Source organism: Prevotella sp. LCP21S3_D2 (genome assembly GCF_052118345.1).
In the GTDB taxonomy this organism is placed as follows: Bacteria; Bacteroidota; Bacteroidia; order Bacteroidales; family Bacteroidaceae; genus Prevotella.
Genome location: NZ_JBQKHJ010000018.1, coordinates 1 through 57671 on the forward strand (window position 1 = coordinate 1; position 57671 = coordinate 57671).

At 46.8% G+C, this 57671-nt stretch carries 39 protein-coding genes and 1 tRNA gene (1 of these 40 running past the window's edge); 10 read left to right on the forward strand and 30 right to left on the reverse strand.

Annotated features, from left to right (window positions below; translation table 11 throughout):
* Nucleotides 1-115: 115 nt before the first annotated feature.
* From ACTQ16_RS11355 to ACTQ16_RS11365, 3 genes are read right to left on the reverse strand one after another with little or no spacing between them, the layout of a single operon-like run.
* Entirely contained in the window at nt 116-556 is a 441-nt protein-coding gene (locus ACTQ16_RS11355; protein ID WP_441937474.1) for a DUF5056 domain-containing protein, read from the reverse strand.
* The gene (locus ACTQ16_RS11360; protein WP_294972380.1) at nt 546-1085 is read right to left on the reverse strand and encodes an RNA polymerase sigma factor; all 540 of its coding nucleotides are present in this window, start codon (nt 1083-1085) and stop codon (nt 546-548) included. Before ACTQ16_RS11360 ends, ACTQ16_RS11355 begins: the two co-directional genes overlap by 11 nt.
* A gap of 33 nt (nt 1086-1118) precedes the next feature.
* Complete coding sequence (locus ACTQ16_RS11365) at nt 1119-1835, reverse strand: DUF6249 domain-containing protein (protein ID WP_441937476.1); 717 nt, start codon at nt 1833-1835, stop codon at nt 1119-1121.
* A gap of 137 nt (nt 1836-1972) precedes the next feature.
* On the opposite strand from ACTQ16_RS11365, the gene ACTQ16_RS11370 reads away from it, so the two are divergent.
* Both ACTQ16_RS11370 and ACTQ16_RS11375 read left to right on the forward strand, forming a co-directional pair.
* A complete protein-coding gene (locus ACTQ16_RS11370) occupies nt 1973-3400 on the forward strand; it encodes a methyltransferase RsmF C-terminal domain-like protein (protein WP_441937478.1) in 1428 nt (475 codons plus the stop codon).
* A 29-nt stretch (nt 3401-3429) separates the two neighbouring features.
* Nucleotides 3430-3954: a dihydrofolate reductase gene (locus tag ACTQ16_RS11375; RefSeq protein WP_295347117.1), complete on the forward strand. Its 525-nt coding sequence runs from the start codon at nt 3430-3432 to the stop codon at nt 3952-3954.
* A 3-nt stretch (nt 3955-3957) separates the two neighbouring features.
* Here ACTQ16_RS11375 and ACTQ16_RS11380 read toward each other — a convergent pair whose 3' ends face one another.
* The 10 genes from ACTQ16_RS11380 to ACTQ16_RS11425 all read right to left on the reverse strand — a co-directional run bounded on the left by ACTQ16_RS11380 (nt 3958) and on the right by ACTQ16_RS11425 (nt 12723).
* Nucleotides 3958-4467 carry an Lrp/AsnC family transcriptional regulator gene (locus ACTQ16_RS11380; protein WP_441937479.1) on the reverse strand — a complete coding sequence of 170 codons (510 nt, stop codon included), beginning with the start codon at nt 4465-4467 and terminating at the stop codon, nt 3958-3960.
* Between the two features lie 104 nt (nt 4468-4571).
* Nucleotides 4572-5036, reverse strand: a complete 465-nt coding sequence (locus ACTQ16_RS11385; protein ID WP_153124286.1) for an ExbD/TolR family protein — start codon at nt 5034-5036, stop codon at nt 4572-4574.
* Entirely contained in the window at nt 5033-5614 is a 582-nt protein-coding gene (locus tag ACTQ16_RS11390; RefSeq protein WP_441931705.1) for an ExbD/TolR family protein, read from the reverse strand. Before ACTQ16_RS11390 ends, ACTQ16_RS11385 begins: the two co-directional genes overlap by 4 nt.
* Before the next feature lie 48 nt (nt 5615-5662).
* Nucleotides 5663-6163: a hypothetical protein gene (locus ACTQ16_RS11395; protein ID WP_294971124.1), complete on the reverse strand. Its 501-nt coding sequence runs from the start codon at nt 6161-6163 to the stop codon at nt 5663-5665.
* Between the two features lie 12 nt (nt 6164-6175).
* Nucleotides 6176-6838: a MotA/TolQ/ExbB proton channel family protein gene (locus ACTQ16_RS11400; RefSeq protein WP_294971149.1), complete on the reverse strand. Its 663-nt coding sequence runs from the start codon at nt 6836-6838 to the stop codon at nt 6176-6178.
* A gap of 80 nt (nt 6839-6918) precedes the next feature.
* A tRNA-Ser gene (locus ACTQ16_RS11405) sits at nt 6919-7006 on the reverse strand.
* 387 nt (nt 7007-7393) lie between these two features.
* On the reverse strand, nt 7394-9931 hold the full coding sequence (locus tag ACTQ16_RS11410; protein WP_441937481.1) for a beta-N-acetylglucosaminidase domain-containing protein: 2538 nt from the start codon (nt 9929-9931) through the stop codon (nt 7394-7396).
* Nucleotides 9932-10149: 218 nt separating this feature from the next.
* Entirely contained in the window at nt 10150-10923 is a 774-nt protein-coding gene (locus ACTQ16_RS11415; protein ID WP_441937483.1) for a TatD family hydrolase, read from the reverse strand.
* Between the two features lie 19 nt (nt 10924-10942).
* Nucleotides 10943-11917 (reverse strand): polyprenyl synthetase family protein, encoded by a 975-nt coding sequence (locus tag ACTQ16_RS11420; protein ID WP_294971132.1) that lies wholly within the window; start codon nt 11915-11917, stop codon nt 10943-10945.
* A gap of 68 nt (nt 11918-11985) precedes the next feature.
* Nucleotides 11986-12723, reverse strand: coding sequence for an energy transducer TonB (locus ACTQ16_RS11425; RefSeq protein WP_294971134.1), 738 nt, complete (start codon nt 12721-12723; stop codon nt 11986-11988).
* 160 nt (nt 12724-12883) lie between these two features.
* Between ACTQ16_RS11425 and porQ the strand changes: the two genes are divergently transcribed.
* On the forward strand, nt 12884-13834 hold the full coding sequence (gene porQ, locus ACTQ16_RS11430) for a type IX secretion system protein PorQ (RefSeq protein WP_441937485.1): 951 nt from the start codon (nt 12884-12886) through the stop codon (nt 13832-13834).
* Between the two features lie 27 nt (nt 13835-13861).
* Nucleotides 13862-14554, forward strand: coding sequence for a (d)CMP kinase (gene cmk / locus ACTQ16_RS11435; RefSeq protein WP_217761610.1), 693 nt, complete (start codon nt 13862-13864; stop codon nt 14552-14554).
* A 250-nt stretch (nt 14555-14804) separates the two neighbouring features.
* Here cmk and ACTQ16_RS11440 read toward each other — a convergent pair whose 3' ends face one another.
* The 3 genes from ACTQ16_RS11440 to ACTQ16_RS11450 form a co-directional block, all read right to left on the reverse strand.
* Nucleotides 14805-15683, reverse strand: coding sequence for a 4-hydroxy-3-methylbut-2-enyl diphosphate reductase (locus ACTQ16_RS11440; RefSeq protein WP_294971139.1), 879 nt, complete (start codon nt 15681-15683; stop codon nt 14805-14807).
* Nucleotides 15684-15745: 62 nt separating this feature from the next.
* Nucleotides 15746-16810 carry a DUF1573 domain-containing protein gene (locus ACTQ16_RS11445; protein WP_295347132.1) on the reverse strand — a complete coding sequence of 355 codons (1065 nt, stop codon included), beginning with the start codon at nt 16808-16810 and terminating at the stop codon, nt 15746-15748.
* A gap of 41 nt (nt 16811-16851) precedes the next feature.
* Nucleotides 16852-22314, reverse strand: coding sequence for an alpha-2-macroglobulin family protein (locus ACTQ16_RS11450; RefSeq protein ID WP_441937486.1), 5463 nt, complete (start codon nt 22312-22314; stop codon nt 16852-16854).
* A gap of 158 nt (nt 22315-22472) precedes the next feature.
* On the opposite strand from ACTQ16_RS11450, the gene ACTQ16_RS11455 reads away from it, so the two are divergent.
* From ACTQ16_RS11455 to ACTQ16_RS11465, 3 genes are all read left to right on the forward strand, one after another.
* A complete protein-coding gene (locus ACTQ16_RS11455) occupies nt 22473-24968 on the forward strand; it encodes a GH36-type glycosyl hydrolase domain-containing protein (RefSeq protein WP_441937488.1) in 2496 nt (831 codons plus the stop codon).
* A 657-nt stretch (nt 24969-25625) separates the two neighbouring features.
* The gene (locus tag ACTQ16_RS11460; protein WP_441937490.1) at nt 25626-26057 is read left to right on the forward strand and encodes a hypothetical protein; all 432 of its coding nucleotides are present in this window, start codon (nt 25626-25628) and stop codon (nt 26055-26057) included.
* Nucleotides 26058-26757: 700 nt separating this feature from the next.
* Entirely contained in the window at nt 26758-27180 is a 423-nt protein-coding gene (locus tag ACTQ16_RS11465; RefSeq protein WP_153124402.1) for a hypothetical protein, read from the forward strand.
* A gap of 20 nt (nt 27181-27200) precedes the next feature.
* Here the strand turns inward: ACTQ16_RS11465 and ACTQ16_RS11470 are convergent, their stop codons facing one another.
* The 10 genes from ACTQ16_RS11470 to ACTQ16_RS11515 all read right to left on the reverse strand — a co-directional run bounded on the left by ACTQ16_RS11470 (nt 27201) and on the right by ACTQ16_RS11515 (nt 48723).
* Nucleotides 27201-29609 carry a glycosyl hydrolase 115 family protein gene (locus tag ACTQ16_RS11470; RefSeq protein WP_441937492.1) on the reverse strand — a complete coding sequence of 803 codons (2409 nt, stop codon included), beginning with the start codon at nt 29607-29609 and terminating at the stop codon, nt 27201-27203.
* 385 nt (nt 29610-29994) lie between these two features.
* The gene (gene uxuA, locus ACTQ16_RS11475) at nt 29995-31266 is read right to left on the reverse strand and encodes a mannonate dehydratase (protein ID WP_006847799.1); all 1272 of its coding nucleotides are present in this window, start codon (nt 31264-31266) and stop codon (nt 29995-29997) included.
* 42 nt (nt 31267-31308) lie between these two features.
* Nucleotides 31309-32898 (reverse strand): mannitol dehydrogenase family protein, encoded by a 1590-nt coding sequence (locus ACTQ16_RS11480; protein ID WP_295347140.1) that lies wholly within the window; start codon nt 32896-32898, stop codon nt 31309-31311.
* A 245-nt stretch (nt 32899-33143) separates the two neighbouring features.
* Nucleotides 33144-34526: a DNA recombination protein RmuC gene (gene rmuC / locus ACTQ16_RS11485; protein WP_294970529.1), complete on the reverse strand. Its 1383-nt coding sequence runs from the start codon at nt 34524-34526 to the stop codon at nt 33144-33146.
* A gap of 191 nt (nt 34527-34717) precedes the next feature.
* On the reverse strand, nt 34718-37036 hold the full coding sequence (locus ACTQ16_RS11490; protein ID WP_294970531.1) for a glycoside hydrolase family 3 N-terminal domain-containing protein: 2319 nt from the start codon (nt 37034-37036) through the stop codon (nt 34718-34720).
* 52 nt (nt 37037-37088) lie between these two features.
* Complete coding sequence (locus ACTQ16_RS11495; RefSeq protein WP_441937493.1) at nt 37089-38075, reverse strand: hypothetical protein; 987 nt, start codon at nt 38073-38075, stop codon at nt 37089-37091.
* Nucleotides 38076-38147: 72 nt separating this feature from the next.
* Nucleotides 38148-39923: a SusD/RagB family nutrient-binding outer membrane lipoprotein gene (locus ACTQ16_RS11500; RefSeq protein ID WP_441937495.1), complete on the reverse strand. Its 1776-nt coding sequence runs from the start codon at nt 39921-39923 to the stop codon at nt 38148-38150.
* Between the two features lie 59 nt (nt 39924-39982).
* Complete coding sequence (locus tag ACTQ16_RS11505) at nt 39983-43159, reverse strand: SusC/RagA family TonB-linked outer membrane protein (protein ID WP_441937496.1); 3177 nt, start codon at nt 43157-43159, stop codon at nt 39983-39985.
* Between the two features lie 27 nt (nt 43160-43186).
* Entirely contained in the window at nt 43187-44410 is a 1224-nt protein-coding gene (locus ACTQ16_RS11510) for a glycoside hydrolase family 5 protein (RefSeq protein ID WP_294970538.1), read from the reverse strand.
* A gap of 179 nt (nt 44411-44589) precedes the next feature.
* Entirely contained in the window at nt 44590-48723 is a 4134-nt protein-coding gene (locus tag ACTQ16_RS11515) for an ATP-binding protein (RefSeq protein ID WP_441937497.1), read from the reverse strand.
* A 124-nt stretch (nt 48724-48847) separates the two neighbouring features.
* Between ACTQ16_RS11515 and ACTQ16_RS11520 the strand changes: the two genes are divergently transcribed.
* Complete coding sequence (locus ACTQ16_RS11520) at nt 48848-50134, forward strand: M18 family aminopeptidase (protein WP_441937498.1); 1287 nt, start codon at nt 48848-48850, stop codon at nt 50132-50134.
* 136 nt (nt 50135-50270) lie between these two features.
* Here ACTQ16_RS11520 and ACTQ16_RS11525 read toward each other — a convergent pair whose 3' ends face one another.
* The gene (locus ACTQ16_RS11525) at nt 50271-51503 is read right to left on the reverse strand and encodes a RagB/SusD family nutrient uptake outer membrane protein (protein WP_441937500.1); all 1233 of its coding nucleotides are present in this window, start codon (nt 51501-51503) and stop codon (nt 50271-50273) included.
* 253 nt (nt 51504-51756) lie between these two features.
* On the opposite strand from ACTQ16_RS11525, the gene ACTQ16_RS11530 reads away from it, so the two are divergent.
* Complete coding sequence (locus ACTQ16_RS11530; protein WP_441937502.1) at nt 51757-54117, forward strand: TonB-dependent receptor; 2361 nt, start codon at nt 51757-51759, stop codon at nt 54115-54117.
* A 42-nt stretch (nt 54118-54159) separates the two neighbouring features.
* Nucleotides 54160-54762, forward strand: coding sequence for a nicotinamide riboside transporter PnuC (pnuC, locus tag ACTQ16_RS11535; RefSeq protein WP_441937504.1), 603 nt, complete (start codon nt 54160-54162; stop codon nt 54760-54762).
* A 130-nt stretch (nt 54763-54892) separates the two neighbouring features.
* On the opposite strand, the gene dnaA is transcribed toward pnuC, so the two are convergent.
* The 3 genes from dnaA to ACTQ16_RS11550 all read right to left on the reverse strand — a co-directional run.
* The gene (gene dnaA, locus ACTQ16_RS11540; protein ID WP_294970547.1) at nt 54893-56311 is read right to left on the reverse strand and encodes a chromosomal replication initiator protein DnaA; all 1419 of its coding nucleotides are present in this window, start codon (nt 56309-56311) and stop codon (nt 54893-54895) included.
* 311 nt (nt 56312-56622) lie between these two features.
* Complete coding sequence (locus ACTQ16_RS11545; RefSeq protein WP_294970549.1) at nt 56623-57522, reverse strand: MlaD family protein; 900 nt, start codon at nt 57520-57522, stop codon at nt 56623-56625.
* A gap of 2 nt (nt 57523-57524) precedes the next feature.
* Nucleotides 57525-57671: the final stretch of an N-acetylmuramoyl-L-alanine amidase gene (locus tag ACTQ16_RS11550; protein ID WP_441937505.1), read on the reverse strand. The gene runs 1107 nt beyond the window's last position; 147 of the gene's 1254 nt are visible here — the last part of the coding sequence; its start codon lies beyond the right edge, outside the window — the gene reads right to left on this strand; the stop codon is at nt 57525-57527.

Below are 57671 nucleotides of genomic sequence, written 5' to 3' on the forward strand. Positions count from 1 at the left end.
GATGGTGTGCACAAATCGGACAAAATTCACGCTCATACTATCATGATGCATAGTGTTCAAGCTCTTTACTGCAATTGAGATTGTCATTGAGATTGCTTGCGGATTTTAGGTATTCCTATTCCCTGGCATCCGCCAGCTCGTTATATCCCCAAACGATGATGAGGACAACGAAGCCTGCCAGCAGAGTCAAGAGATTCTGCGAATGACCAATGGACTCAGCCACATGCGTAAGAGCACGGGAGCCGGACAGCAGGAAATCTATCTTCATAGAGAAGAGCCAGCCCTGAATCTGTTCCCAGCCCTGACAAAGCACAGCAGCAATCACGCCGACAGCCACACAGGCGGCCGTCCACAAATGCTCCAGTCTACGACGCTTAGCCAAAGCCTTCTCCTGCTCAAGATCCAGCAAAGCCTGCATCACCCTGTCAGAGAATCCGTCATCAGGAATCCCTGCCATCATATTTTCAGCAAAGAAAGCCTGCAAGAACTGCTCGTCTGAGGCGTTCAGCGGCTCGATATCCTGGCTTTTTATCTTATCATTTATCTTATCGGTCATAACCATTATGCTTTAAGTAACTTGCAAGTTTCTGTTTTCCACGAGAGAGATGCGACTTGATGGTACCTTGTGCCATTCCCGTCACGTCTGCAATCTTATCTATAGAGAGTCCATCCATCAGCTGCAGCGTGATGCATGTCCGTTCGTTATCGCTCAATATCTGTAAGGCTTTCATCAAATCCATCTTCAATCCGCTGTTTCCTCCCGGCGCATTCTGTCGGGAAACTGCCGGCGTATCGATGTCTTGCGTCTCCTTATGACTGCGGGTATAATCATACCATACATTATAGGCGATGCGATAAAGCCAAGTGGGGAAGTTGGCTGTACCCTTGAAGCTTGCCAGATGGGTATAAGCCTTCACAAAGGTATCCTGCGCCAAGTCGTCACTCAGCTGCGCATCCCCCAGCGTCTGCCGTAGGAAGAACCCACGAATGGGTGATTGATACTTCTTGACCAGCAGGTCGAACGACTTGCGGTCGTGAAGCATCACCACCTTCGTGACGAGAGAAATATCGGATAACTTTTCCACTATATATATTAACTAATAATTGTTGTTTGATTCTTACACCGGAGTACCATTATATCCTGTGCCCTGATTGCCATGACGGTTTTTCCACCAGTCCTTGATGGCTGGAAGCGAGCCTATCAGGGTCTGTCCCAATCCATAGAAGAAGACCAGGGCTCCGATACCTGCCAGGAAATCAGCTCCCCACCAAGCGAACATGGCGCACAAGCCTGCTCCGAGGAAGGCATTTCTCAATCCCCGCTTCACGAGATACTCATCGCTCTGCTTGTCTATCGGCCGGTCGCTTTCCGGAACATTGATGCCCTTCTCCATTGCCATCTCCGCCAGCTTCATCCGGTCGTTGTGTCTGCGCATCAGATAACGGACGATGAGAAATATGATAATCAACGGAGCGAAGACGAACAACAAGCCGAAGATTACACAAAAGATGATGATGACAGACAGCGCACCGCCACCAAACACCGAACCGATGAAATCGAACGGGTCATCATAGTTGCCCAGACTGTATTTGGAATGATAATCACGGGCATTATCATTGCTTTCATCGTAAACATTATAATCAGCCGTATCCGTACTGGCCGTATCAGAATACGCCTCCAATCCTTCATCCGTTTTATCAACCGATGCAGCAGTCTTCCTGTCTACCTGCTGTGTGGAAGGTTGATAACGGTGTTTGGGAGCTGAAGATGCCAAAGATAGCTGTGTAGCTCCGATGCTCATGATGAGCGCCAATGTCAATAACGCTTTCTTCATATCTATCAATATTTTTATTGTTTTATCTTGTTATTTATTAAATTTTCTGTCTCTTAGACGCATCCGTTGCCAATTTAGTTGCAAAGGAACGAAAAATTTCTTATTTTTGCAAACAAATTAAAGTATATACGCATAAAATGAAGACATTACCAGAAGATTTCATCAAATATACACAAGAGTTGATGGGCGAAGAATTGTTCCTGCAGCTGAAGCAGGGCATCACCGAGGGAGAAGCTCCTACCAGCATCCGTCTCAATCCTTTCAAGTGCAAGGAGGGAGAAGATGCGCCGGGCGAACCGATTCCATGGTGTCCTTCTACCGGACGGTATTTATCCTCGCGTCCCAACTTCACCTTTGACCCTTGGCTCCATGCCGGAAAGTATTATGTGCAGGAAGCTTCATCCATGTTTGTGGACCTGGTGATCCGCCAGCTCGTTCACGAACCCGTGATGATGCTCGATCTCTGTGCTGCTCCAGGCGGAAAGTCAACTGCTCTCCGGGCTGCGTTGCCTGAAGGAAGTCTGCTCTTCAGCAACGAACCGATGCGCACCCGCTCGCAGATTCTTGCCGAGAACATCCAGAAGTTCGGTCATCCCGACATGATTGTCACCAACAATTATCCACGTGATTACAAGAAGTCGAAGCTTCAGTTTGACGTCATCCTCACTGATGTGCCGTGTTCGGGCGAAGGTATGTTCCGCAAGGACGATGGTGCCATCGAAGAATGGAGTCTGCAGAATGTGGACAACTGCTGGCATCTGCAACGTGAAATCGTGAGCGATATCTGGAACTGTCTGAAACCGGGCGGTATCCTCATCTACTCCACCTGTACCTTCAATGCCCACGAAGACGAGGAGAACATCGCCTGGATTTGTGAGGAACTGGGTGCAGAACCAATTGCCTTAACCGGCATTGATGAGAGCTGGAACATCACCGGCAATCTCATCGGTACAGAAATCCCAGTCTATCGTTTCCTCCCTGGCAAGACCCGTGGAGAAGGCATCTTCCTCGCAGCACTCAGAAAAGAGGGTGAAGCGGAAATGGAGAAAGAAGACAAAAAGAAGAAGAAAGACAAGAACAAGGAGAAAGGAAAAAACAGAGGAAACAAGGGAAAGAGTCAGCTGGTTCCTACAGACTGGCTGAAGTCATCCGACTATGAAACGATAGCCGAAGAGGACAACTTCTATGCCATCCCAAGCCGATGGAAAGCCATCTATGAGGAGGCAGCCAGGAATCTGAAGGTAATACATGCCGGCATCAAACTGGGAACGAGCAAGGGGAAAGACATCATTCCCGACCAGAGTCTCGCCCTCTCCGTGATGCTCAACAAAGAGGTTTTTCCGCAAGTAGAACTGTCGTACGAAGATGCCATCCGCTACCTGCGCAAAGAGGCAGTCAATCTCCCTGCAGAAACCCCTAAGGGCTATGTGCTGGTTACGTACCGCCAAATGCCTCTGGGATGGGAAAAGAACATCGGAAACCGTGCCAACAACCTCTATCCACAAGAATGGAAGATCAAGAGCAGCCATGTGCCGGAGAAACAATTAATAATTAATAATTTATAATTAACAATTAATAATTATACATTAAAAAAATGCTCAGCATCATCGCCTGCATATCCAAAGCAAATAGAGCAATCGGCTATCAGAACCGGTTGCTCTATCATATTCAATCCGATATGACCCGCTTTCGCGAGTTAACTACCGGACATGTCATCATCATGGGCAGAAAGACCTATGAATCACTTCCTAACGGTGCACTCCCCCACCGCCGTAACATCGTAGTTTCCAGGAGCAGGAAAGAACTGCCGAACTGCGAGGTTTACGCATCTTTGGAGGAAGCGCTGGCTGCTGTCACAAATGAAACAGGAAAAGAGAAAGCAGAAAGAAATAATACCGTCATAGATAAAGAATGCTTTATCATTGGCGGTGAGAGCATTTATTCCCAAGCCCTTCCGTTTGCCGACAGACTCTATCTCACGATAGTGGATGATGAACCGGAAGCTGCCGACACCTTTTTTCCGGAAATCAACCCGGATGAATGGGAAGTAGCAGAAAAGGAAATGAGGAATGAAAACGACTTATCGTTCACATTCCTCACACTCTATAGAAAGCAATAAAAATTATTCTTCTTCTGTTGCCTCTTCCTCCACAACATCATCAAATCTCTGGATATCTGCCATAGAAAGCTGACGGTTGATAGCCGCATTGAATGAGATGATAGTCTCACTGCGAGACAAGCCCAGAGGCTGCAACTTATCATGAATGATTTCCAGGAGATGGTGGTTGTTGATGGCATAAATCTTGATAAACATATCAAAGCCACCTGTCGTATAATGACATTCTACCACCTCAGGAATCTTCTTGAGTTCTTCTACCACTTGGTCGAACTTTTCAGGTTCTTTCAGGTACAATCCCATGTAAGCACAGGTTTCATAACCAATCTTTTCCGGATCTATAATAAACTGCGAACCCTTGATAATGCCTAGGTTTGATAGTTTAGCTACACGCTGATGAATAGCTGCACCGCTCACATTGCAAGCGCGTGCTACTTCCAAAAATGGAATACGGGCATCTTTAGAAATCAACTTCAAAATCTGCCTGTCTAATGAATCTAATATTTGTTTTGCCATATCTTCTATTAATTTACTTGCAAAGATAGTACAAAATTTTAATAACAGCAACTTTTCTGAATAAAAAAATAATAAATTAATATTATTTTTCCTTTCAGGCCGCATTATTGACCTTTTTCAACAGCAGAATAGCTGATTTTGATGGCTTTTGCCTGTCTCAAAGCCTGCTTCACATCTGTGATGACTCCCATCTTGGTATCCTTATCTGCCTTGATGGAAACTGTCATCAACCGCTGGTCTTCTGCCGACATGCGCTTCTTCTCTGCTGCCATATAGTCCATTACCTCCGGGGCAGTAGCCAGCTTGTCATTCAGCTGAATCTGCGTTTCCTTGCCATATTTACCCTGCAAATCCTTGGTTGGTTTGCCGATATAGATATGGCTTACTGCCGACTTCTTGGTCAATCGGGTCAGATTCTTGCCCTGTGGCACTCTGCATTCCACCTTCAGGGTCACCTGACGCATGTGGGTAACAATCATGAAGAAGAAGAGTACGGAGAATATCAGGTCTGGCAGAGATGATGTATTCAGTTCAGGCACATCGTGCGATTTCTTGCAGAAACGAATCATGGTTTACCTCCTTTCTCCTCCTGCTCCTCAGCATGGGCGTCGATGCTCTTGTCCTGTTGAGTCATAGCGTTGGCATACGACTCCGTGATACGCTGAGGACTGATTTTACGTATCTCTTCCTTCTGCTCATTGGTCAGCAGAGCATAGTTTCTATGATATTTCTTCTGAGCTGCTTCATTACGCAGCTGGTCATAAGCCTCCATCAGCTGGTTTTGCATCTGAAAATAGAGATTGTAATCTGCATCACGGTCGCTCTCGATAGAGATGAGATGCTTCTTCCCCAGGCGATGCACAAAACGGACGGTTTCTTCCTTGAGCTGAGCAACCTTCATCGGCTTGTCGTTTACCAGCAAGGTATCGCCCGCAGTCAGATGAATGGCCATCAGGTTATTCTTGTCAACCACCGACTCCTGCCGTTCCTTTTTCTGAGGTTCCGGTGAAGGAAGTTGGCGCAATAATCCCTTATCCACATCCATCGATGTGGTGACAAGGAAGAATATCAGCAGCATAAACGAAATGTCGGCTGTGGAAGTGGTATTCAACCCCGGGATTTCATGACTTTTCCTTCTTATCAGCATTTTGCTTTTATCTTATAGAACCTAAAATCTTTATCAATTATCAGTCAATTACTTCTTCTTTCTGATATATCGGGTTCCGCCAAAGCAGACGGCACCGATGCCTGCCATCAGCATCAGAAGCGATGTGACGACAAACATATCAGAGAGTTTGAGCCAAATCCAGTCGGCATAGTTTTCACCATTGATGAGCATCGGGTCGGAACCTCCCAACAGGAAGGTAACAACCAGAATTGCCAGCAGGGAAAGCCATGTGATGCGGAAGATGCGGCGCACGGGCACTCCATTCACCACTGCCTCCGATTTCGTTGTGCGATAACCCTTGATCATCGAATAGACTGCCAAGCCCACTCCTCCAATCAGGAATAGCCACATCAGGACGATGAGCACATCCGTAAACAGAGGCGCATTGAAGTCTGGGTTCTCTACGAAAGGCATATCATAGCCCACCAGGAAGAACAATCCGAATACTAGCACCGCCAAGCCTATCAAGAGATAGAAAATGCGCTGAGAGATATTCTCCGATGACTTGTTACTTTGAACTTTGAACATTTCTCTATTCGTTTATTTATTCCTGGCAATAATATCCATTAAAGTTACAGCCGATTCCTCCATCTGGCTAGTAAGATGCTCCACCTTCGAAAGGATGTAGTTATAGAAGACCATGAGAATCAAGGCTACGATGATGCCGAAGATAGTAGTAATCAGCGCTACCTTCATACCCGATGCCACGATGGTAGGGCTGATGTCTCCCGCCTGCTGAATCTGATCGAACGCCATCACCATACCAATCACCGTTCCCAGGAATCCGAGAGATGGAGCCATGGCAATGAAGAGCTTGATCCAGGAGCATCCCTTCTCGAGATTAGCCGCCTGCACCGTGCCATAACCGTTCACGGAGCGCTCAATATCATCCAGCTTCTCATCAATATGCATCAATCCCTGAAAGCAGATAGAAGCCACAGGTCCACGGGTATTGCGACAGAGGTCCTTAGCCCCTTCCACATCTCCCGCAGTCACCTTCTGGTCAATGTCCTGCATCAGCTTCTTGGCATTGATTTCAGAAAGACTGAGATAGATGATTCGCTCGATACAGAAAGCCAATCCCACGATGAGTGCGATGGCAACGAGCGACATAAAGCCAGCGTTACCCTCAATGAATTTCGTTTTAAGAGCTTGATGAAATCCCATGTTCTCCTCCTGTGCCATCATAGGCAGAGAACACATTGCTGTGAAAACTAATATTGCGAAACGCGCAATAGATGTATTTTTCTTCATAATCATATATACCTTATTATATATATAAGCGGAAAGAGGGGGATTCGAACCCCCGAACCGGTTTTGCCGGTTACACGCTTTCCAGGCGTGCCTCTTCAGCCACTCGAGCACCTTTCCTTTATTTCGGAATGCAAAAGTATCAATTTTTATCCGAAATGCCACATATTCGCTTGCTTTTTATATTTCTTTAACGAAAATATAAGAGCGTAAACCCGCTAGGCGTCCCGGCGGATTTGCAATACGCCGTAAAAAAAGGTTCGACCTATAAAAACCGGGGGATTTGTAATCCCCCAACAAAAGGAAAAGCATACTCCTTTGCTGCGGATTACAAATCCGCAGAGCCTAAATAGGTTAGGACATTTTTCAACGCCGGATTACAAATCCGGCGAGACGCCTAGCGGGAATAAAGAACTTGTTATCCCCTGCCTAGAGTATGGCGTCCCGGCAGATTTGCAATCTGGCGAGACACCTAGCGGACTTCCCCACTTGCGAAAGTTCTGTCCTTTACTTCTCAGGAATAATCTCGAAGATTTCGGCTGAGCCTTCTATCTGAAGCTTGGCTGCCTTCTTCACCAATTCTACCTTGCTGAATGAACTGTCGATGGTGGTAGTGGCAAGAACCTTGCCCTTGGCATTCAACTGACGACAAACCAAAGAACTGCCTGGAGTCAACTTCAGAAGCAGGGTGTAACTCTTTACATCCTTCTCAATACCCATAGTAAGGATGCCCTCGTTGGTGAATGAGGTGCAAGGATTCTCATCGAAACCATACATCGCTGCCTGAAGGTTGGTTGCCTCTACAGGGAAGCTCAAACGCTCTGGAGTGGTTGGATTCACCTCGAAAGTGCGGACAGCGGCCCAGTTGCGCTTGTCTGACTTCAACTTCTTGATACGGATATAACGAGCCTCAACAGGGGTATCGGTCTTCCAGTTGATGATATACTGCTTCTTCAACTCGCCTGTCAGCGCCTTCCATTCCTTTCTGTCTACAGAATACTCCAATACGGTGTTGTCGAAGTAATCCACATCATCCACAGAGTTGCGCCCCTGAAGGATTCTTACCTCTGAAACTGAACGAACGCAGCCCAGGTCAGCACCAATCCAGTCGCCTGTATTCTGGCCGTTACCCGATGTATAATAGGTAGTAGAATCGTTGTCGAACATCGCCTTGCTCTGGGTAGTTCTCAAGGTAGCATAGGTACCGATACCCTTATAGAAGGCAGGCACCTTGCCGGTCAACTTCTTGAAGAAACCAGATGCCATATCGTCCATAGACTGCTCGTAGAATGGCTGCAATACCATGGTTCCTGACTTATGCTTCTCGTAAGCAGCCACATCTTCCTTGCTCATGCGGTTGTTGACATAGCCATCCCAGAACGCCTGGTCGTTGCCAGCCTTGTATTCCTTGATAAGACTCATGGTCTTCAAACCACGGTCGCCCAACTTGCCAAACTCTGTCAACCATGGGCGAAGTTCCTTCATCAGCAGGGCGTTCTTGCAGTTTGCCTCCATCTGGGCAGGAGCATTCTTCACCTTGACAAACTCATTCTGCAAAGCGTTGAACTGTGCATCTGTGAAGTTGTCGATGCGGAAGCTCTTGGTCTCCCATGATTCGATGCGGCGATAACCGGTCTCGGTATCGCAAGAGTGCATGGCGAAGGTGCGATATGCCTCATGTGCCTCAGGAGTGAGATCTACCAGACCACGCTCCCAGTTATCGAGCGGATTATAGTTGGCGATATTCCAGCTATAGTCAGCTACACCATAGAGCGCCAGCTTGGATGCCTCACCATGCTCCATCGGGTTGCTCACGAAACCGCAGAGATCCTTGTTGGTCAGGTCGGTCTGCAATCCGTAGGTAGGACCCTGCATGATGATATGGCGGGCATAATCGGTTACAGGGAAGTTCCACCAGTAGTAAGCTGGGCGCTTGATGCGGGAATTCACCCAGTCGAGCGTCTCGCGGGTCAAGTCGCTACATACCACATCCCCTGTCCAGAATACGTTGATAGAAGGGTCGAGGGTATTCCCGAAGATGGCGAGAGAACCGGTTGGCTTTGGATTCGCCCAGAGACGGGTATAATCGGTAGGACACATCACGAGCGGAGTTACATCGCCCTTAGCCTTCACAAATTCCTTTGCCAGGCGGTTCAGGAGTTCCGACTGCTTTACCGGGTTGGCACCCTCGCCGGAAATATCATCGAAGAAGATAGCGAAAGAACGAACACCAAGGTCGTACATCAGATCGAGCTTGTGAACCAGGTTCTGATAGTCTTCCTCATTCCACTTGATGTCCTGTCCAGGATGGATAGCCCACACGAAGTCTACTCGGTTGCGGCGGCAAGCCTGAACGAGTTCGCTGATGTTCTTAGCCTCTTTCTCAGGATAAGGCAGACGCCAGTTTGGACAACTGTGATATGGGTCATCCTTCGGACCGTAGAGATAGGTGTTCATCTTATTCTTTCCGTAATAGTCGATGAGGGAAAGACGCACCTGATGAGACCAAGGTTCGCCATAGAAGCCTTCTACCACACCACGGTTTGGAAGATCTGGGTAGTCGTTGCAGGTGGTGTAAGGCATCTGTCCCTTTGCCATCTCGCTGTTAACAATCTGGCGCAGAGTCTGCAAACCGTAGAAGGCACCACGCTCGTCGTAGCCCACAATCTGGATACCCTTGGCATCAGCCTTCAGGCTGTAAGCACCCGAAACAGGCTTTACGCCAGCCTTGGCAGCGAGTTTTTCACCGAAATCGATAGTCAGGCGAATGCCCTTGGCGTTGGCGGTAAGAAACTTCACGTCATCGGCAAACTTGCCTTTCTTGTCTATCACCTTGACACCTTTCTGCAGGTCGAGTCGGTTAGCAGCATCCACATTCAGGAGATGTGGTGTAGGGCTCACGATGAGTCCGTGATGATCCAGTTTCTTACCCGGAATCATGTTTACGTCCTGCTTTTCAGAACGCTGGCCGCTCAGGTCTTGTGCCTGAGTGCCCTGTGCAAATGCAGCCATCAGGAGGGCTGCCATCAACATTTTTCTAGTCATAATGAATAGTTGGTTTAGGATTTATATTTATTAAAGTTTATATATTTACGAAAGCTTTTGCCCTTACAGGGCGCCTTGCTGATTACCATTATAACCCAGGGCACTGCCCTGGGCTAGGAGCTTCTGCCCTTTCAGGGCGTGCTGCTTCTAGAGCTTTGAGTCTTCAGGGCGTGCTGCTTCTGTAGCATTTGCCCCCTTCAGGGCGTGTGGAACAATTCTTACAAGTGGAATACTCTTTCCACGGTTTCATTGGTTTGCTTGGCAAACTCTTCTTCGCTCACGTTGTAGGCTTTCGCCAAGGTTTTAAGAACTTCTACTATGAAGGCGCTCTCATTGCGCTTTCCGCGATATGGAACGGGAGCCATGTATGGAGAGTCGGTTTCCAAAACAATGCGGTTCATCGGAACCACGGCTGGAAGGTCTTCACGCAGATGACTGCTCTTGAAGGTAGAGACTCCACCGATGCCCAGCACGAAGTTGTCGAACGAGAGGAGTTCCTCGGCTTCCTTCTGATTGCCGGTAAAGCAATGGAACACGCCGCCCGGCAGGTCTTTCTGATACTGTCTGAGCAGATGTACCATCTCGTTCTGCGCCTTGCGGCAATGAATCATCAATGGCAAGCGGGTATCTACCGACCACTTCACCTGCTCTTCGAAAGCCTCCAGCTGCTCATGTTCGAACTCACGGCTCCAATAGTAATCCAATCCGATTTCGCCAATGGCGATAAAGTCGGAAAATTGCATCTTCCGGAGTTCTGCCAGCTGCTCCTTCCAGTCTTCCTTCACCTCCTCAGGGTGCACGCCAATCATGGGATAGGCGTAGCCCGGATATTCCCGGCTCAAAGCCAGGACTGCGTGCGTGGTCTTCAAGTCGATGGCAGGCAAGAACACCTTGCCTACCCCCGCTTCACTGGCACGAGCGAAAGACTCCGCCCTATCCTCATCAAATTCCTCCGCATCAAAATGCGTATGCGTATCTATTACTTTGAACATTGAATTTTGAACTAAATGATTAGTACTGGCGCTTCATCATTTTCTGAGCATACTTTGCCAACTCCTCCTTGCGCTCAGCAGGCACATTCACTGCATCCAGATACTTCCTGCTCTGCTCGAAGTAATAAGCTATCTTGTCCTGAGCCATCTTGTCAATACCAATCTCGTTGTAAAGACGGGTAACGGCAGCTACCTTTTCCTTGCGGTCGAACTCCTTGGCATCCACCCACTTCTGGAGTTCTGCACGCTGAGCGTCGTTGGCATGGTTGAAGGCATTGATGAGCATGAAGGTCTTCTTGTTGGAAGTGATATCGCCACCAATCTCCTTACCGAACACCTTGGTATCGCCATAGACATCGAGGAAATCATCCTGCAACTGGAAAGCCAGGCCAATCTGCTCACCAAACTTATACAGGTTCTCGGCATCTTCCTCAGAAGCATCAGCCAGAACAGCACCAATCTTCAGAGCACAAGCCAGGAGTACGCTGGTCTTGAGACGGATCATCTCGATATACTCCTCTTCCTTCACATCGTTGCGTGTCTCAAACTCCATATCATACTGCTGTCCCTCTCCTATTTCGAGAGCGGTGGTGGTGAAGAGTTTCAACACCTTGGCAAGATGCTTTTCGTCACACTGTGCCATGCGCTCATAGGCAAGAACCAGCATGCTGTCGCCCGAGAGGATGGCTGTATTGGCATCCCACTTCTTGTGAACGGTCTCGTGACCACGGCGCAGGTCGGCATTGTCCATCAGGTCATCATGGAGCAAGGTATAGTTGTGATAAGTCTCCAGGGCGATGGCATTCATCAGGATTTTCTCCGGGTCGTTCTTGAAGATGTTGTAACCCAGGAGCATCAGGGTTGGACGGATGCGCTTGCCCCCCATAGAGAGCACATACTTTATCGGCTCATATAGCGAATATGGTTTACGGTCGTATGGCAAGTTCTCCAAGAACTCGTTCACCATGTTTAAAATTTCATCAGCTGTCTTCATAATAATGTATAATTTATAATGAACAATTTATAATTTATAATGAATAATTTACAAAATAATTTATAATCCTATAACTGGAATACCACCGGAACGGCAATCATGGTACGGCATACCTTGTTTCTATCCATTCCCGGTTTCCATTTCGGCATCATCTTCATCACCCTGAGAGCCTCAGCATCGAGCACCGGATCTACCGAAGTGCTCACTCTCGTATCTGCTATACTGCCGTCCTTGTTCACGATGAAGGTGATGACAACGGTTCCCTGCACCTTGTTTTTCTGCGCTGCAGAAGGATATTTCAGGTTCTTGGTGAGCCATTGCATGAATGCCGACCATCCGCCCGGAAATTCCGGAATTTTCTGCACCACTGTAAATTTGATGGGTTCTTCTGGCGTATTGTCAGAATTATCAATCGCAGTCTCAGGTGCAGCTTCCTTCACATCGGCACCTTCCACCGCTCCCGAACCGTCACCGATAACCAGTTTGCTGGTAGTGGTACTGAGTTTATCGGGCGATTTCACCATCTGCTGTTCGGTAGGTTTCACCTCCTGCGTGATGGCTTCTGATGCAGGTGCCTTCGACATCGCCTCAGCACTCACCATGTCCTTCTGGTCGGGTGGTGTCTGCATATCCAGGTCTTGTGCCAGATCCTCAAAGTTCTCTGCCCAGTCATCTCCTCCCTGAGGCCCCTTCTGATATTGAAGTGCCACGAAGAGGAAGGTAAAAGCCAGAAGAAGCCCAAGCAGGAAAAAGGTGACCCGCTTGTCGTCCAACTGTACTTTCTTCGATTTTTTAATTTCCAACATTCTTCTATTTTTATCTAGTCTGCAGCCCCACTTCCCCATTTTTAGGAGCAGAAACTGCAATATTTCACTATCAATTCCGTTCTTTTCTACGAAAACAATGCAAATTTACTGTATATTCTTGAAAAAAGCTGTATCTTTGCCAAAGATTTATAGAATTTAAATGAAAAAAATAGTTTTTTCCCTCGTATTGACGCTTTTTGCGGCTTTTATGAACGCTCAGGAGAGCCAAACGAGTTATAACTTTCTGCGCTTACCGGTCAGTGCACATGCCGCAGCCCTCGGAGGCGATAACATCACCTTGATAGAAGATGATGAAGCCCTCGTATTCCATAATCCGGCGCTGCTGTCGTCGGTGAGCGATAAGACCATCAACCTCAACTACATGAATTACATGTCGGGGGTGAACGTGGCATCGGCTTCCTTCAACCGCATCGTGAAGGAAAAGGCATCATGGGCGGTGTCGGCTCAATACATCGACTATGGCAAGATGAAACAGACGGATGAGAACAACATCGAGATGGGCGAATTCTCGGCAAAGGACATTGCGCTTGCGGGCCATTTCTCCTATATGCTTGCCCAGAATCTCGCAGGTGGTATCTCTACCAGATTCATCACCTCCTATATCGGTGATTACAACTCCATCGCCATGGGCGTAGACCTGGGTTTGAACTATTACGACCCAGAGCAGGACCTTTCTATCTCTGCCGTTGCCAAGAACCTGGGTGGACAGCTCAAGGCGTATGATGAGGAATATGAGAAGATGCCGATAGACCTGCAGGTGGGAGCCACCAAACGGTTTGAGAACACCCCGTTCCGCATTTCTGCCACCCTGGTGAATCTGAACCATTGGGACAGCGGACTGAAAAACCATCTTGTGGTAGGAGCAGAACTCCTCCTGGGCGAGAGTCTGTGGCTGGGAGCAGGATATAATGCCCGCCGTGCTGACGAGATGACGATTTCTACAGGCGAGGAGAACGAGGAGAGCAGTCATGGAGCCGGATGGTCATTCGGTGGAGGCATCAACCTGGAGCGCTTCCAGCTGAATGTGGCCTATGGCAAATATCACGTCAGCAGCAACAGTCTGGTGCTGAGTGTGAATTATAAATTGTAAATTATAAATTATAAATCAGTTCGAAATATGAAGAAGATAACAATAGCAATTGATGGTTATTCATCATGTGGCAAGAGTACCATGGCTAAGGACCTTGCCAAGGAGATTGGATATGTGTATGTAGATACAGGCGCCATGTACCGTTCTGTTACGCTCTACGCCTTGAGAAACAAGCTATTTGATGCAGAGGGCAATGTCAAGGTAGATGAGCTGGAGAAGAAGATGCCTGAAATCCACATCTCGTTCAAGTTTAATGAAGCTACCGGTCGCCCGGACTGTTATCTCAATGGCGAACTCGTAGAGAAGGAGATTCGCTCATTGGAGGTTTCCAGCCACGTGAGTCCGATTGCCGCCATCCCATTCGTCAGAGAGGCTTTGGTGGCACAGCAGAAGAAGATGGGTGAAGACAAGGGCATCGTGATGGACGGCCGCGACATCGGCACCACCGTTTTCCCTGATGCAGAACTCAAGATATTCGTCACCGCCAGCTCCCAGGTGAGAGCACAGCGCCGATATGATGAGCTGCAGGAGAAGGGAATGCCAGCTGATTTCGAGGACATCCTGAAGAACGTAGAAGAGCGCGACTACATCGATACCCATCGAGAGACTTCTCCGCTGCGCCAGGCAGAAGATGCCATCGTTCTCGACAACAGCCAGCTGACCATCCCTCAGCAGAAGGCATGGCTCATGGAACAGTATCAGAAAGCCATCAAGGCATAGGTGTTTGCAAAAATTAGTTAAAATAGAATAATTTAACGAGAAAATAGAATTATTCATTGACACTACCTTGCAAAAAAAGCAATGATTTATTATCTTTGCAACACTATTTAAAGGTAGTAATGATATAGATTATAAATTTTGAGTTAATTACTGTTTTTTGAAGGTGGTAAGTCTTCGGGAGAAGATTTACCACTTGTTTTGTTTTTATACATTCCAGAATTCCAAGAGATTACCCCTGAATTCAAAGAGATTACCCCTTGAATTCATTGATAATCTTTTCCTTACATTCTTCCATCAGCCATTTGGGAGTACTTGTGGCACCACAGATGCCCACGGTATTGACGCCCTGGAACCATGCCATGTCTATTTCGTCAGCACTCTCTATCTGATAGCTGTTGTCATTCACGCTCTTGCATTCCTTGAAGAGTACCTTACCGTTGCTACTCTTTCTGCCGCTCACGAAGAGCACCACATCATGCCTGCTGGCAAAGATGGCGATATTCGGCATGCGGTTAGCCACCTGTCGGCAGATGGTGTCAAAGCTCTTGAAGGTAGCACCTTCCACGATATGCGCCTGGCAGTATTCGATGATGCGATGGAACTCTTCCAGGCTCTTGGTGGTCTGAGAATAGAGATAGATGTCCTTGGAGAAATCCAGCCTTCCTATCTCCCTCAGATGTTCCACATCCTCCAGCTTCTCTACCACAAGAGCGTGACTCTCGGTCTGTCCTACCAAACCCAGAACTTCGGCATGTCCCTTCTTTCCGAAGATGACAATCTGCGCCTCCGGATTGTTGACATACTGCTTCTTGATGCGTCGCTGCAACTGCAGTACCACAGGGCAGGTGGCATCAATGATTTCAATGTTGTTGCGCTCGGCAAGGGCATAGGTCTCAGGTGGTTCTCCATGGGCACGAAGCAATACCTTCACGCCATGCAGCTCCTCCATCTGCTCGTGGTCGATGGTGATGAGTCCTGCTTCATGCAGTCGTTCCACCTCCATACCGTTATGCACGATATCTCCCAGGCAGTAGAGTTTACTGCCTTTCTCCAACTCTTCTTCAGCTTTCTTGATGGCAGTGGTCACACCAAAGCAGAAACCACTGCCGTTATCTATTTCTATCTGCACTTTTTTTAATTTATAATTTATAATTTATAATGTATAATGTATAATTATTCATTGTACATTATTCATTGTACATTAATCTTCACTACCACCTTTGCCTGGTCAGGATCATTCGTAATCATGAGGATACGAGGGGTCTTCACACGCGAATTCTTCAGTTCGGCAGCCACTGCCGTCACCTTCATCTTCACGGTTTCTCCCGGCTGAATCTTGCTCTTCTTCAAACTTACCTGCAAGCCCATGGTAAACATCTGCATGCTTCTGATGTCGAGTTCCGACTTACCCTTGTTGGTGAGGGTGATAAGTCCCTTCAGCTTCTTCTTGCCGTTGAAGCTGCCGAGGTTCAGTTCCGTTGCCGATATTTCCAACTTCGGAGCCTTTGCCTTCTGCTCGGCTGTCAACTTGTCAAAGTCAGGAAGGAGGACAGCAGAAACCACGATTTCCTTCTCTGGGGCAATCTTGTCGCCAGGACGCTCGCCCAGATAGATGGAAGTCTGATTCAGTCCCAGGTCACGCAGCTTCTTGGAATCCAAGCCCAATACGACGACGGCAGAATGATGAGGAGCCACCTTGGATGGAGATACCTGTGCCTGGAGATAATTAGGCAGATGCATCACCACCGGTTCCATCACACGGTCGGTAGGATTGAAGATGTGGATGCGCTGCACCGGACGGTCGCCACGGTTTACGTCATCAAACTCCACTTCCTGGACATCCGACTTGATGTCACCCAGAAGCTGGTCGTAAGAACCTGCGAAGTCTACCACGCTGCCCACCACCTTGCCTCTCATCATGACGATGAAAGGTTCGTCAGAGGCATTGCTGTAGAGGCATATCTGCTTCATGAAGGTACCCATCTGCTTGGAGTCGTAAACAGCTTTGACTGTGAAGGTCTCGCCTGCTGCGATACTCTTCTTAGGATATTCCACAGATGTACAGCCGCAGCTCTTCAATATATTGTTAATCACCAAAGGCTTGTGGCCTTCGTTCTTCATCACGAACTCAGCAGTTACGGGCTTGCGGAACAACACCTGTCCGCAGTCCACCACCTCGTGCTGGGTTGTTATCTTCTGTGCTGATGCCGGCAGCGCCAACAGCGCTGATAGTATCCATATATTCATTCGTTTCATACTATTCTATTCTTAATTATCAATCTATAAACTTTTAACTATCAATTATTAACTTTCAATTCATAAGTCTCTGTGCGGCCACCAAATTCCGGACTGTAGGTACACTCAGCGGTGCAAGTTCCACTCTGATAGTCGCCCTTTCTATCCACGTAATACTCCATTTCTACGATGTGCTTACCTTTAGATAAACGATTGAAATAGAAATTTGTTGCATGATCTCTTGGAGAAACATAGCAGCCTATGCCCCACTGATAACCGCTCAACTGGTTGACCGGTTCCAGACATGCCGCACGCTTATCCGTAATCTGCACAAAGTCGTAGTCGCGGTCGGCGGTGATGATGAGCGTTACCTTCACCTTCTCGCCTACCTTCGCCTGCGCCTTGCCCTTGCTCTCAGATTCGGCTGGAACGATGACACGGCGCACCTTGATGCCCGATACCGCAGAACCGATTTCGCTGATAGGCTGCTTAAACTCTGCATAGACAGCACCCCAGCTGGTATAATCGCTCTTTTTGTCGATGCTCAGCTTAGATGCCTTGCCCGGTCTTCCGGTCTTCACATAGCCCAAAGTAGTGGAATCCTGCGGCATCGGCAGCAGCTTGCCATCCAGTTTCAGCACGGCATTCTCAGCCTTCCTGCTCCAGTTGCTCTCATTGCCCTTCATAAAGGCATAGACAGCATCTACGGTGTTCACCGGCGTATCCCAAACCTGGGTGCGTTTCGACATCAGGAGCCAACGCTGCAGTTCCTCGATGGTCTGCTTGTCGTTCGGCTTCAGCATCTGCAGCGCCTCTATCACAGATACCTGGGTAGGAATCTTATAGTTTCTCCAGCTGTAGAGTGCCTTGCGGGTATCGTAGTAGCGGCCCATCTCCTCGCGGTAAACAGCATATTCGTTCACACTCTGCAGATATTCGCCTGCCTTCTCGCGGTAAGCAGCATTCTGCTGGCTGTTTCTGGCGAGTACCACGGCAGCACGCGCCTTGCCATAGATGGTGAAATCACCGGTCATCTTCGACATTTTGTCCAGGAGATAAGCCTTGTCAGCTTCCAGATTCTGCTTCATCTTTCTGCCATCCATCGAAAGGATGTAGAGATAATGCAGCGTCTGTTCGCTAGGACTCACCTTCTGCTTTTTCTCCTCCTGCTTCTTCATTTCTCTTACTTCCTGCGCTGTCTGCCAGGAGAGATAATCAATGGCGGAAGTCAGCATCCGGGCGGTTGATTTCTGCACACCAGCGATGGCATTCAATCGAACCATCATTTCGGCTACCGATGTAGTCATATACCGGCTGCCCTTCATACCTTTCCACCAGGAGAAGGAACCGTCAGCATTCTGCAACTTCTTCAATTTCTCCACCTGATTCTGCAAGCGGATGGTCTCCTGAGAGAGAGTCTTCTGAGAATGATTATCCAAAGAGAGAGTCTTCTGGATATGGGTGGTGATGGTATTGGCGTAGATGGCAGACATCAGCGAGATGGCATCCTCCTCATCCGGATTGCTGATAGCTGGCAGCGCCTTCACCATTAGCCAACTAGGATTGTTGGTGTACTCGATGGTTACCTTTGCCTCTTCAGCGCCCTTCGCCTGCTTGCCCTCCTTGTTCAGGAAGAGTTTGCTTAGGTCGAAGTTCTGCTCGCCCTTCTGATGCAGGGTGATAGGCAGAGTGTTCACCACGAGTTCACGGTTGCTCAAAACCGGCAGATAGTGCTGTTCACCATCGCTGTACCCGTTTCCGGCAGCCACCACCTTATTAATATATACACCCTCTTTCAGTCCCTGGACATCAAAGGAGATGGTAGCAGAGCCCTCGGCATCAATGCTGTAGTTCTGCGTCTTCTGCCAAACCACCTTGTTGGTCTCCGGGTCGAGAATCTGCATACGGGCATTGCCGCTCACCTTCTTGTCGGAAGTATTGAAGAGTTTCACCACGATGGTGCTCTTATCGCCCTCACGAAGGAAGCGAGGCATGTTTGGCTGCACCATCACGGTCTTCTGAGCCACAGCCTCATCCACCAGCAAACCATTGCGCATCTCCTTGTCATGAGCCAAGCCCATGAACTTCCAAGTAGTCACGCTTTCCGGCAGGGTAAAGTTGATAGCCACATTGCCCTGATTGTCGCTCTCCAAGGCAGGATAGAAGAAGGCGGTCTCGTTCAGGTTTTCACGCACCTGAACATGGTTGAGTGCCGCTTCATCGGCAGAAGAAAGAACCTTATTAGATCCTCCACCACCAAATTCTTCAAGCATCACCATTTTGTTCTGTAAAGCCAAGTCCATCTCAGAAAGCAAAGGTTTCGAAGAAGCAGCTCCGAAACGGGTCATCTTAGAGCCACGAATTCTCATGACTTTCGCCTCATCTCGAACCAGCTCGTCTTTCTGTATACGAACAGCCTCAACGGTTGCAAAATAAGAACGTTCCACCGCTTCCATATAAGCATAATAGCTAAAATATTTGCCATCAAACTTATCTACATCCAGTTGTTTCTGGTCGAAATATTTAGTAGGATAAACACCCAACAAATCCATCTTATAATACTTCAGATTACTCTTCCAATAGCAGCTTGGCAACCACTGGCTTAATCCCAGCGACATTTTCCAGCTATGCTCAGCCAACTGGTCGAGCGACTTGTCATAGAGTACGCTCATCAGCTGTGCCTTGGCAGGCTTGCCGTCAGGAGTGGTAATCTGCAAGGTCCACTTCTCCTTCTGTCCCGGAGTAAGACGGTCGCGGAAAGTCTTCCAGGCGATGTTCAGTTTCTTCTCCGGCAGAGGACGTGAGATACTGATGGTTCGGGCATAGCATTCTCCGTTCTTCACGAAACTATAGTTGATGACCACGCCCGACGCATATTCCTCCTTGTAGGTGAATGGCAGGGTCACGATACTGTCGCCCAACTCCCAGGCACCTTTCTCCAGCAGCTTGTTGCCGGCAATGATGGAATAAACGATGTGCGCTCCGTTTTCAGAAGAACCCACCTGCACGTATACCGGCTTTCCATCACGAGGGAAGGTCTTCGCCGTCTGATAATACCATTCGGTGGTTGTTTCCATCGGATGGGTATCCTTCATGCTGAAAAGGGTGAACTTCTGCTGCAGGGTATCTGTTCCGCAGATTGCCTCCAGCTGATGAACGCCCGATTTCCAAACCTGGGCAGAAGAAGCGTTATATTCCTTGATGGCGATAGGAGCATTTGCCTCAGCCACCTTCCATTCGCCTTTATCAATGCGATATTTCAGCTGGCTCGAAATCGGCATTCCGCTGGCATTTCTATAAGCAAAAGTCACGGTCTTCAAACTGTCTACCTCTATCCGCTTCGGCATATTCACCGAGAAAGCAGTAGACCTGGTGCCCAAAGGCAGACTCATCTCGCCTTCATGACTCTCGCCGCTGATATCCGTAACCACGGCAGAAACCGTGAAATTAAAGAAGCGGGCGATGCGCATGAAGTCGTTCTTCTCCGATTCTGCAACCTCCAATGGGATTTCCACCTCAAAGGTTCCGTCCTCGCGGGTCACGGTGGAATCTGTCTTTACCTGCTTATCGGAAGAACTGGCACCCCTCCACCACATCTGGTTTCTGCGGGTCACTTTATATTCCACCTTGGCTCCCTGCACAGGCACACCAGCATAGGTCTTGGCTGAAGCCTTCACCACTATAGTATCGCCCCAGGTATATCGCTCGTTCACCTTCGGGAAAGTAATCTCGAAGGTAGGACGCTTGTATTCCTCTACTCTGACATATTCTGTTGCCGTACCATTCACGGAGATAGAAAACATTCCCGTCTTTCCCTCCTTCGGCAATTCGAAATCAACCGAAGCCGTACCGTATTCATCGGTCGTAGCCTTCTGCTCAGCCACCTGCTTCCATTCAGCGTCTCTCAGGATAAACTTCAGTTCCTTGCTCTTGCCCGGCACGCTGGCATCCAAGCCCTTCTTCACGATAAAGGAGACGGCAGTGGCATGCATCTTCTGTCCCGGTCGATAGATGCTGCGGTCGGTAAACAGCTGATATGCTGTCTTGTCATCCTTCTGCTCGAAATAGCGGTCACGGCTGAGATAAATGTATTTGGCTGGCGCATACTTATCTGCAGAAGTGGAAATCAACACCTCTCCATCCACGTTCTTGAAGTAAGCCTCTCCATTGCTGTCAGTAGTCAAGCGGGCATGAACCAGTCGCTTACGCTTGCCCGTCTTCACATCATAATCCTTTTCATAGAGTTCAATCTTAGCCCCGGCAATAGGCTGGCCATCGGTAGCATTCACTACCACATAGCGATGTTTGTCATCAGGCAACTGCTGGATCATCACCGCCAGATTGCTCACATAGAAAAGCAGTCGCTGCGGAGCGATGCCGGTATTATCCGAAGTTACCTCCATCAGATAGGCACCCAGCGGAAGATTGCCACCAATTTCGATGGAATCCTTCACCTCTTCATAATCCGGACGACCATAGTAGTTCCTGCTGTAATCCTTCTGATGCAGCTTCGTAGTCTTCTTCAGGAGCATCTTATAGGTAGCCTCATCCTGGGCATCATAATTATTATCTGCCGTGATATCAAGACGGGAAATGCTGAACTTCAGGTTCTGGAGATTGCGCACATTCAGATGCACCCACACCTTCTCTCCTGGACGCAATACCTGCGGCATATCCTGCACCTGGAACATCGGTTCGGTGAGTCGCTTCTGCGCATTTCTCAGTTCGTTCATTCTCGACCATCCACCCCAGCGGCTCAGCGCATAGTTGATATAGTTGAGCTTATCCTGCGGTTTGGCATCGGAAGAACGCTCCATGAAGCGGTAGTGCTCCACGGCAAGTTCGCCTGCCTCCGGAATATCCTGATAAACGTGGATGAGCGAGTCGATGGTATGGAGATACTTCGACTTCTTCACCTCTCTCACGTCGTCCTGACTGTATTTTTCAATGAGCTTATAGGCACAGAGACATGCCGCTCCCCGATTGCCCACCTTATTATAATAGGTATACATCAGTAGATACGCCTCCTTGCTGTCTGCTTCGAAACCGATGAGATGCAGCAGATCGTTGTTAAAGGAACTGCCATCCACGCCCTTCTGCGTCAATGGTACATACTCAGTGGAGGTATGCTTGGCAAGGAGTTCAGGCTGTTCCAGGGCTTTCTTGAAGAACTCCTGGCTTTTCTTTTCGCTGACCTTGCCCAGCACGGCATATCTCACCGCCTTCAAAACCGGGTTCTTCTCCTTCAGCACCTCGGCTTCCATCCGCTTCACGTTCGGTTCCAGCGAGTCAGCAGAAATCTCTTTCCAGAGAGTCATCTGCCTCATCTCAGCCGCCAGCAGCTGTCCATAATCATTTACCGCCGAAGCCTTGGCGATGATTTTCTTCATCACCGCGATTTCGCTCTTAGGCTGGTCCTTCTGAGCAATGATTTCAGCTTGCTTCCACAAGTTGTCGTATGTCTGTGCCACAGTTTGCTGCAGGGCAAGCAGGGCTATGAGGAGTGTTAGAATGTTTCTTTTCATAAGCCAACAGTATATTATGTTAATTACAATCTGTTAAACATCAAACTTTCTACTGCAAAAATACAAAAAAAAACTGTTTTCTAACCCCGAAACTGAAACTTTTTATTATCTTTGCACCAAAATAAAAGAATTTATCTAAAAATAACATTAAAAAAACAATGGCAGAGAAAAAGTACGGTCATTTTGATGACGCCAATCGCGAGTACGTGATTACAGATCCTAAGACTCCATGGCCTTGGATCAATTATTTGGGTAACGAGGATTTCTTCTCGCTCATCTCAAATACAGCAGGTGGTTATTCCTTCTACAAGGATGCCAAGTTCCGTCGCATCACCCGTTATCGCTACAACGGTGTGCCGATGGATAACGGCGGTCGCTATTTCTACATCAAGGATGGCGATACCGTATGGAACCCAGGGTGGAAACCTTGCAAGACACCGCTCGACAGCTACGAGTGCCGCCACGGCATGAACTATACCCGCATCACGGGCAGCAAGAACGGCGTGGAGGCAAGTGTGCTCTTCTTCGTTCCGCTCCATACATGGGCTGAGGTGCAGAAGATGACGCTGAAGAACCAGACTAAGGAGGTGAAGACCCTCAAGGTATTCTCCTTTGCCGAATGGTGCCTCTGGAATGCTGCTACCGACATGGAGAACTTCCAGCGCAACTTCTCTACGGGAGAGGTGGAGGTAGAGGGTTCTACCATCTATCACAAGACCGAATACCGCGAGCGCCGCAACCACTATGCTTTCTACACCGTGAATACAGAGATTCAGGGATATGATACCGACCGCGAGAGCTTCATCGGACTCTACAACGAGTTTGCCGAGCCTGAGGCAGTCATCGAAGGCAAGCCACGCAACAGCTTTGCCCACGGCTGGAGCCCTATCGCATCTCATTATATAGAGGTTACCCTGCAGCCGGGCGAGAGTCGCGACCTCATCTTCCTCCTGGGATATGTGGAGAACGAGCAGGACAAGAAGTTCAGCGCCAAGAAGGTGATCAACAAGGAAAAAGCTCATGAGCTTATAGCCAAGTTTGATACCACCGAAAAGGTGGACGCTGCCTTCGCAGAACTCAACCAGTACTGGGATAACCTGCTGAACATCTTCAGCGTGAAGAGCGGCAACGACAAGTTAGACCGCATGGTGAACATCTGGAACCAGTATCAGTGCATGATCACCTTCTGTATGTCGCGTTCGGCAAGTTTCTTCGAGAGCGGCATCGGTCGAGGCATGGGCTTCCGCGATTCCAACCAGGACCTCGTAGGCTTCGTTCATCAGATACCTACCCGTGCCCGCCAGCGCATCATCGACATCGCCAGCACCCAGTTCCCTGACGGTGGCTGCTACCACCAGTATCAGCCGCTCACCAAACGCGGCAACAACGATATCGGTGGCGGTTTCAACGACGACCCTTGCTGGCTCATCTTCGGTACCGTGGCATACATCAAGGAAACGGGCGACTTCTCTATCCTCGCTGAGCAGGTGCCTTTCGACAACCAGCCGGGCACAGAAGTAAGCCTCTTCGAGCACCTCAAGATTTCAATGAACCATGTTATCAACAACCTGGGTCCGCATAAGTTGCCGCTCATCGGCAGAGCCGACTGGAACGACTGCCTGAACCTGAACTGCTTCTCCTGGAATCCTAACGAGAGTTTCCAGACCACCGAGAACAAGGGCGAAGGCAGCAAGGCTGAAAGCCTGATGATTGCCGGCCTGTTCGTAGTAACCGGCAAGGACTATGTAGCCCTCTGCAAGCAGCTTGCCAAGGAAGCCGTGAACAGCCATGAAGGCGAAATCGCCGGACTAGCCGAGGAAGATTACCTGGCAGAAGCCGAGCGTATGCAGCAGGCGGTAGACGCAATGAGCGAAGCCGTGAAGCAGCATGGATGGGACGGCGAATGGTTCCTCCGTGCCTACGATTTCTTCGGCAACAAGATAGGTAGTGATGAGAACGAAGAAGGCAAGATCTTCATCGAGAGCCAGGGCTGGTGCACCATGGCTGGCATCGGACTGGAAGACGGTCTCTGCGACAAGGCATTGGACAGCGCCAAGGAGCGTCTGGAGTGCGAGCACGGAATGGTATTGAACAACCCTGCCTATACCACCTATCATGTAGAGATGGGCGAGATATCATCCTATCCTGAAGGTTACAAGGAGAATGCCGGCATCTTCTGCCACAACAATCCTTGGGTTATCATCGGTGAAACCGTAGCCGGTCGTGGCAACGATGCCTGGAACCATTATACCAAGATTCTGCCAAGCTATGTAGAAGAGAAGTATCAGACTCTGCACAAGGTAGAACCTTACGTAAACTGCCAGATGGTAGCCGGTAAGGATGCAGCCAAACCGGGCGAAGGAAAGAACTCCTGGCTCACCGGTACAGCAGCATGGATGTGGTATACGGTCAGCGAGTTCATCCTAGGCATCAAGCCAGATTACGAGGGTCTGAACATCGACCCATGCCTCCCAAGCACCGCCCATGAGTACGAGGTAACCCGCAAGTTCCGTGGTGGCGAATACCACATCGTGGTAAAGAACCCAGAAGGCAAGGAGAAGGGCGTCAAGCAGATAACCGTTGATGGCAAGGCTATCCCAGGCACCATCATTCCATGCCAGGAAGGCAAACACGAGGTAATCGTAGAAATGTAAATAAAAAAAAGAGGATGCGTCATGAGTCCATGGCGCATTCTCTTTTTTATTTCTTTAATCGTCCCACAGATTTCACAGATAACGCAGATTTAGGATTTTAGAATTTGTAAAGAATTACAAGTAAAGGAACCCCTCTGAAAAACTGAAGGTTGTGAAGGAAGGGTCACAAAAAAACTGAAATCTGAAATTAAAAACTCATTTTTATATGCAGCGCAGAGTAAAAAGATGTAATTATATGATTATTAGGTAATTGCAACATATTTATACCAAGTGTTAAAATGCAGTTTTTGACATGAAATTATTATTTTGAAAAAGTGCCTTCAGTCCTTCAGCCAACATTTTTGTCCATTCTCCTTACTTTTTAACCCTATTTTAACACTCCCAAAAACTTTGCCTTCAGTTCCTTCAGTTTTCGTGTCTTATTTTTTATTTTCCCTCTTTTTCCAAAGAATCAAGATTTTTCAACACGCTATAATTTTATCTCTCAGAGATATAGTTTTATCTCACAGAGATATTTTATTATTTCTCAGAGATATTTTCCCTATCTAATAGCTTCTTTAGAACACCCCCAAGGAAAAACAAAGAAATTCCAGAAAAAGCTTGCGGATTTGAAAATAAAGTCGTAACTTTGCGCTGTAGATTTTAAAACTGATGGTTATGAAGTACTTAGATCCTAAGGCAGACCTCACGTTCAAGAAGATATTCGGCAATCATCCTAATCGATTGAGAAACCTCCTGAATGCCCTTCAGTCACTCAACGAAGATGAACTGATACAACAGGAACAGTATCTGCCGACAACAGAGGAACTGGAGATTTCCGGTTTCACTGATGCCGAGCTCTGGGCCTACGACAAATTCTGGGATTCCGTAAGCGTTGAAAGAACCCTCATTGATGACAGCTACCAGAAAGGCATGGAAAAAGGCATGGAAAAAGGCATGGAAAAAGGCAGAGCTGAAGGTAAAGAAGAAGGCATGAACCAGCGAAGCCTTGAGATTGCCAGAAAGATGCTGGCACAGGGTATGGATGAAGCTATGGTCATGGATATGACGGGGCTGACGGCAGAGGAAATCAAGCAGATGAAACTCTAGTCATGCAGCGCTCCATCAGACCGCATGGCGTCATCCTTCGGCATCCCTGATACTACTAAAAGGGTCTATACGCCACCCGATTATCGTGGCATATAGACCTTTTTTTTCTATTGTATCTGTGAAAATCTGTGGACTCTGTGGGACAAGAAATAACTCCCGCAGCTTTAGCTTTCCCTTCTGCCACCGATTTTCAATTCGCAAATATCACAGATTTTTACCAAGCAAAAACTAGGAATCCAAAAACAATCTCATATTTTTTTTTGTATTTTGGGGATAAAAAAAATCCACAGCGAGCTTCAACAGCGGGCCGTGGACTTCTAGAATACAATTCTATAAACCTAAAAAACTAAACCTATAAACCTAAAAACCTAACTAACCTAAACTTAAAAACTTTTACCTTAAACTTAACCTAAAACAACTAAACCTAAACTTATAATCGTAAACCATATCATCCCGAAACGAATCGATTCACCGTAAGTAAACCAAACCTTTCTGAATTCTGGTGCAAAGATAAGGTTTTTCTGTATATAATAGGTGAAAAAATCGTTCAAAAAACAGCAATTTTTGGCATTTTTACGCATCAAGAACGATTTATTGTATCAAATGAACGATAATTATTCGCTCAAAAGACGATCAGACGAAAAAGAAATTGGTTTTTCAGAGGATTTTTTGTAATTTTGCAGGCAAAAAACAGATAATCATGAAGAAGATTTTATACTTCGTGGCTGCCATTGCCGCCACAACCCTTATTACGACAACCGGTACCAGCTGCAAGTTCGCACCCGAACAGCAGGATGGTGACACCGTGGCTGCCAGCGAGTTCTATCCGGAAGACACATCGTCTGCCCACGCCAAAAAGATGGCGAAAAAGACAGCTGAGCAGGCTGCCATCGTGGACAGTACCGACATATTTTATATAGGCAGCGGTTCTACCAAGGATATCATCCAGCTGGTATCCTACCCTTCACGCCGCGACACCTTTATATATAGCAAGACCCTACATATCAAGGTGAAGGGTAATGCCGACATCAACCACGTGGTAAGAGTAGACTACTATCTGCTGAACGGCAAGGATTCGCTGGTGAAATATGTAGAGGAGGTGAAACTCGATGCGAAGAAATAATTCCCGTAAAACACGCCCTCTCAATACACACAAACCTGGTCAAGGACCAAGCCTTCGTCCAATGCCTTGATGAGAATGCGATGCTTCTTCATTCGGGCTACTGGCAATGTAAAGGATACGCGAGCCTGACATTGCAGGGTGTTCACCTTCCACTGCTCACTTCTGCCTCTGGTCTGAACCTCCCCTTCAACCGGTTTTCCACCGTCCAGCGACAGAGAGAAACGAAGTTTGTCATCCATAGGATGAGTCGGAACCCAACGAACCTGGATGGTAATCGAATCACCCTTCACCTTCTTACCGTCGAAAACAAAACCTATCTCTTGATTTCGGACTATACTAATCGCCTTACCTTCATAACCCAATCCCTTCCACAAGGAAAGAGGACTGGCTGAAATGCAATCGTTGGCGCTCAAACATGCTATATATTCAGGATCTTTTGCCAAAGGCTGGGTAGCCACGGTATGAGGCACACGGTTGAATACCGGCAGCCTGCGTGGCTGGAAATCCATCATGCGGTTCCACTTGCCCTGATTGTAATAACCCTCGTTGTATACCTTGGTGAGACTGATGATGCTGTCGTAAGCCGCCTCGCTCTTCTTCCAATACTCGGCAGAAACATCACGGGAAGAACCAGAAATTTCCTTTCCGTGGCGAGCCAGCTGCCCATAAAGGTGTTTATTGTTCATCTGGGCAGCAGCCTGCACGGGATATTTGAATAGCTGATAGAACTCATCCTTGCGTTCCTTAGGTAATTCGCCCTTGGCTATCGCCTTATCGAGCATTCCCCCTATCTTCTCTGCCTTGTCAGAAATCGACTTGTAATCAGCCAATCTTGCCCGGATATAGGCTTCGCTCCATGGCAGGTCGGTGATTACCTTATATTTCGGATTTCTTTCCTCGCATCGCGTATTCGCCATGAACTCCGGCTTGCGGATATACGCCAGCCGATAGCTCTCCTGCATCACCGGCAGCATCTCTGCAGCCAGCTTCTTGCCGAATTCGCGGGTCCAGAAGTTCTTCTCATGCTCTGCCAGCCATTCATTGTTAGGTTGCAGCTCCTTCTCTGGGGTATCGCCCGAATAGGTGCGGTTCATATTCCACGCCATATCCAGGAAGAGCTCTATCTGATACTCAGCAGGCTTGATATCGCCCACATTGAGAATCCAGAACTTCTGAATGCCTTTGTGCCAGGCTTCAGACATCTGCTGGTAGAGTAAAGCTGGCGAGAAGGTGCCGAGCCAGAGATAATCATGAGGACGGCCCCAATAACTCACGTGATAGTAGATGCCGTTACCACCCTTGCGGGCACGCTCTTCGGCTGTAGGAAAGTGGCGTACCATACCATAATTGTCATCGCACCATACGAGGCATACATCCTCAGGCACCTGCAGGCCTGCATGATACACATCGAGCACCTCCTTGTAAGGCACGAACAGCTGAGGTACCTGCGCCACATCCTTATTCACATATTTTCCCAATAACTCTCTCTGCGCCTTCAAGACGCTATCTAATACTGTTTTCTGTTCCTCAGTTGTCTTGGCTCCCTGCATGGCTCCATCATGAACGCCACGCATTCCGATGGTATAGAGGATAGGCTGACCAGCCACCTCCTTCACACGGTCTTCCCAGAACTGGAGCACATTCTCCCTGTTGTTCAGAAAATCATATTCTCCTACTCCTCTCATCTTCCATTCGCCAGCCGTACTCGAAGCCATCGGCTCACAATGGGAACCTCCGATGTAGATGCCATACTGCAGGGCCACCTCTCTGTTGCCTTCTGTCAGGAAGAAAGGACGGGTGCATTCGTGCATCGCCGGCCAGTAGGTATTGGCACGAAGGCGGAGCAGGAGTTCGAAGATGCGGGCATTGGTCTTAGGACCTATATGACCTGGAATATCCGATGGTTCATAGGTCTTTCCCGACCATGGCATCAGTCCCCAATCCTCATCATTGATGAAGATGCCTCTATACTCCACCGATGGTGACTGCTCATTGTGATATCCTTCCTTCAGGGAGAATGCCTTGAGCTGCTTAGGCTCGGCATCTGCCCACCATTTCCACGGTGAAACGCCCAAGAGGCGAGACACCTCGAGGATGCCGTAAGCCAATCCATGATCATCGCTACCTTTTATATATAGGCAGCCATTGGCTGACTTTAGCAGGAAAGCTTCCTTCTTGTAGGCGAAGGCAGCGGCATCCCTCTGCAGGATGATGGAACTATTAACAGAAGTATTAACAAGTTTCATTTCCGAGCCCAGCACTTTTCGGATATCGCCCTTCAACATCTTCAAAGCTGTCTTAGCCACGGGTTCCATCCGGGCAGTATCAGCAGAAACCACCACCATCTGCCCGCTCTTCACTTCGAAAGCATTCGAAGCAAGACTCATCAGCATCGCCAAACTCTGAGTTATAATATACTTATATGTCATATATGATATTCTTAATAATTAATAATTTATATTTTCTGTTACTATAACCGACTATATCTTTTGTTTTCTGCTGCAAAATTAATACGAATAATTGGAAGAGAACACCTAAAATTCGTATAAAAAACAGCAAAATTCGTCAATCCTGCTACATTTGAATGATTTGTATCATTGGGCGAACAAAAAACCTACATTCCTATTTAAAATAAGATCATTCCGGCTGCTTATACTCGATGCCGAGTTCATCATCAACTGTGGCGATGACACCCAGAAATTGCCCCATGGCCACATGCGGTCCAAGAGGGTGTAAAAACAAAAAGGCTAGCGTGCGCTTGTGCATGCTAGCCCTTTTTATATTTCATCAGAATTAATCACTAATAACTAATCACTAATCATAGAATCCCGGCTGCTTATACTCAATGCCCAGTTCATCATCTACTGTTGCGATGACACCCTGAATCTGACCCATGGCAAACATACGGCCGAGGAGAGTGTAACCGGCATTGTGACCATGATTGCTCTCATCGAATACGCCACCTGGCTCATCAGTGAAGGTCATACCGTGGTCTACTCGCATTGGCAATCGACGACCGGAATTGCACTTGCCTTCCTGCTCAGCCTTCTCGAAGATGCGGCAAAGTTCAATGAGATGGCCGCGACCACCCAAGTGAGAAGCCTCTGTAAAGTTCCCGTTAGGGAAGATGTAGCAAGAGCGCAGATGAACAAAATGAGTGCGGTCAGCAAACTGCTTAGCCATTGCCACACAGTCGTTGTGCTCGCCGGCAGAGAATGAACCTGCACAGAAAGTCAGACCATTGTGCTTGTTTGGCACAGCATCGAGCATCCACTGGATATCCTCGGCACGACCGATGATTCTTGGCAAGCCGAATACAGGATAAGGAGGATCGTCTGGGTGAACACACATGTTGATATCGTATTCATCGCAAATAGGCATGATAGCCTCCAGCCAGTACTTCATGTTCTCCTGCAACTTCTTCTTGTCGATGCCATCGTAAAGCTTCAACAGGTCGCGGAACTTCTGGACAGGAGCAGAATCGCCCTCACTGAAGTTACCCGATACGAAACCCTGGGTCTTGATGATGATATTCTCTACCAGGGCATGATCCTGCTCTGGTGTAGAAGTCTTCTTGATTTCATCAGCCTCAGCCACGAGGTCTCTGCCCCACTTGTGCTCCTTAGAGAACTCAGCCCAATCCTCACGGGCGCCTTCACGCTGGAGGATATAGATATCGAAGTAGGCAAACTCGCCCCAGTTCATATAGAGGTTGTTGGCTCCGTTAGGATTGTCGTGAGACAAATCGGTACGTGCCCAGTCCAAAACCGGCATGAAGTTGTAGCAGATGCACTTGATGCCTTCCTCACCCAGGTTGCGGAGACTTTCCTTGTAAACCTCAATCTGATGGTCGCGGTCAGGACCGCCATATTTCAGGGTTTCAACCACAGGTAAAGACTCAACCACGCTCCATTTCATGCCATAAGACTCGATGTACTCCTTGAGTTCATGAATCTTCTCGCGTGTCCAAACTTCACCCAGAGGCACATCGTGCAATGCAGTCACGATACCCTCCACACCTATCTGTTTCAGCTGGGCAAGCGTAATCTTATCCTTCTTGCCAAACCAGCGCCATGTTCTTTCCATATATCTTTATATATAATGTATTGGTTAAATCAAAAAAATGAATTATCTTGCAGCAACGTACTTGTGCAATGTCTGTCTTACGGCACCCTTGCCGGCGAAGAGTTCCTTCACCATGCCTTCTATCTGCTCGCCGAAGCCAGCCTCGTAGAGATCGAGTCCGAATACATCCTTGCGAGAATAGAGGTTCTTGAGGCAAGAGTAGTCCTGATCAGCCTTGCCTACCTCCAGAGGAGCCACGATGGCCTGCAGTTCTGCCAACAATGGGTCGGAAGATGGCTCGAATGGCTTCAGATTATCATCCAATGCCTTGAGATAACGGGCATAACCTGCCAATACCAGAGGAATCAACACAAGGTTGCTCTTGTCGAGACCACGGTCGATATACTTCTTGATAGTCTCACCGAAACGGATAGAGAGTTTCTGGCTGGTATCGGTAGCGATACGCTGAGGAGCATCTGGCATGAATGGGTTAGGCAGACGCTTGTTGATAACGGTGCCGATAAACTCGTATGGATTCAACACACCTGGATCTGTTACTACTGGCATTGCCTCGATATAACCTATCTTCTGGATGAAGGCACGAAGATCATCATCAGCCATCTCTGCAGAAATCAAGGTATAGTCGAGCATGCATCCATAGATAGACATCGCTGTATGCAGAGGGTTCAGACAGGTGGTTACCTTCATGGTCTCAACCTCATCCACAGTCTTGCGGGATGTATAGAGCGCACCGCCCAACTCCAATGGCGGACGACCGTTGGTATAAGTATCCTCGCAAACAAGATACTGCACTTCCTCGGCATTTACGAAAGGAGCGGTGAAAGTATGCTTCTCGGTGATAATCGTATTGTTATCCTCGAAACCATCCTCAGCGAGCATCGCCTGTACCTTCTCGTGTGGACGAGGAGTAATCTTATCAATCATAGACCAAGGATAGGTAATCTTGCTGCTGTCATTGATATAATCTACGAAACCAGCCTCTACGACACCATCCTGTGCCCAACGCTCAGCATAAGCCTTTACGCCAGCCTTAACATGGTCGCCGTTGTGAGAACAGTTGTCGGTAGACTGAAGAGTAAGTGGCAACTTGCCTGCCTTATAACGCTCATAGAGAAGAGCGGTAAGCTTACCCATAGCAAATACTGCATCAAGACCACGTGCCAAATCTGCATCATTATAAGAATATCCCTTCTCGGTGATGGTAAAAGTAACCATCTGCAAAGATGGAGCCTGGAAAATCTGAACCAAACGCGCCCAGTCGTCAGCAAACTGCTTGTCAGCCTTGATACTTTCGGTAATAGATGCGATAACCTTCTTTTCGATAGTACCATTAGACTGGAGGCCTACGAGAAGAGAGAGATTATTGTAAGGACGATAAGCCTTATCGATAATTTCGTAGTCGAAGCTTTCAGCAACAATAACACCACGATCGTACTTGCCGGTGTTAAGTGCATCGTTAAGAATAGCAGCAGGGAACGCACGGAAGATGTTACCAGCACCAAAGTGAACCCAAGTAGGTTCATCATGCGTCTTCTTAGCTACAGCAGCAATATCATACTTAGGGAGCTCATAACCTTTGGCTTCCCATTCTGTAGTTTGAAAGTTGTTAGAAAGAATGTCATTCAGTTTCATAATTAATAATTATTGATGTTGTTTTATGTAAATTTTTGCCTTTTTATAAGCAATACAATGATTCCTCTTCTGTTGAGTCAGAGCAAAATTACGAATTTAATCTGAAATACCGCTCCTTTTTAGAGATTATTTCAAAATATTGAACAATTAGAAACTTAAATTGAACAATTAGAAATGTTTCGGTAACAAAAACTGCTTTTCGCCCGGTTTCCCTTTTAACCAACAGCAGACTATTTGTATACACTTTACAGATTATCCAGTTCCTTGATCTGCTTTTTCGGTGTCACTCCAAGTCCCTTCAGGCTCTCTACCCTTCTCATCACATTGCCGGTGCCGTCATAGAGTTGCTTCTTAGCCTTATCAAAAGTACCCGAAAGGCGGGTTATCAGATCCCCCACACTCATAAAGGTATCTTCGAAGCCAGCCACCTTATCATACAGGTCAGCTGCCGTCTTCACGATTTTCTCCACATTCTTGTTCTGCCGGTCATACTGCCAGAGATTATAGGCAAGCTGGAGTGCCATGAGCAGATTGCTTGGTGAGATGATGATAATCTTCTTCTGATAAGCATAACGGCTGAGATCCGGCTGCTGCTTCATCGCTGCGATATAGCTGGTCTCGTTAGGAATGAACATCAGTACGAAGCCAATGGCATCATCCACCAGTTTAGAATAGTCTTTGGCTGCCAGTTCATCGATGTGCTTTCGTACGCTCAGCGCATGTGCCTTCATCAGGCGTTCCTGTTCAGCCTCATCTTCAGCTGCCAGAGCATCGGAATAGGCGGTAAGCGAAACCTTGGAATCGATGACCACACTTCTGCCTTCCGGGAATCTGACGATGACATCCGGACGATAGTTCTTTCCCTCTTCATCTTTCGTATTCTCCTGAATGAAGAATTCCTCATCTTTACGAAGGCCGCTGTTCTCCAAGATGGTTTCCAGCACCATCTCGCCCCAGTCGCCCTGCATCTTGCTGTCGCCCTTCAATGCCTTGGTCAGGTTGGCAGCATCGGAGCCAATCTTCTCGGTCTGCTCCTTCAGGTTCAGTACAGCCTGCTGCTGTTCCTGCTGGAAGAGTTTCATCGTGGCTTCGAAGGTGTTCTGCAGTTCCTTCTTGTTCACCTCGTTCTGGGTTTTGCTCTCCTCTACCGATTTCTTGAAATCAGCAAACTGTTCCTTGATAGGTTTCAGGAGTTCATCCATCTGCAGACGGTTGTTTTCCTGCAGAGCCGACTGCTTGGCAGCCAACTGCTCAGCCGCCACCTTCTGCTGTTCTATCGTCATTCGCTGCATTTCCTGCTTCAGGCTCTCGAGTTTCTGTGCCCACTGCTGGTCGCTTTCCGCCCTGAGTCTGGCGGCATACTGTCGTTCGTTCTCCATCTGAACTTTTAAGGATTGAACTTCAGAAGCATGAGAATCCTTCAGGCCTTGAACTTCTACAGCATGAGATTGCTTCAAGGATTGAACCTCAGAAGCATGATGCAGATTGCTCTGTTCAATGTTAGCCTGCAGCACCTGCGCCTTCGCAACAAGCTGCGTTTTCTCCTCTCCCGCACTTTTTGCTTCCATCAGTTTTCCCACGAAGAATCCGATGGCAAGCCCTATGATGATTCCAATTACTATTTCCATTTATCCTTGTTTTGAATGATTCTGTAAATCTGCAAAAATTATGATTTGCAAAAGTAATCATTTCAAGACATAACACCAAACATCATGGGGGATTCTTGTAGATATTTAACTCTTCGCATTTTACTATGCAAACAAAAAGAGCGCACCGCTATTGGCACGCTCTTTTCTTTAACTCATCTTTTAAATATACTTTATCGGTTGGCTGATTTCCATAGATAAGTATCAGTACAATGGATATCAGCACTCTGGTCAGCAATCATCAACTTGAAGTCACCTTCCTCCAATCTCCATTTGCCATCCCAACCAACGAAGGCCAAATCGTCTGCCTTTAATTCAAAGGTCACGGTCTTGGTCTCACCAGGCTGAAGCTCTATCTTGTTGAAGGCACGGAGGCGACGACCATCAGGAACCATACTGGCGATGAGATCGCTGCTGAACAAGAGGACACTCTCCTTGCCTGCCACCTTTCCCGTATTCTTCACATCCACGCTCACCTTGATGATGTCGCCGTGGCGGAAATCAGACTGAGAAACCTTCAGGTTGCTATATTTGTAAGAGGTATAACTCAAACCATATCCGAAGCCCCACTGCTGGGTAATCTTCGCATTGTAGTCGTAAGCACCTTCCATCGTACCCACCTCCTCACTCTTCTTGAAGTCATAGTTGGCGAGCGAATTGATTTCCTTAGGATAGGTGTAAGGCATCTTGCCACTGAAGTTTGACTTGCCCGATACCAAGTTTACCAAGGCATCGCCGCCCATGTTGCCAGGGATAAGGATGTCGATGATGCCCTGTGCCAATGGTTCGATGTCAGCAATGAGACGAGGACGACCTTCATTCAATACCAGAACGACAGGCTTACCGGTCTTGGCGAGTTCCTTCACGAGATTGCGCTGGTTCTCTGAGAGCCAAAGGTCGGTCAGATTGCCCGGAGTCTCTGTGTAAGAGTTCTCACCGATGCAGGCAACGATGACATCAACATTCTTTGCAGCATCAACTGCGCCCTGAATCTGAGGTTCGTTCTCCTCCCAGTATTTTCCCTTCTCATTATAGGTAACACCCTGGTTCAAGATAACATTCTCCTTGCCATACTCATTACAGAATGCCTCATAGATGGTATTGTACTTGCCGGCAAACTCATCAGCACGATGCCCCTGCCAGGTATAGCTCCATCCACCGTCCAGGCAGCGCATCTGATTGGCATTAGGACCCGTAAGTAGAATCTTCTTGCCATGCTGCAAAGGAAGGATATTACCCTCGTTCTTCAGGAGCACCATACTCTCGGTAGCTCCCTCCAAGGCGAGCTTGGCAAACTCCTCGCCACCAAACTTAGGATAATTCTTCAGTTTCTGGGTTGGTTTTTTGAAGAGGTCGAGACGGTACTTCATGCGAAGCACACGGCGACAGGCATCGTCGATGCGACTCATCGGAATCTTACCTTCCTTCACCAGTTCTACAAGGTAGCCACAAGCATCGCAAGAATAAGGTTCCATAATCATATCGATACCAGCATTGATGGCAATGCGGAGCGCATCCTTCTTGTCCTTTGCCACCATCTCACGAGTATAGAGATTGTTGATGTCTGCCCAGTCGGTGATGAGCACACCATCCCATCCAGTCTCTTCCTTCAGCCATCCTGTCAGGATGTCCTTGTTGGCGTGCATCGGCATACCATTGACGGAAGCGGAATTCACCATCACGGTCAAGGCTCCAGCCTGCAGACCCGCCAGGAAAGGAGCGAAGTGCTTCTCTCGCAAGTCGGCAGGAGAGATATAGGCTGGCGTACGGTCTTTACCGGTCCAAGGCACACCATAGCCCATGAAGTGCTTCATTGAAGTGGCAATGTGATACTGGTCGATGTTGTTTGGGTCCTCGCCCTGGAAACCATAGACCATCGCCTTGCCCATCTCTGAACTGAGGTAGCAATCCTCGCCAAAGTTCTCCCAGATGCGAGGCCAACGGGCATCACGACCGAGATCAACGGTAGGACTGTAAGTCCAAGGCACGCTCACTGCACGAGTCTCATAAGCGGTAGCCTCAGCCGAACGGCGAGCTATCTCACGATTGAAGGTGGCAGCCACATTGATGTTCTGCGGGAAGAGGGTTCCGCCCTGTGTATAAGTAGAACCATGGTTCTGGTCGAGACCGAAGACACAAGGGATGCCGATGCGCTTCATCGAGATCTTCTGGATTTGCGCGATGTACTTCTCCCACTGCTTGGCGGTTGGTGCGCAGGTATTTGGAGCGTTGAGGATAGAGCCAATCTTATAGCGGGAAAGGATAGAATCGGTCTTGTGCTCGTCGATATAGAACACACCGTTCTTGTCGTTGGCACCAAAGAGGTCGGTCACCAATTCCATCATCTGACCTATCTTTTCCTCCAAGGTGAGTTTCTTCAGGGTTTGTTCTACCTGAGCCTCAATCTTAGGGTCGCTCTTGATAACTGGAACATTGGCACTGGCTGTATAAGCCAATGCCAACATTGAAATAGAAAATAATATTTTCTTCATAAGTCGTAAAGGTTTGACGTTTTATGATAAAAACGGAAATCTTTCCAATATATTATTCAATAGTTACTTTTTTTACGGTGTAACCGTCACCCACGAGGAGGAGACCATTCTGCTCTGTCAAGAGTTGGATAGAGAGGTCGGTCAGTTCAAACTCCCATTTAGCAGGTCCATTCACCATAATGTCGCCACGCTCTGGGTCGCCCTTACCAGTAAGGATGTTGTTCCACCAAGCTGTGGCAGCGGTACCCTGACCGTTTCCATCCACATAAACACGGAGGATGGTGCCAGCCTTCACCTTTGAGAGGAAGGTATCCTTCAAGGCATCGAATGGTGTACCCCATGTCACGGCAAACTCACCTTCCCAGAGGGTATTCTCCATAGATGGGCGAGCCTCGGTGGTTACCTTGATGGTACCGCCAGGGAACTGGTTGCCCTCACCATCTACCAAAGTGATATCATAGTCACCATTCTCCAAACCTGTAGGAGCTGTGAGCTTCAAGGCTGTGCCCTCTTCGAGAACCTCGAAGGCTACTTCCTTGCCACCTACCATTACTTTAGTAACTGTACCGAGATTCTTGCACTTATGGATAGTGGTCTCAGCACCTGGAGCTACCCAAAGCTCGATGGCATTGGTACCCAGGGCTGGGTCATCGGCAGCAGGAGTCACGGTAACGTTCAAGGTGCGGGATGTGCTCTTGCCCTTGGTGGTGGTTGCCACAATCTTCAGTTCATGATTACCTACAGGCAAAGTCTGGTCGATAGTGGTACCTTCATAAATCTGAGTGCCATCGAGCAACCATGTCACAGTGGTGTAGTGAACAGGAGTCACCTTGATTTCCAACTTATAATTAGTCTTGCGGTCTATCTTGGAATCAGCCAAGTCGGTGTTCAAGATACGTGGATCGTCATCTTCGCTGACAGTGAAGTATGGTTCATCGTCAGAAGAGCAAGAAGACAAGGTAGATGTACCAGCCAGTGCGAAACCCACGGCTAAGAGTATCATCATAGCCTTCAAAACTTTTCCCTTATATTGTTTCATTGTCTTATTCATAATTAATTATTCTATTCTATTGTCCTATAAGACTTAACATTTAACACTTAACATTAAACACTACTTGCTATATCCCTTTCCGAATGGAGGATTGAAGTCTGGCTGAAGGTTTACATCAGCCTTGTCCCACCAGAGGTGCTTGTGCCAATCGTCTGTACCACCCATGCGGTCGATGGCAGCCTTGTAGTTGGCATTGTTGTACTGAGCTTCCAACTCAGGATACTGCAAGCGGACAGGCATTGACCAATCGGAATCCGTATAAGTGAAACCATTCTTGGTCAAGAGATCACGATTCAAGATGGCAGGATAGTCAGAGCGGCGCATGTTAGCCCAACCCTCAGAAGGGTTCATCATGTGGAGAATCCAAGCCTGGGTGTTGATGGTCTCCTTAGGATTGTCACCCAACGGATTGTTAGCAATGAACGCATCTATCTCTTCCTTGGAAATCTTGTTGGATGTAAGATAGTAGTTGTTGAGCAACTCCATGCTGGCACGAACACCAGCCTCGTAGTGACTCTCTGCATAACCACCACCTACATTCCAACCCTTGGTTGCAGCCTCAGCCTTGAGGAACTCTACCTCTGCATAGCTCATCAAGTCGCCAGGACAAGAAGGCATCTCGAAGTCGATGTTCAGGCAAGGACGACTAGCTCGGGCTATATAATCAGAGTTGGCATAAGTGTTCTCGTCTATCTCTGCATACTTCTTCAAAGTAGGAAGGTCATCCAACGTTGCTGGATTCATCCAGTCAGTGTACCAGGCTGCACCAGGGTTGCAAGGCTCCTCACCGAGACCCTTGTTCTGGAAGTAAGCCAGGAAATCATCGGTCAAGTCGATATTCTGTTCCTTATCTGGCTTCACCTGACTACGCTTGATATTGTAGTAGTGACGGCAGATGCGATAGAGACGAGGGTCATTGGTATTCTGCAACTGATAGAACAAGGTAGAGCATACCATGGTAGGCGATGTGGCATCCTGACCATAGAGAGTCTCGCTCAATGCATTGGCACGGAAATCGTAGTCGTTGGCTCCATCATAATAGGTAAATGGAGCATCAGCATACTTGATATAAGCATCATCGGCTGCACTGGCGATGGCACCGGCAGCTACAGCCTTCTCAAACTCCTCCTTTGCCTTCTGTGGATTAACATCGGAAATGCGCATAGCATAGCGCATACGGAGTGCATTGGCATACTTCTTCCACTGAACTACATCACCACCCATGCTGGTAACATCACCAGAAATGTGGTCGGTACCTGTGCCAAGCTGCTTCTCGCAAGCGTCAAGTTCCTCGAAGAACCAGCTGTAGAGTTCCTCTACGGTATCATACTTAGGGGTGGAGATACCTGAGATATAACCCAGACCTGCCTCCGAACAAGGCACGTCACCGTAGGTATCTGCCAAAACTGCCGTGAGATAGACACGATGGATACGAAGTGCCGCATTCAAGTTTGCCTTGTCAGCAGAATTGTGGATGGCATCCACAAGGTTCTTGATACTGATTTCATAATAGCGGTCCCAGACACGACGGGTCATATCATCTTCTCTGAAATTAGAACCAGCGTAATTGGTTACATTCCAACCACCAGCGAAATACTGTGGAAAACCAGTTATATAGTTACGGTAGGTATCCATCAGACTGAAGTCACCGTAAGTCTGCAACAAAGCTGTTGTCAACTGTGCGTTAGGGTCGAGCTCGTTCACTTTGGTCTTGTCGGTATTGATGTTGCTCAAGGTATCATCTGAGCAAGAAGTCATCGCAGTGCCGGTTGCCATCAGGGCGAAAGCCATCATCAGGCTGCTCTTACCTATATATTTCTTGATTATATTGTTCATTTTCTTACCTTATTATATATTAGAACTCTTCTAAAGAAATTGATTCTATTTTTTCGAGATTAGAACTTCACGTTCACGTTCAAACCATAACTCTTGCGAGATGGCAGGGAACCATATTCCAGACCGAGACCTGAAGTATTGTAGCTGGAGTCTGGGTCGATGTTAGGAATGTTCTTCCAAACAATGAATGGGTTACGAGCCACGAAGGATACGGTCAAGCCCTTGACATACTTGCCCAGGATGCTCTCTGGGAAGGTATAGCCGAAAGTAATCTCACGACACTTCACGTAAGAGTTGTCGTAAACGAAGGCACTCTGCACGCCATTTGCCACATGCTTCCAGTAATCTTCAGGGTTCACGGCGATGTCGTTCTTGCGATAAGTACCATCACCATTGTCGATAACACCATCCACTACGAGTCCCTTGCAGTTGCCAGACTCACGCCATGCGGCAAGGTCCATACCCGAAGCCTTGCGAGCCTCCTCAGAAGTGTACCACTCCTCACGACCTGCCAATGTTCCCTTTGCCTTACCAGTCTGGTATGCAGAACGCATAGACATAGAGTAGATGTCGGCACCTACCTTCACATCGAATGCAGCAGAGAGGCGGAAGTTCTTGTAGCTGAAGGTTGAGTAGAAACCACCTGTCCAGTCCCAAGTAGAATTGCCGATGGTCTTGATTTTCTGGTCAACCTTTGGAAGACCAGTAGCTGCATCGACAACCACCTGACCCTTGTCGTTGTAGAGGAAGTCGTGTCCACGGATAGCTCCATAGTTCTCACCTACCTTGGCACCTACAGAAACACCGCACCAGTATGCCTTCGCCAACTCGAAGTAGTCCATGCCATCGGTGAGCGACTTCACCTTGTTGGTATTCTTCGAGAAGTTGACACCCAAGTCCCAAGCGAAGTCCTTGATCTGCAAGGCACGGGCATTGAGGGCAATCTCGATACCCTGGTTCTGAATCTCACCGGCATTGATGAGGCGGTAAGCATAGCCAGAGGTGGTGGTTGAAGCCAAACTCAAAATCTGGTCCTTGGAGTTCTGGTTGTAATAGGTGGCATCCAAGCCCAAGCGTCCGTTAAGGAACTTCATCTCCAAACCTACCTCGTAAGAACCTGTCATAGTAGGCTTCAAATCCTTGTTTGGCTGTGTTGAGTTGGCTATCATACCGATGGTATAACCCGAGTAGCTGTACTTGCCCGTGGTATAGTTGAGTGCCAACAGGTATGGATCGGTATCGCTACCTACCTTTGCCCAAGATGCGCGAATCTTACCGTAATTGATGAACTTCTTGTTCTTGATAAACTCAGAGAATACCAAGCTACCAGATACAGAAGGATATATATATGTATTATTGCCCGAAGGGAGCGTAGAAGACTTATCTCCACGGAGAGTTCCCTCCAGATAGTAAGTATGCTTGTAGCCGAGGCTCGCGCTGGCATAGAGAGAGCTGATCTGCTTCTTATACATGCTCTCGCGAGTATTCTGCTCCTGATAGTTCATGATGTTCTTGATGCCATTCATCTGCTGGTTGAGACCGACGTTGGTAATGGTCTTGTTGTTCACCTTGAAGATGTTACCACCAGCGGTAGCGTTGACATCGAAGTCGCCCCATGAGTTGTTGTAGAGGGCGAGTATCTCGGCGTTGAATGTGCAGTTGTTGAAGATTTGGTCGGTAAGCTTTCCGGCAGGAGTTCCTGGAGTTGTCTTAGCGATGAAGTCCTCGAAGTTCATGCTGTTGATATCGGTACCGATGGTACCCTGCAACTTGAGGTGCTTGTCGATGTTCCAGATGGCCTTACCCGTAAAACGGAACACGTCCTTGTCGGATGTATTGCTGTTCTTATAGAGATCCCAGTATGGGTTCTTGTTATACTGGTCGTTACCATTCCAGTTGGAGTAGTTGCCGTCGGCATCCTCATAGTGCTTCAACCAAGCCTGGTCGTAGGTACCCGCCAGGGTCATGAGGTTCTTACCCACGTTGCTCTGAGAGTCACCAAGGGCAGGACGGTTCTTCACCTTCTCACGAGTATAGTTGGCGGTGAAGTCGAAGTCAATAGGACCTGCTGAGGTATTCACACGGAGGTTGAAGTTGTCACGACTCATATTAGTATTTGGCAAGATATCCTTGTTGCGCATATCGGTAACAGAGAAACGCATACCCGTCTTACCGGAATTAACTGAGAGGATGGCAGAGTTCTGGGCGGTGAAACCTGTGCGGAAGAAATCGGAGGCATTGTTAGGGTGCATCAGGAAAGGACGCTCCTCGCCATCGAAATACTTGAACATGAAGTCATCGGCCTTAGGTCCCCAACTTGAGTTCGTACCAGAAGTGCTCGAATTAGGAAGCTCGCCATTGTAGCCAGCGCCATATATCTCCTGGATGTCGTCCCATTTAGCCAACTGGGTATCGATAGTATAAGAACCATTGTACTCCACGGAAATCTTATCCTTCTCCGCCTTCTTGGTTGTAATCAAGATAACACCGTGGGAAGCACGGCTACCATAGAGGGCAGAGGCAGCAGGACCTTTCAATACGGTCATCGTCTCGATGTCGTCAGGGTTGATGGCAGAGATACCATCACCGAGGTCATAACCACCAGCTTCACCAGCACTGCCAAAGTTGGTATTATCCAAAGGCACACCATCCACCACATAGAGAGGCTGGTTATTGCCTGCCATTTCTGTATTACCACGAAGGAGCACGCGGGTAGAACCAGAAGCACCGCCAGCGGTGTTCTGCACAACAAGACCAGCCACCTTACCTGAAAGAGAGTTGATGACGTTGGTTTCCTTCGCCTTGGTGAGTTCCTCACCCTTCACTTCCTCCAAGCCATAGCCGAGGGCCTTGCGGTCTCGTTTGATACCGAGGGCGGTGACAACTACCTCATTCAAGGCTTTACCATCCTCTTGCATCGTGATTTTCATGCCATTAGCAGCTTTCACGGTCATCGTCTTGTAACCGATGTAGCTCACTTCGAGCGTTACTCCAGGCTTGCAGTTCAACGTAAAGTTACCATCTATATCGGTAACGGCACCGTTGGTTGTACCAGCCACCTTCACGCTAGCGCCAATCAAGGTTTCGCCAGTGGCATCCACCACTGTACCCTTGATGCCCTGGTTCTGCTGCACGCTCATCGCAGCATTGTTCATCTGGGCAGCGAGAATGGCAGAAGCAGGCATCCACATCAAACCTGCACCGAGCAGGCCGAGAAACATAGTTTTCTTTCTCATAATTGATATTTTGTTTTTAGTTTAACATTATTCTTTCCCAAAGATTCCTTCGAGAATCCAAGGAGCATTCACCTTCATACTCTTGAAACGGTCGAAGATGCCATACTTCTCAGAGCCGTTGCCGAAGTGGTTGTTGTCCCAAACGAAAGTAGAGAAGCCTCGTTTGCGAGCCTCCGTAGTCAAGAACTTACAGTAGTAGGTCATGTTTTCATGCACTTTCTCTGAGTTTGACTTATAATGATCGGTTACTCCCCACTCTCCTATTACGATACCCAGTCCTTTGTTGCTCCAGGTATTCACCGCCTTGTCGAAGAAATCCGTCATCGTCTTCTCGTTTTCAGCAGGTATCTTGCCAGCATCCTTGTAAGCATCACCCCAGTAATCGTAGGTGCAATCGCCGGCGTAGCTCCATGGCTGATAGTAGTGGAATTCCACACTCATATAGTTGTTGCCATTGCCTTCGGCATCCTTTGGAATGATGAAATCTCCATTCTCGATGCCAAACCAAGGGTTGCAAACGTAAGTCTGTAAGATGAGGTGGCGCTTGGCATTGTTGCCGCCTGTGGCACGAACCATATCCACGAATATCTGATTGTAAGCATTCTGCACTTCGAGGTTTTCGGCAGTAGGCTTGCCCCAGTTGTCCCTGATGTGAACCTCATTGGTACCGGCAAAAGCCAAGCGACTGTCATAATTGGCAAACTCAGAGGCGATATTCATCCAGAGGAGCGCAAGCTTCTGGCAGTTTTCTTCCTTATATTGATAGGTAGGACGACCTTCGAGCCATTTTTCATGATGCACATTGATGATAACCTTCAAACCGTTGTCAAGGCACCAGCCCACCACCTCCTTGATGCGAGCAATCCAAGCCTTGTCGATGCTCATCGCCTGAGCGTTGGTAATGTGGCACTGCCAACGGATTGGAATACGGATGGCATTAAAACCTGCCTTCTTCACGGCTTGTATCATCTTCTTGGTAACAACGGGATTGCCCCAGGCTGTCTCTGCATGGATAGAACCATCAGGGTTGCCAATCTGCATCGACTCACCATCCTGTCCAGGAGCTGAGCACTCGAATTCGTTGCCAAGATTCCACCCCACAACGTCTTTATTCCATTGCTGGGCAGTAGGTATGGATTCGCCTACGCCATCAGAACTGCTGGATGATGAGTGCAACGTACTTGCTTCGCATGAGAGACATGTGAAGATGCCTATTAAAAAGAGGCTAAATTTCAAAAAGTTCCTTTTCATTTTTATGTTTATATTGTTATTGTTTCGTTTTTTTAATAACTGTTTGACTTACGTAACAGAATTTGGCTGCAAAGATAAAGAAAAGGAACTTTCAGAGGGTTAGATAACAAACATAAAAAGGTTTCAATTCAGACATATCGTCTAAACAGAAACCTTTTCTTTGAATTTAAAACTCTAATTTACAGATACTTACTTGGTGAAACTCCAAAGTGCTTTTTAAATACAGTACTAAAGTACTTCACATTTACAAAACCGGCTTTCACTGAGACCTCCAGCACACTATCCCCCTGTTTCAGGAAGATTGCAGCCTGCTCCAGACGTATCAAACGCATAAAATCCTGCGGACTTTGACCCGTGAGAGTCTTCAGCCTACCATAGAAAAGCGTTCTGCTCATCGCCATCTCTCTACAGAGTCGGTCGATATTAAAGTTTGTATCGCTCAGATGAGCCAACACCAAACGGGTAGCTTTGTCTACAAAAGCCTGGTCTTGTGGATTCAGAACAGCTTCTGCCACATTATCGAATGTCTGGCCTTGCTTATTCAAGACAGTATCATCTTTTTTCTTTTCAGAAGCTCCAGTAGGTTCCAAGAGTTCATAGGAAGAATCAGAACCCACAATCTGCTCGGAAGAAGCAGACTCAGAAGCAACCTCTCCTCTAACAAGAGCAAGGCTTCTGTCCATATAATACTGACTCAACCGGCGACGATTCTTCAAAATACTAGCAACCTTACTCGCAAGAATAGCAGTATCGAATGGCTTGGCTATATAGTCATCAGCACCAAGTCCGAGTCCCTCTATCATAAAGTCACGACCAGCCTTAGCAGTCAGCAGGATAACAGGCAGCCATGATGTTTCCTTATTTTCCTTGATGCTGCGACAGAACTCATCTCCGTGCATTCCCGGCATCATGACATCAGAAACAACGATATCACATACCCCGCCCTCTTTCAAATATTTCAAGGCAGCCTCTGCACTCTCCACATCAACTACTTGATAAGAATCACCAAAAGTCATTCTGATATATTTGCGAAGATCTTCATTGTCATCGACAAAAAGAAGTGTATCCGTTGAAACATCAGCATCCTGCAGAACCGCAGAAGAAACAGTCTGGCAAGTTTCATCATGCTTATCTTCAGCTAAAGAAGATTCAGTTGCAACATTTTTCTTTTCTCCTACAAGCCGAACAGAAGAATCTGTTACATTACCTAATGGCATCTTCACACAGAAAGTAGTACCCTTTCCTTCCTCACTTACGAAACTAAGCTTTCCTCCTAATTTCTCTACAAGCTTTCGTGTAAGCATCAGTCCTAATCCACTTCCCATTTCCTGAGAATTTATCGCATTAGAAGCCCTGAAGAAGGTCTTGAAGATACTCTTAATTTCGGCCTTTGGGATACCTATACCTGTATCACATACATGAATCATAGCCATCTTACCTTCAATAGAAGCCGACAACGTAACCTTTCCACCTTGAGGTGTATATTTGATAGCATTCGAGAGAAGATTTTCCAATATCAAATCCATCATTTTGACATCAGAATGAATCTGTTGCTGCGGACACGTTTCAATACACAGTTGAATATGCTTCTCCTGAGCTGCCAATACAAACTTTTCCAACTGCACACGTAAAAGCATCGGCAATTCTATATCTTGCAGGCGAACCTGTTCGGCAGACTGCTCTGCCTTTTGGAAGTCAAGCAATTCTGTAACCATCTTCAATAGTTTGTTGCCGTTGCGATGCGCCATATCCAAGAATCCACGACTTTTCTCACTCAAGTTGGAATCATTAGCCAGATTATCAAGAGGAGCCAACACGAGACTCAAAGGAGTACGTATGTTATGGGCAGTATTAACGAAGAAATTGATTTTTTCATCATAATACTTTCGCTGTAAGCGCTCTTTGTAATACTGCCAGACAAAATATAAGATGGCAGCAAAAATACAGAGATAGATAATCCATGCCCACCAGGTATTCCACCAAGGTTGGGCTATATGAATTTCCAAGGTTGTTTCTCCCAATTCTCTACCATTACTTCTGCAGATAGCCTTTACATGAAGCACATAGCTGCCCGAAGGCAAATTTACAAATCGTGCCAACTGATTAGAAGATGATTTACTCCAATTACGGTCGTATCCTTCCAAATAATATTGATATTGAATATCATACTGGTATTGATAATTGATACTCTCGAAAGAAACAACCAGCGTATTCTCGTTATGGCTAAGTTTCAATTTGCCTTCCTTCAACATTTCAAAGAGACATTCATTCCAGTGATCGGAACGTTCGACACCTTCAACCTCAACACTATGAATACGAAGTGGAGCGGCATAATTCAAACCTTTGGCAAACATAGGAGCCAAAGTGACAACTCCATCGTTGCTGCCAAAAAGCACCCTGCCATCTGAAGTACACGCAACAGACATTCGGTTATACTCACGTTCCATTCCCTTAAAGATGTTGAGGTTTACTATCTTCCCCTGTTTCATGAACGCCAATCCTTTATCCGTACTTATCCACAAATTGCCATTAATACCTTTTATAAGTCCATAAACAGTATTAGAAGGCAAAGCGTCCTGATTAGTATAACGCTTAAACGTCTTTGTCAGGAAATCATAATCATAGAGTCCTCCTCCATCCGTTCCAATCCAGATATGACGGGAATCCTGAAAAGCCATACTGTTGACAAACAAATTAATGTCTTTATCGGGATACTGTTCAGGATAAAAGAAACGACGAGGATGCAAAGGTTCGCGCTTATCAATCAAATAGCCTCCATGCGAAGTTCCTACAGCAATAAAACGCTTATCCAATGATTCCGTGATGCATTGCACTTCGTTGACAGGCAGATAGAATACCGACTTTCCCGTTCCATTCAAATTATATTTATCTGAAGGGAAACAAGCCATATCGCCATCCAAACATCCCACCCAAATATTACCATCGCTATCAGTTAAAAGACTGAATACGTAATCACTCTTCAACATTCCTGTATCCACAGAATAAGCAGGCATACTAGTGCCATCAGCATTAACCTGATATACGCCATTACCATAGGTACCAACCAGAATTCTGCCGTCTACAGTCTGACAAATCGTAAGCGCCACTTTATTATATAATCCATGATGCCAAAGATGAGTCTGCGCATCATAAACACTTACTCCTTTATCTGTGGCATACCATATTTTCCCATCACGGCTTTGGAAAACATCGTTCACACAATTATCTATCAGTGATTGATTGTTGAGATATTCATGTGTGATATATTCCAAAGTATGTTTCATCGGTATTGCCAAATCTACTCCTCCCGAGTAAGAGCCAGTCCATAAATCGCCAAAACGATCGCAGCACAAGGTGTATAATCCATTACCATTCAACACGTTACCAGGACGTCCATCTGTATCAAGCAAGAGTTTGGTTTGTTTATTCGAACTGTCATAAGCATATATTCCAGCTCCATCTACAGCCATCAGAAGAGTCTGCTTATCATATAAAATGATTGAACGTACGGGAATTTTAGGAATGTTTTGCAAAGATTGGAAATCAGCAGATTTTATCTGCTTCCAAGTACTATCAGCCATCACTTTAACTCCTTCGTGAAAAGTACCCAGCCAGATACGATGTCCCACAATATCATGATAAGAGGATACTACAGAACTGCCACTAATCTTCTTTTCTAACTTCCGGGCAGGCATCGAATAGCAATAAACATCTTTAAAAGTTCCTATCAAGAGTTTCTCACCTATAAATTGGATATGATTAATATAGGTATTTTTCAATACAAACCTACCCTTAGCTGTCTCCCGAACTATCTCCTTTCCATCAGTAGCTGCTGATAAGCAATAAATGCCTCTATCCATAGCTAACCAGAAATTGCCCTTTTCGTCTACCAACAGTTCGTTCAACACGATACTTCCACCTAAAATATTCTGAAGATTACATTTCAAAACAAATGCATCTTTCCTCTTATCATATATATACACCTTTCCCTTGTTGTCGTAGGCGTAAATCAGATGTTGCGCATCCTTAGTCAGTTTAATACTTCTACCACTAGCATCACTATACGGCATCTCTGTGTATAAAGTATAATTGGTTACTTGTTGCCCATTATATCGGTCAACTCCACGCTTAGTACTTATCCACATGGCACCATCCTCTGCCTCGACAATAGAATAAACACGAGGGCTGGAAAGACCATTGTCTGCATTGAGATTGGAAAGCATGAACATATTTCTGGAAATATGCGCATATACCTGAAGAGCCGATGCCAACAGCAGCAATATAATTAGAGTACAGGATTTATGTCGTTTCATAATTCTTTCATTGATATTATTTGGGGACAAAGATAATACAAAAAAATGAAAAACAAATAGAATAATGAGATAAAATGAAAAAAATCTATTATCTTTGCAACATATTAATATAAAGATATAGACTATGATCAAAAGATTATTATCCTTTCTAGACGCATCGCCAGTGAATTTCCTGGCAGTAAAGAATATCTCCAAGGAATTGGAGAAGAACGGGGTCCGCCGTATGAACCCACAGGAGCCTTTGGGCAAGATTGAAGCGGGTGAAAAGTTCTTCGTTACCAAGAACGACTCTTCCATCTACGCCTTCCAAATCGGAAAGAAGCCTTTGGCAGATGCTGGTTTCCACATGATCTGCGCCCACTGCGACTCGCCTACCTTCCGCATCAAGCCAAATGCTGAGATGCTTTGCGAGGGCGGTATCGTAAAACTGAATACCGAGGTTTATGGTGGTCCTATCATGTCAACCTGGTTCGACCGTCCGCTCACTTTGGCTGGTAGAGTTATCGTGAAGAGCGAGAATGCGATGAATCCCCAGACGCTCCTTCTTCATGTGAAGCGCCCATTGCTGCAGATCAGCAATCTCGCTATCCACTTCAACCGCCAGGTGAATGATGGTGTGAAGTTGAGCAAGCAGAAGGATGTACTTCCTATCCTCGGCATCATCAATGATGAACTGGAGAAGGGTAACCTCCTGATGAATGTGATAACCGACGAACTGAATATCCAGAAAGAGGATGTTCTTGATTTCGACCTCTATCTGGCTGATGCCACTCCAGCCTGCACCTTCGGTGTACACGATGAGTTTATCTCTTCAGGCAGACTCGATGACCTGTCTATGTGCTGGGCTGGTGTAGAGGCGATGATTGCATCTGATGCCAATGATACCACCCAGGTTCTCGCCATCTTCGATAATGAAGAAACGGGGTCTCAGACCAAACAGGGAGCCGGAAGTCCATTCCTTTCATATATGCTCCAGCGCATCGCCCTGGCACAGAGCCATACAGAAGAGGCTTATTATCAGGCAGTAGAGCGTGCCTTCATGATTTCAGCCGATAATGCGCATGCCTGGCATCCTAACTATAGCGAAAAATTCGACCCTACGAATCATCCTAAGTTGGGCGGTGGTCCGGTCATCAAGTTCAATGCAGCCCAGAAGTATGCGAGCGATGCTGTATCAGCAGCCATCTTCGCCAACATCTGCGATGCAGCCGGTGTACCATGCCAGCGCTTCGTAAACCACAGCGATGTAGCAGGTGGCAGCACATTGGGCAATATCCTCGCCTCTTCCATCCCATTGAAGGGTGTGGATATGGGCAATGCCATCCTCGCTATGCACAGTTGCCGCGAAACCGGTAGCGTTATCGACCACGAATATTGCGTGAAGGCTTTCACCAAGTTCTATCAGCTGTAATTCCTACAGGAAATTCAGTTGTAAACCAATTTGCTATCCAAAGGAAATAAAAAAATAAATCTAGCGACGCTGTGAAACGCTGCGTTGCTGGATTTATAAAAAATGCTATTCCAACCACACGGCGTTTCACTCACCATTAGTCATAACGCATTGTTTTATAAGCAGATGAACCTTCTTCTTCATATCCCTTGTTCTGTACCAACTTAGGATTTAAATCGATACATTTCTGAGGAATCGGGAAAACGGTGATATAACCGGACGATTTGCCTTTAAGATATGGATAGAGATTGAAGGCATCAGTAAACATACCAAAGCGGATAAGGTCCTGACGATGAATATCTTCTCTTGACAATACGGCAAGACGCTCTTCGAGGATACGATTGAGCGTAGCCCTATGGGCAGGCTTGCCTTGGCGGGCGCGAACCATATTCAGTTCGGTTCTGCCATCCTCACCATTACGGATATTTGCCTCTGACTTCATCAGCAAGACATCCGTATAACGGAACAGGAAACGCGCAACTGGGGTGCCGGTACGGCTAGGAAGCTCTGTACGGCTGTCGGTACTGCAGAATATCACATCCTCGTCCAAGGAATATCCCTCAGCAGCCAGAGCATCACAATAGTAAATACAGGTTTCCCACGCATTCAGCTTCTTGCTGCGATTCTCGCTCGCCTTGAGGTCATTCAGCAGGGAGGCACCATCGGCTGTCTGAACCATAAAATCAATATTACGACCCCTTGGACGCTTCTTATAACCCTTGGTCCAATCATCAAAAGTATAAATTTCTGCATTCAAAGCCATCTTTGCCAGCAGATAGTTGACCACCGGTTTCGTAATGCGACCGAAAAAACTGCCCTCCTTACCGCTATGCTGAGCGGAGAGATAAGGCAAAACCTGCTGTAACTCACTGAAAATAAACTGAAAGACCTCACTTCTCTTACTTTGGGAAGAAAGATAGACATCAGTAAAGGAAGCAGTGGAATCGGACTTTGCAGAGGCATAAATAGCAGATTCTTCCGAAGACAAAACCACCGGAATACGCCCAAACTTATCCATCGCCTCATAATAAAGCAAGGCTCTGATGGCTCGCACCTCAGCCTTCAACCGGTCTTTGTGGTCGGCAGTAATCAGCGAGGCGTTGTCATCAATAAAATCAAGGGAATGATTGGCAAGAGAAATACCCTGATAGATATATTCCCAGACATGGTAAAGCGGGTCGGCATAAGAAGTTTCCTGGCTATCCTTGTCCATATAATCATATAGGGGCGCTACGGCATTGGAATAAATTTCGGACACAGAACCATTGATAGCATCCTCGCTGAGCAGATTCTTCTGCTGCTCATTCTGACACGAAGAGAATGCTAGCATAGTCCCCAAAAAGAAGACCCAAAGGTTTAGACGACAAATATTCTTGACCATATCTTCGTTTTATTTAGGTTCAATACAATTACAGCTGCAAATATAATAAAAAAGAATGATATAAAGACTGAAACCTTGAAAAAACTTACGAAAATTTTGCGCTTTCGGTTATTATTGCTAACTTTGCATCCAGTTAGCAGAGCGCTGACGAAGGGGTAGCTTTACACGAATGCCCCTTATATAAAGGTTTTAATTTAAATAAATGAAAAGATTCAACGGGATCACACTCGGTGTAGCATTTTGCTCTTTGGCAAGCCAAGCTGCACTGGCACAGACAAAAATCGACACCTTGAAGGTGCAACATTTGAATGAAGTAATCGTAAAAGGCGTACGTGCCACAAAAGAAGCTCCATACGCCATTGCCAACATCAAGAAATCAGAACTCCAACAATTTTCCTCTACAGGTAAGGAATTGCCTTTCCTCCTTTCTCGCACACCAGGTATCCTGGCGTGGGGCGAAAATGGTATCGGAACCGGTACTACCTACATGCGTATCCGTGGTGCTGCAGGAAGCCGCATCAACGTGACACTCGATGGCGTGGCTCTCAATTCTCCTGAAGACCAGACCGTTTTCTGGGCTAACATGAACAGTTATGCTTCGCTCCTGGGCAGTGTTCAGGTGCAGCGTGGCGTAGGTTCTTCTACCAACGGCGATGGTGCTTTCGGCGGCAGCATCTCTATGGCTACAGCTGCTCCTTCGCTCACTCCTATGGCAGAAGTAACTGGTTCTTACGGCACTTACAACACTTACAATACGGGCGTCAGCTTCTCTACCGGACTGATGGGCAACCACCTGGTTTTTGACGGTGCTTATCATGAGACTGCCACAGATGGCTATATCGACGGAACAGACGGCAGATCCGGCTCTTACTATGGTGGACTGACCTGGTTAGGAGATAACTTCAAGATCAGCTATAAGAACATCGGCAACTTCGAGAAGACCGGACAGGCATGGAATGGCGTGTTGGGAGGCGACTACAATACCAACTTCACATTGATGGATGATGGAATACGCACATACAAGGATATGTACGAGGCTGGACTGGGGAAATTCAATGTCCTGACTGGCGATTTGGTGCGCAATGGAAAGGGCGATTATAACATCAAGCCATATACCCTCAGAAACGGCAACAAATGGGAGAAAACTACGGATAATTTCTATCAGAACCACAATATTCTCTCTGCAGCCTGGACTCCTAACAGCCACTGGAGCCACAACATCGCCCTGCACTATACCTATGGTTACGGCTACTACAAGGAGTTCAAGAATCAATATAAGTTTGCCAAGTTCGGACTAGTTTACAAGGATGCAGAGGGCAACAAGGTAAAGCTGTCTGACTTTATCCGCAAGAAGGGATTGACCCAGAACACCTACGGCATGGTATATAACACCAACTACAAGGATGAACACTGGGACGTAATCGGAGGCTTGAACCTCCAGCAGTTCCGTGGCAACCACTGGGGATATCTTACTTATATCGCCAATCAGGATGCAGAGAAGCAGTTCCTCGGCAGCAACGGCAAGTATAAGTACTATGATTCTGATGCCCACAAATACGACTACAGCGCCTTCATCAAGGCAAACTATCGCTTTGCAGACTACTGGAATGTATTCGCAGACCTGCAATACCGCCGTGTGGAATACAAGACTGATGGTATCAACGATAAGTTTATCGCTCAGAAAGACGGCAGCTACAAGAATCAGGAGTTGAACATCGACGAGAAATTCAATTTCTTCAATCCTAAGGCAGGTATCAGCTTCAACAAGGACGGTCATAAGGCTTACGCTTCCGTAGCTTACAGCAACCGTGAGCCGGAGCGCAACAACTATACCGACAACCTCAACTATCCTTTCCCTAAACAGGAGAAGTTACTCGATGTGGAATTCGGTTATCAGTATGAGGGAAGCAACTGGCATGCAGGTGCCAACTTCTACTACATGGATTACGACAACCAGCTTGCTCAAACCGGACAGTTGAGCGAAATCGGTGAGCCATTGACTACCAATATCAAAGATTCTTATCGCATGGGCGTTGAGTTGACAGCAGGTTGGGCACCATTGTCATGGTTGTCCTTGGAGGGAAATGCTGCTTTGAGCAAGAACAAAATCAAGGATTTCGATGAGTATGTAGATAATTGGGATGGTGATGCTTTGAAGATACACTACGACAATTCAACCTTGTCATATTCTCCATCAGCTATTCTGAATGGTTTCATCGACCTGCACTATGCCGGATTCTCAGCAACCTGGCACACCGACTTCGTAAGCAGTCAGTATCTCGACAATTCTGAGAGCAAAGACCGTTCATTGCCTTGCTATTCACAGAGCGACCTGAGCCTCAACTATCAGACAAATGTAGCTAAGAAGCTGGGAATCAAGCAGATGATTTTCGGTTTTGATATCAACAATATCTTCAACCGTCATTACGCAGCGAGCGGTTCCGTATGGTACAATGCGGTAAGTCAGAGTGCCGGTTACACTCAGGATCACCGCCTCAGTGCCATCAGCTATATTCCTATGGCAGGCATCACTGTAATGGGACATGTAACATTGAAGTTCTAATTATCACGGTTTCTAGAAAGTAGATTCAAAAACTAAAACATCATGATGGATTATATTGCATCACATGGTTTAGACATCTTTACCACGGTACTCGGCTTGATTTACATCTTGCTGGAGTACCGTGCCAGCATCTGGCTTTGGGCAGTGGGCATCATCATGCCGGCTCTGGATGTCTGGCTATACTGGAGCCATGGTCTTTATGGCGATGCAGGTATGGCAGTATATTATACGGTGGCAGCCGTCTATGGCTATGCTGTTTGGAAATTCGGCAAGAAACACAACCAGACAGAAGAAGAAGAGCTTCCGATCACTTATATGAAAAAATCGCTCTATCTCCCTACCGCTATTTTCTTTCTGGCAGCATGGGGAATCACCTATTATATTCTGATTACCTTTACCAACTCCACGGTACCATTGCAGGATAGCTTCACCAATGCCCTGAGCTTTGTGGGTCTGTGGGCCTTGGCACGGAAATACATAGAACAATGGTTCTTCTGGATTCTTGTAGATGCCGTTTGCTGCTATCTCTATATAGTAAAAGGTATCCCATTCAAGGCTGGGCTCTATGGTCTCTACGTCATCATCGCCGTAGCCGGATATTTCAAATGGAAAAAGATGATGAAAAAAGAGCAAAAAGAAAACTAATCATAAAGCTCAAAGTTTAAAGTTCAAAGCAAATAAACAGGAAAAGGAAGCCTGAGCATATACAAAAAGCTCGACTTCCTTTTATTTCATTTATATAAACAGAACCACTATACCAAGGTTCCGTGCATTTCTAACCTTTTTTTATCTTCAATCCGTTCTCAATACTATTGATTTCATCATTGAATGCAGCATCAACCTTCAATCGTTCTTCAACCTTGGAACAACTGTGGATAACTGTACTATGATCGCGATTACCAACGAGTTTGCCGATGCGTGAAGCAGGCATCTTGGTAAATTTCTGCGCCAAATACATAGTTACCTGTCGTGCCACCACATAATCACGCTTACGGCTCTTACTGTTCACAGCCGTAACAGTTACATTATAATGGTTACATACGGTCTCGACGATGTCATCAATTGTGAGTGGTTTATCATCTACCTTCACAGCACGCTTGATAACACGCTCAGCTAATCGGATATCAATATGACTGTTGTACACGATGCTATAAGCCAACAGACCATTGATAGCACCCTGCAAATCACGCACACTGCCATTGCAGGTCTGAGCAATAAAGGCCACAACATCATTAGGAATCTTCAAACCTTCGCGACGAACCTTGTTGCTGACAATATCTTCACACAACTCCACATTTGGCTTTTCAAGCTCACATACCAAGCCACAAGAGAAACGGGTAATCAAGCGGTCTGGCATATCCTTCAACTCCACCGGTGGACGGTCGCTCGCCAAGATAATGCGTTTGCCATTACGGAAGAGATGATTGAATATATGGAAGAAAGTGTTCAATGTCTTAGCCTTTCCTGCCCAATCCTGAATATCATCCACTATCAGAATATCAATAGACTGATAGAAATTGATGAAATCATTGCTGGAATTATGCAAGATAGCATCCGTATACTGAGTCTGGAAAAGACGGGCACTGACATAAAGCACACGCTTCTGAGGATATATCTGCTTTGCCTTCAAACCGATAGCATTCACCAAATGCGTCTTACCACTTCCCGATGGACCATAAATGAACATGGGGTTGAACTGAGTGGTATTAGGATGCTCAGCAATAGACAATCCCACAGAACGAGGCAACTTATTGCTCTCACCCTCGACATAATTATTGAATGTAAGCTTAGGATCGAGCTGGGTATCAATGTCATCCTGCTGAAGAGCCTCAGGAACGACACCTTGGGCTTGAGCCTGCTTCGCTTTTCTGTTGCGCTCAGCAACCTCTTCGTCAGCAGGATCAGCCTCTAAATCTTGTGCTATCTTATGTTCCTTATCGGTAACAACACGATAAGTGAGTCGGATTCCATCACCAAAATTGCGATGTAGCACCTTACTCAACAAGCCAACATAGTTCTGTTCCAAGTATTCGTAAACAAACGGACTTGGAACTTGCACCAACAAAGTCTTTGTCGATGGCTTGTACGACTCAAAGACTATTGGCTTAAACCATGTATTATATTGCTGCTCTGACACATTATCCTTTATAAGCAAAAGACTATTATCCCAAAGCGCTTTCGGACTTGCTAACATTGACTATTTTATATTAATTATTTTTTAGATATTGATTGTGTTCACACCACTAAAGATGCGAAATCAGTTGCAAAATTAAGAAAAAAAAAGGAGAACAGCAAATCTCCCCATTTAATTAATTTTAATACATTAAATGTAACCAGTTGATGCTCTGCATTTTACAGAGTTATCCACAATCGTTAATATTCTTGCAGTGAAACATTTATGTACCACCCCCGAAATAGCTAACAAACAAACAGTTTGGCAGTTATATCGGGGCGTGAAACATCTATTTTATTATTTAGATAATATTTATATAAGTAAAATCAAGTTTACTTATCTTTTTTTCCAAATATTGAGAAATGCACATAGCGCTTAGGATGCGCCTTCAGATCTATCATCAATGAATCTGCATGCCCCATGGTTGAGTTCAAATTCTCATAGAGTTGGGTATCATTCATCAACAAACCGAGAGTTCCCTTATTGCTATTCAGCTTCTCAGTAAACTGCTGTGCATTTTCCAAAGTAGCATTCACCTTGTTCAATGTCCCCTGTACATCCAAAGCAGCCAAATTGGCTGTCAATTTATGGGTATTATCGAGCACGCCATTCGCCTTACCAATCATACCTGGTATCTGCTTGTTCAAACCAGCCATCAAGGTATTCAACTCTCGAGTAGAAACTGTCAAGTTGCTGGTAATGGTCTCAGCGTTATGAAGTGTAGCTGCCAAAGCTGGGTCTGCCAGGAGAGCATTCACACTAGTCAAGATTGAATCGAGCTTAGGCAACATCTTTTCCATAACAGGAATAAGCTGCTCAGCCTTTCCCATGATACCTGCATTGATAGAGCCTGGAATAGTTCCACCTGGTTCAATACGCTCACGTGGATTATTAGCCAGGAGCAGGTTCACCTGAAGGTTGCCCATCATATCTTTAGAAATCTCAGCCTGACTACCAGCCGGAATCCTCAGATCCTTGACAATATCAGCCGTTACTCTGATAGGTCCGTTTTCCTTGTAGTCGTAACTGATGGCATCCACAGTACCCACCTTGTAACCATCCGCATAGATAGGCGTAGAAGCGCCCAATCCCTGAATGTTATCAAACGTCATATAATAGGCATTGTTGGTAGAAAACAGATTGATACCTTTCAGAAAATTAATTCCGAAATACATAATCAAAATACCTACAACAGCAACCAGCGCTATCTTTATTTCCTTTGTCAGTTTCATTTTTATCTATTTTTATTCTGCTTAAATTCACGTATCGCCTGATTTACATCATACTTTTGTCCACTTTTGAAAGCGATGATGAAAGCCTCAGGGAATTTTTCCTGCAAACTCTTACGCAAACGATATATCTCATTATAATTAGAAGAGGC

Bases quoted from the DNA above. Each gene is read 5' to 3' on its own strand.
- ACTQ16_RS11355 (WP_441937474.1), bottom strand. From the start codon at position 556: ATGACCGATAAGATAAATGATAAGATAAAAAGCCAGGATATCGAGCCG.
- ACTQ16_RS11365 (WP_441937476.1), bottom strand. From the start codon at position 1,835: ATGAAGAAAGCGTTATTGACATTGGCGCTCATCATGAGCATCGGAGCT.
- ACTQ16_RS11370 (WP_441937478.1), top strand. From the start codon at position 1,973: ATGAAGACATTACCAGAAGATTTCATCAAATATACACAAGAGTTGATG.
- ACTQ16_RS11375 (WP_295347117.1), top strand. From the start codon at position 3,430: ATGCTCAGCATCATCGCCTGCATATCCAAAGCAAATAGAGCAATCGGC.
- ACTQ16_RS11380 (WP_441937479.1), bottom strand. From the start codon at position 4,467: ATGGCAAAACAAATATTAGATTCATTAGACAGGCAGATTTTGAAGTTG.
- ACTQ16_RS11385 (WP_153124286.1), bottom strand. From the start codon at position 5,036: ATGATTCGTTTCTGCAAGAAATCGCACGATGTGCCTGAACTGAATACA.
- ACTQ16_RS11390 (WP_441931705.1), bottom strand. From the start codon at position 5,614: ATGCTGATAAGAAGGAAAAGTCATGAAATCCCGGGGTTGAATACCACT.
- ACTQ16_RS11395 (WP_294971124.1), bottom strand. From the start codon at position 6,163: ATGTTCAAAGTTCAAAGTAACAAGTCATCGGAGAATATCTCTCAGCGC.
- ACTQ16_RS11400 (WP_294971149.1), bottom strand. From the start codon at position 6,838: ATGTGTTCTCTGCCTATGATGGCACAGGAGGAGAACATGGGATTTCAT.
- ACTQ16_RS11410 (WP_441937481.1), bottom strand. From the start codon at position 9,931: ATGACTAGAAAAATGTTGATGGCAGCCCTCCTGATGGCTGCATTTGCA.
- ACTQ16_RS11415 (WP_441937483.1), bottom strand. From the start codon at position 10,923: ATGTTCAAAGTAATAGATACGCATACGCATTTTGATGCGGAGGAATTT.
- ACTQ16_RS11420 (WP_294971132.1), bottom strand. From the start codon at position 11,917: ATGAAGACAGCTGATGAAATTTTAAACATGGTGAACGAGTTCTTGGAG.
- ACTQ16_RS11425 (WP_294971134.1), bottom strand. From the start codon at position 12,723: ATGTTGGAAATTAAAAAATCGAAGAAAGTACAGTTGGACGACAAGCGG.
- porQ (WP_441937485.1), top strand. From the start codon at position 12,884: ATGAAAAAAATAGTTTTTTCCCTCGTATTGACGCTTTTTGCGGCTTTT.
- cmk (WP_217761610.1), top strand. From the start codon at position 13,862: ATGAAGAAGATAACAATAGCAATTGATGGTTATTCATCATGTGGCAAG.
- ACTQ16_RS11445 (WP_295347132.1), bottom strand. From the start codon at position 16,810: ATGAAACGAATGAATATATGGATACTATCAGCGCTGTTGGCGCTGCCG.
- ACTQ16_RS11450 (WP_441937486.1), bottom strand. From the start codon at position 22,314: ATGAAAAGAAACATTCTAACACTCCTCATAGCCCTGCTTGCCCTGCAG.
- ACTQ16_RS11455 (WP_441937488.1), top strand. From the start codon at position 22,473: ATGGCAGAGAAAAAGTACGGTCATTTTGATGACGCCAATCGCGAGTAC.
- ACTQ16_RS11460 (WP_441937490.1), top strand. From the start codon at position 25,626: ATGAAGTACTTAGATCCTAAGGCAGACCTCACGTTCAAGAAGATATTC.
- ACTQ16_RS11465 (WP_153124402.1), top strand. From the start codon at position 26,758: ATGAAGAAGATTTTATACTTCGTGGCTGCCATTGCCGCCACAACCCTT.
- ACTQ16_RS11470 (WP_441937492.1), bottom strand. From the start codon at position 29,609: ATGACATATAAGTATATTATAACTCAGAGTTTGGCGATGCTGATGAGT.
- uxuA (WP_006847799.1), bottom strand. From the start codon at position 31,266: ATGGAAAGAACATGGCGCTGGTTTGGCAAGAAGGATAAGATTACGCTT.
- ACTQ16_RS11480 (WP_295347140.1), bottom strand. From the start codon at position 32,898: ATGAAACTGAATGACATTCTTTCTAACAACTTTCAAACTACAGAATGG.
- rmuC (WP_294970529.1), bottom strand. From the start codon at position 34,526: ATGGAAATAGTAATTGGAATCATCATAGGGCTTGCCATCGGATTCTTC.
- ACTQ16_RS11490 (WP_294970531.1), bottom strand. From the start codon at position 37,036: ATGAAGAAAATATTATTTTCTATTTCAATGTTGGCATTGGCTTATACA.
- ACTQ16_RS11495 (WP_441937493.1), bottom strand. From the start codon at position 38,075: ATGAAACAATATAAGGGAAAAGTTTTGAAGGCTATGATGATACTCTTA.
- ACTQ16_RS11500 (WP_441937495.1), bottom strand. From the start codon at position 39,923: ATGAACAATATAATCAAGAAATATATAGGTAAGAGCAGCCTGATGATG.
- ACTQ16_RS11505 (WP_441937496.1), bottom strand. From the start codon at position 43,159: ATGAGAAAGAAAACTATGTTTCTCGGCCTGCTCGGTGCAGGTTTGATG.
- ACTQ16_RS11510 (WP_294970538.1), bottom strand. From the start codon at position 44,410: ATGAAAAGGAACTTTTTGAAATTTAGCCTCTTTTTAATAGGCATCTTC.
- ACTQ16_RS11515 (WP_441937497.1), bottom strand. From the start codon at position 48,723: ATGAAACGACATAAATCCTGTACTCTAATTATATTGCTGCTGTTGGCA.
- ACTQ16_RS11520 (WP_441937498.1), top strand. From the start codon at position 48,848: ATGATCAAAAGATTATTATCCTTTCTAGACGCATCGCCAGTGAATTTC.
- ACTQ16_RS11525 (WP_441937500.1), bottom strand. From the start codon at position 51,503: ATGCTAGCATTCTCTTCGTGTCAGAATGAGCAGCAGAAGAATCTGCTC.
- ACTQ16_RS11530 (WP_441937502.1), top strand. From the start codon at position 51,757: ATGAAAAGATTCAACGGGATCACACTCGGTGTAGCATTTTGCTCTTTG.
- pnuC (WP_441937504.1), top strand. From the start codon at position 54,160: ATGATGGATTATATTGCATCACATGGTTTAGACATCTTTACCACGGTA.
- dnaA (WP_294970547.1), bottom strand. From the start codon at position 56,311: ATGTTAGCAAGTCCGAAAGCGCTTTGGGATAATAGTCTTTTGCTTATA.
- ACTQ16_RS11545 (WP_294970549.1), bottom strand. From the start codon at position 57,522: ATGAAACTGACAAAGGAAATAAAGATAGCGCTGGTTGCTGTTGTAGGT.